Raw genomic sequence first — 44,823 nt, 5'->3', positions numbered from 1 at the left:
TACTCCTATCATGAAGAATACTTTTGCAGAAAATATTGTAGATTTTTTAAAACTATATGAGCCATTTAAAACAGTAGCTTATGGAGACTTATTAGATATTGCTTCGCAGAGTGAAATTATTTATTTAGAAAAATCGAAACGATTATTTAAAATTAATGACGAATTGCATCAGAATTTTTACATTGTACATTCTGGCAAAATTCATTTAACAAAAATAATTGATGCACAAGAAACTTTAATTTCTAAATGTTATGTAGGTTCTATTTTTGGTTTACGTCCGTTTTTTGCAAAAAATAATTATTCGTTAAATTCTATTGCAAATGAAGATGCTGTAGTTTATGCAATTCCTATTGTTTTATTTAAACCACTTTTAGCTAAATATGCTACTGTAATGGATTACTTTTTGGAGAGTTTCTCTGAACAGACAAAATCCAACGGTGAAAATTATCAAAATTTAAAAGCGATTTCTGAAGCCAGTTCTGAAACAGAATTAACAGACTTTTCGTATTTTCAGGAATTGGATTATGATAAAAATCCACTTGTAATTCCTACGCATACCAGTATTTCTTCTGTGGCGAAGAAAATGATGGATACAAACAAATCCTATGCAATTGTTACGAATAACGCCAGAATAAACGGCTTAATTACGGATGCCGATTTTAGAAAAAAAGTGGCTTTCGGTTCAATTAATTTTGATGCCGATTGCAGCTCAATTATGCAACAAAATGTAGCCATTGTAGAAGAAACCATTTCTGTAGCTGAAGCGCAATTATTGCTTCTAAAAAACGAAACCAGCTATTTATGTGTTACTGAAGATGGTACAGAAAACACGCGTATAAAAGGTATTATTTCGGAACGCGATATTATAAAATCGCAGTCAAATAATCCAGGGGTTTTGATTGATGAAATTAGAAATTCGAAAAATTTTGAGGAATTAAAATATGTACATTCTAAATATTTGTTTGTAATACAAAATTCATTCACAAAAAATATTCCAATATTTCATATTAACAATACTGTTGGTGGTGTTTTACACGCGATTATTCAGCAATGTATACAATTATCTATTGAGAAAATTGGCTCTCCTCCTGCTCGTTTTGTTTGGCTTTCTTTAGGAAGTCAGGCACGAAAAGAACAACTGGTATTAAGTGATCAAGACAATCTTATTGTATTTGAAAATGTGGCTGCTGATAAACACCGTGATGTTAAATTTTATTTCGTACAATTGGCTAAATTAGTCATATTAAATATGCAGAATTTAGGTTATAAACCTTGTCCAAATGAACACTTAGCCAGCAATATTAATTGGTGTAAATCGTTATCTGATTTTACGTCAATTTATACAAATTGCATTAAATCACCAGGTGAAAATATGTCGGATTTTAATGGTATTTTCTTTGATTTTGAATACATTTATGGTGAAACGAAAATTAAAGATTCATTAGAAATTGCCATACATCAGAGTTTAGCCAATAATACTATGTTTTTTGATTATATTGGTAATCAATTACTTAAACTTCCTCCTGCTTTGACTTTTTTCAAAAAATTTGCTGTTGAAGAAAATGGAAAACATAAAGAACTATTTAATTTAAAAGAAAAAGGGTTACAATTTTATATTGATGCAGCACGAATTTTTGCTTTAAGTAATAACTTAAAAGGAATTAACAATACCTATTTGCGATTTAAGCAAATGGCTATAATTGATACTAAAAATGCTGAAAAATACTTGGATTTTGCTGAGAACTACATAAAATTACAAGAATTAAGAGCCCAAGAAGGTATTATAAATGATAATGACGGCGCTTTTATCGACCCAAAAAAACTGTCTAAAATTGATAAAGAGGAAATGAAAAAAGCCTTATTAGAAATTGAAGATGTTACAGATTTAATTAAATCAAAATATAAATTAACCCAATTTTCATAAAATATATGTTATCAAAATTATTTCATAAAGATTATCCTGAATTTTGGAAAAAATATACTGAATCTTTTAAAAATCCAGCTACTAAATATGTTGTTATTAGTATGGAAACTTCGGGTTTAGATACAGAAAAAGATGTGATTATGTCTATCGCAGCCACATCTATAGTTGAAAATAGAATTATTTTGAAAGACTCATTTGAGATTTACATTAAGCACACTACTCCATTAGATATTAGTTTAGATAACGAATTTATTACGGTGAGTAAAGTAGAAAAAGTTTCTGAAGAAGTGGCGATTGAAACCTTAATTGAATATCTTGGAAATTCAATATTTATTGGACACCGAATAGATTTTGATATCGAAATGTTAAACCAAATGTTAAGTCGACTTAAATTAGGGAAACTTAAAAATGAGGCCTATGATATTGAAGCTATGTTTAATAAATTATCAGACACCAATGATAAAAAATATGCAATGGAAGAAATGAGTAAATTTTTAAATATTTCTATCAGTGAACGAAATTCTGTTGCAGATGATGCCTATTCAATAGCTATTTTATTTTTGAAATTGAAAAGTAAATTAGGGATTAAATAAAAATCTTTACCTATTTAAATACAAAAAGAGGCACTATGTTGTGCCTCTTTTTGTATTATGAAATTGAAATTATAACTTTTCGTTTTTAATTTCTTCAACAATTTCAGGGTTTAGTAAAGTTGAAATATCTCCGAAATTAGAGAAATCACCTTCAGCAATTTTTCTTAAAATACGTCTCATAATTTTTCCGGAACGTGTTTTTGGTAAACCAGACACAAATTGAATTTTATCTAATTTTGCAATCGGTCCCACTTGGTCTGAAATAAGCTGATTGATTTCTTTACGTAAATTATCTTGATTTCTTGTTTCTCCTGTTTCTTTCAAAATCACAAAACCATATAACGCATTTCCTTTAATATCGTGAGGAAAACCTACAATAGCACTTTCTGCCACTGCTGGATGCTCATTTATGGAATCTTCAATTGGAGCGGTTCCTAAATTATGTCCTGAAACAATAATAACATCATCTACTCTACCTGTAATTCGGTAATATCCAACTTCATCGCGTAAAGCACCGTCTCCAGTGAAATATTTACCTGGGAATGCTGTAAAATAGGTTTCTTTATAACGTTGATGATCACCCCAAATAGTTCTTGCCATTGACGGCCAAGGGAATTTTATACATAGACTACCAGTTACCTGGTTACCTTCAATTTCGTTTCTTAATTCATCCATTAAAACCGGTTGAATTCCTGGTAAAGGTAAAGATGCATACGTTGGTTTTGTAGGTGTTACGAAAGGGATTGGAGAAATCATAATTCCACCTGTTTCGGTTTGCCACCAAGTGTCTACTAATGGGCATCGCTTCCCTCCTACGTGGTCGTTATACCAATGCCAAGCCTCTTCGTTTATAGGTTCTCCAACAGATCCAATCACTTTTAAAGAACTTAATGGGAATTTTTGAACATAATCTAAATTTTCTTTGGCTAAAGCACGAATGGCAGTTGGGGCCGTGTAAAATTGATTGACTTGATGTTTTTCAATTACTTCCCAAAAACGACTAAAATCTGGATATGAAGGTACGCCTTCGAAAAGTACTGTAGTAGCTCCGTTTAATAACGGACCATATAAAATATAAGAGTGTCCTGTAATCCATCCAATATCAGCGGTACACCAGAACACATCATTTTCTTCGTAATTAAAAACGTTTTTAAAGGTGTATGCAGTATATACCATATAACCTGCTGTGGTATGCAACATTCCTTTTGGTTTTCCAGTAGAACCTGAAGTATATAAAATGAATAAAGGATCTTCAGCATCCATAATCTCAGCTACATTATTTCCCAAAGCAGCATCTAAAAGTGGTTGTAACCAAATGTCTCGACCATCTTTCATATTTACAGTCGTATTAGTTCGTTTAGCTACTAACACTTTTTCTACACAAGGACATTTTTCTAATGCTTCATCTACGATACCTTTTAAATCTACCGATTTATTTCCTCTAAATCCACCATCAGATGTAATTACCATTTTACATTCAGAATCGTTAATTCTTGCCGCTACAGCTGAAGCTGAAAAACCAGCAAATACTACCGAGTGAATGGCTCCAATTCGCGCGCACGCTAATACAGCAACAGCTAATTCTGGAATCATTGGTAAATAAATACAAACTCTATCGCCTTTTTTTATGCCTTGTTCACGTAATACATTAGCCATTTTAGAAACTCTTACATATAATTCGTTATATGTAATATGTAACGCTTCTTCTTTTGGATCGTTTGGTTCAAAAATAATGGCTGTTTTATCGCCTCGTTTGGCTAAATGTCTGTCAATACAGTTTTTAGTAATGTTTACTTTCGCATTTAAAAACCATTTGAAATTGGCTTCTTGCATGTCCACATCAAAGACTTTATCCCATTTTTGATACCAAGTAAAGTTTTCATCAGCAATACGATCCCAAAATTTTCTTGGTTCGCGTACTGATTTTTTGTACATTTTAAAATAATTTTCTAAATCAGTAATTTTATAATAACTCATTATTCGTTTGGTTTTTTGTTTCGTTATGTAAATATAATAAATCTATTCCTTCGTTAAAGAAATAATTTGCTAAATAAGTATAGGTTACTTTCGTTCAATAAACTTTTATCTAAATGAACCTATTTTTGCTTTTATAAATTCGGTTCTAACTTCGTCAATTATAGCTTCATCATCAATAGTAGATGGAATTTGAAAATTTTCACCATCGGCAATACTTCGTAAAAGCTTACGTAAAATTTTACCCGATCTGGTTTTTGGAAGACGAGGAACAATAACAACGTCTCGCAAAGAAGCCACTGCACCAATTTGCTCACGAACCAACTGAACTACTTCATGTTGTAATTGAAAATGTTCAATATTTTCACCAAGTTTGTTTACCACTAAAGCTAATGGAACTTGACCTTTTAATTCATCATTTATTCCTATGACTGCACATTCTGCTACGGAGTGATGCGAAGAAACAATTTCTTCCATTTCTGCTGTAGAAAGTCGATGACCAGCCACATTAATTACATCATCTACCCTACCTGTAATATAGATATAATCATCTTTATCTTTAAATCCGCCATCTCCAGAAAAATAATAACCTGGAAATTTTTCTAAATATCCTTCTTTGAATCGAGCGTTTTCATTCCATAAATCCATCATCGTTCCTGGAGGTAATGGCAATTTTATTACTACAAATCCTTCTTCGTTTGCAGCCAGTTCTTCCCCTTCTTCATTAAAAATTTGAATATTATATCCGGTAACTGCTTTTCCTGCTGAACCTGGCTTTATAGGTAAAAACTCTACTCCCATCATATTAGCAATCATTGGCCAACCTGATTCTGTTTGCCACCAATGGTCAATTGCCGGTACTGGAATATGCGCTTGATACCATTCTAAAGTAGCCACATCACAACGTTCACCTGCTAAAAACTGAGTTCGTAAAAACGATAAATCGTGTTTTTTAATGAAGTCTCCATTTGGGTCTTCTTTTTTAATGGCTCTAATAGCAGTTGGCGCTGTAAACATTACATTGACTTTATGCTCTTCAATTACACGCCAAAACGTACTTGCATCTGGGGTACGAATAGGTTTTCCTTCAAAAATAATTGTAGTATTTCTATTTATCAAAGGTCCGTAAACGATATAACTATGTCCTACCACCCAACCTACATCCGAAGCTGCCCAAAAAACTTCATCTGGTTTAGCACCATAAATATGTTCCATTGAATATTTAAGTGCAGTAGTATAACCTCCTGTATCTCTGACTATTCCTTTTGGTTTTCCTGTTGTTCCAGATGTATATAAAATATATAACGGATGTGTTGCTTCCACAGAAACACAAGGTGCTTCTTCTGAACCAAATACTAAGGCATCATAATCAACATCGTATTTTTTAAATGGTATTCTTGCTCCTAATTTTCTGTTTAAAATAATAACTTTTTTTGGCTTATGTGTTGCCAATTCAATAGCCTCATCTACTAAGGGTTTATATGCAATTAATCGATCTATTTCAATTCCAGATGAGGCTGTAATTACTATTTTTGGTTTGCAATCATCTATTCGTATTGCTAATTCGTGTGGCGCAAAACCACCAAAAACTACGGAATGAATAACTCCTATTCGTGCACAAGCTAACATTGCAAAGGCAGCCTGAGGTATCATTGGCATATAAATAACTGCCGTGTTACCCTTTTTCAAGCCTAAAGACAACATACCGCCTGCTAATTTGGCCACTTCTGTCTTTACTTCATTATATGTATACTTCTTAACAGTTTGGGTTACTGGCGAATCATAAATAATAGCTACATTATCTCCAAATCCATCTTCAATGTGTTTGTCTAATGCTAAATAACAAGCGTTTAATTCTCCATCTGCAAACCAAAGTGGATACTCATTTTGATCTTTAGATAAAATTGCAGTTGGTTTTTTAAACCATTTTATTGTATTTGCTTGGTCTGACCAAAATTTCTCAGGAGATTGAATACTATGGTTATATAATTCTTGATACGTCATTATTTCTGTTAATTTGTTCTGTTTTATCAAAGTAAAAATACTAAATTAAAATACACCAATTGAAATAATGTTGCTAAATAAGTATATATTTTATTGCAAAAAAAAAAGACAAAAACTGGTTTTGCCTTTTTATTTTATATGATTTTAATTAAGTAATTCAAGTACTTGTTCCACAACTTTTTTAATAGAAAAGGGCTTGGTTAAATACGCATCGGCACCTAAAGCCATACCTTTTTCAATATCACTTGCTTTGTTTTTAGCAGATAAAAAGATGACTTTTGTATGCGATAAATTGCTGTCTTTTCTAATATGTTCTAAAGTAGCATAACCATCAACAAGTGGCATCATAACATCTAAAATAATGACATCTGGAAAATTAGATTTTACAATTTCTAACGCTTCTATTCCATCACGTGCAATAAAAACTTCAAATTCATTTTTCTTAAATGTATACTCTAATGACATTACGATGTTGGGTTCGTCATCAACAATTAATATTTTTTTCATCTTAAATATTTTCTATAGTATTATTTTTTGGTAATGTAAATACAATGCTTGCACCCTTTTCGTTATGCTCTGCCCATATTTTACCTTTATGATATTCCATAATTTGTTTACAAATCGCTAATCCTAAACCACTCCCTACCGGTTTTTTTATATTTTGATTGGTGGACTGATAAAATTTATCAAAAATAGCATCAAAATCATTTGGATGTATTCCTTTTCCGTTGTCTTGCACGAAAGTATAAATAAAATTATTCTTTTCCTTAATTTGAATCGTAATTAAGCCATTTGTTTCTGGACAAAATTTAATGGCATTGGATACTAAATTGGTAATTACTTGCACAATTCTGTCTTCGTCATAGAAAGCAGTTACCACTTGTTTGCTCTCAATATGTATTGTAATGTGTTTATTTTTAATTAATTGCTGTAAAGATTCTATTGATTTTTCTATTGTTTGTACTAAATTATTTTGTGTAGGATGAATAATTTGTTTTCCAGTTTCAAATTTTTCTAAATCAAGAATTTTATCAATTAATCGGTTCAATCTATCGGATTCCGAAATAATATTTTGTAAAAATTGCTTTTTTAATTCATCTGGTATTTCGTCATCATCGTGTAAAATTTCGCTTGCGGCTCTAATAGCGGTAATTGGCGTTCTTAATTCATGTGTAACAGTATCCAAAAATTCATCTTTCTGTAAATCTTTACTAATTAATGAGGCATTGGCATCTTGAAGTTTAGCCGTAATAATTTTAAGTTCATTAGAGGTTTCAGTCAGTTTTTTGTTAACAATGATATTTTCTTTCGATTCTTCTAAAATTTTTAACACTTCTGGCAATGAAATTTTCTCTTCTTTTACTACACTAGAGATTAATATTCTAGCAGAAGCTGTTCCGATTTGTCCTGTAAGTAAATTTTCGGAAAACTTAATTAAACGAGCATCTGCCAATTCTACATCTTGGTCTACATTATACTTTACATTAAAAATATTCATAGCACGTTTGGTGCGTTCTTCACCTAAAAATCGAACCAAAACCTTTTCGATATCATTTCTATAAGCCGTTCCTTTCCAAATAAATGCATTTTCATGATTGGTTATATATTTATCAATATCTACAAACATTTCTGCATAATTACGTTCTCTGTAATTCCCTTTAAAACTTACTGAAACAGCAAAATAAGTAAACCAATTAAATAATAAACTCCAAAAAAACGCGTGCGGAATGGGATCTAAATAATTCAAACCAAATAATTGAAACGGTTTTAATAATTCAATATTTAAAAATCCATTTGAGATAAAAGTGCTATCTGCATTTGATGTACCTATAGTATAAGGGATTAATAGTGTAAAGACACAAACAACGAACCCGATTAATATGCCATAAATAGCACCTAACCGAGAACCCCTTCTCCAAAATAAAGCACCAAAAAAAGATGGAGATAATTGGGAAATTATAACAAATGCAATCATTCCAATAGATACTAAATTATAATTTAACCCAAAAAAACGATAAATAAAATAGGATAGAATTATTAGTAAAAAAATACTTATTCTCCTACTATTTAATATACTCTTAGTGCTTATGGTTTCAGCATTTTTCAACTTCCCAAGTAAACTATATGGAATTAATATGTTATTTGTTACCATAGTTGACAAACCAATAGATGAAACGACTATCATAGAAATTGCTGCTGAAAATCCGCCAAGAAAAACCAAAACCGTTAAAATTTTATTATCAAATAATTGCGGAATTAATAAGGAATAGACATCGGAATTCACTTCTTGCCCATCAAACAAAATATTACCACCCCAAGCTATTGGATAAACAAAAATATTAAACAGCAATAAATACAATGGAAACAACCAAACCGCAGTGTTTACATGTCGTTCGCGATTGTTTTCTACTACTGAAACATGAAACTGTCTCGGAAGTAAGAATATCGCAAACATAGAAACTAAGCAAAGTAAAAACCAATTAATAGCTTGTGGTAATCCTCCAATGGTATTCTTTACATGAAAATCTTTTAACAAACTGGCCTTTTGATAAATATCATCAAAACCATCAAAAACGAAAAAAGTAACGTAAACTCCAATTATCACAAAAAACACTAATTTCAGTATGCTTTCCATCGCAACAGCTGTTACAATTCCTTTTCTTTTTACTGAGGCATCTGCGTAACGCGTTCCATAATAGGAAGCAAATAAAGCCAATGCTACAGCTACATACGTTGTAATATCATCAAAAATAAATGAGTTTATCGGTGTGTTTGAAACTACATGAAAAGTTTCAGTAATGGCTTTTAGCTGTAAAGCTATATACGGAATAATTCCTGTTAAACAAATTACAGTTACAATAGCTCCTAAAAACCTACTGTTTCCATATCGTAACGAAATAAAATCGGCAATGCTAGAAATTTTATTAACACGCGAGATTCTGATAATTTTTTTAAGAATTAAAATCCAAGAGGGTGCAATGATTATGGGTCCTAAATAAATTGGTAAAAAACTTAAACCATTATCTGCTGCAACACCAATACTACCATAATATGTCCAAGCTGTACAATAGACTGCTAATGACAAAGAATAAACATACGGATTATTTGTCCATTTACTATTGTTGTTTTTCTCTGCCCAATGTGCTATATAGAATAAAATAGCCAAATAAATGGATAATATTATTAGGAGTACTATACTATTCATTATATCGAATCATTATTACTAAAGAGATTAATATAGAAAGCAACCAAGCAGAAAAAATAAAAATATAGCTACTTGGAAAACCAAATATACTTTTAGAAGAATCAAACAATAGAACAATAGGCATATTTAGACATACGAGTAATACCATCGATAAAATGACTAATTTCTGTTGGTGTCTTTTTTTCATGTATTTGATTTTAATTCAAGTTTTAAAAATACAGAATAAATTAAAAAGAGTCAAATATTTTAATAGAATATTCATAAAATAAAAAAACCATCCCTAAAAATAGAGATGGTTTTTAACATTTATTATTAAAATTAAGTAGATCCGATTAGTTATCGTATTCACCTGATAAGCAATATTTACCGAAAGTAAATAATCCATACGCAATAAGCGGACACAATACAAAAGTATATATAATAGCTGGAACTAATTTTTCTCCGCCTTCTTTCCACATACCTAACGCTTGATTGATGAATAAGTAATATACTGCAACAGCACCAATAGCTATCCATACAATCCCTAAAATTCTTTTTATTTTATTCATTTTGTTATGTTTTTAAAGTTATTAATCGTGTGCGTTTTTATCGTTTGATTTTAAATAAATCACTCCGATAATCAAACAAACACCTGCTACAATAATTGGATACCAAAGACCTTCTAAATACGGTTTGTCAAATGGTAATGCATCACCTGCTTCTTTAGCAATATCATTTGCTTTCTTCGCATTTAATGCTAAGAAAGTTGCAACTGCTGGTAACAATCCACCAAAGATACCATTTCCTACGTGGTAAGGTAAACTCATTGATGTATATCTAATTTTAGCTGGGAACATTTCTACTAAGAAAGCTGCAATAGGTCCGTATACCATGGTTACAAATAATACTTGAATGAAAACCATCAAAATTAAATGCCATTTGATATCATCAGTAATGTTTTTAGATACTTCCGTTCCATGTTTTAAACTTACACCAGCTGGATGACATTTAGCACCTGAACCTTCAGTAAACGATTTTAATTCTACAACTGCTAACGTATCTACTTTTGCAGGTTTTTCATCTGGTTTTAAACTGTTTTTAAGTTTAATAGTGTTCACAGTCACTACAGAATCTTTTGTAGTATTAAATTTAATCCAAACTTCGTTTTTAGCATTTGCTTTTGCATCAAATTCTATTGCTTTTGCAGCATAAACAGTATCAATTGTAGTATAATGGAATTTTGCCCCTGTATTATATAACGAATCTGATTTTGTAGCAATAAGAATTTTTGTATTCTTAACTGTTGGATCTTTTTTGTCTGGTGCGGTTTTAATTTCCGCTAAAGGTGCTCCAATAACTTTACAGCTATCGATAACTAATGTGTTACCATTCGCTTTCATTGATTTTTCACTTGCAGATTCATACATTGAAGTATAAATTGGACGGTAAGCAAAAATAGCAATTAACATACCTGCCATCATAATCCATTTTCTACTCATTTTATCAGATAACCATCCAAATAACACAAAGAAAGGTGTACCTAATGCCAAAGATACTAACATAATGTTATCAGCAATATCTTTATCAATGCTCATTGTTTTTTCGATGAAACTCATCGCGTAAAACTGACCTGTGTACCAAACCACACCTTGTCCCATTGTAGCTCCAAACAAAGCTAACAATACAAATTTGAAGTTTAATTTATTTCCAAAACTTTCTTTTAATGGATTTGCAGAAACCTTACCTTCTTCTTTTACTTTAGTAAATACTGGTGATTCGTGCATGTTTTTTCTAATCACGTAAGAGATAAGAATCATTAAGATAGAAACCCAAAACGGAATTCTCCAACCCCAATCAACGAAGTCTTCTTTAGATAAAGAGTGTCTTGTAATGTAAATTACAATTAAAGAAATAAATAATCCTAATGTAGCTGTAGTTTGAATCCAAGACGTAAAGAAACCTCTTCGGTCTGTTGGCGAATGTTCTGCCACATAAGTAGCTGCACCACCATATTCTCCACCTAAAGCCAAACCTTGTAACAATCTTAAAATAAGCACTAATAATGGTGCAAAAAATCCGATTGTTTCATAAGAAGGCACACAACCAATTAAGAAAGTAGCGCCACCCATTAATAAAAGTGTCACCATGAACGTATATTTACGTCCAATTAAATCACCTAATCTTCCAAAGAATAACGCTCCGAATGGACGTACCACAAATCCAGCAGCAAATGTTGCTAATGTAGATAAGAATGCTGCAGTTGGATTATCTGGTGGGAAAAATTTTGTTGAAAGTAATGTAGCTAAACTTCCAAAGATATAGAAATCATACCATTCAATCATTGTACCCATTGAGGAAGCGGAAATCACTTTCCAAATTCCAGTTGTCTTTTTATCGCTCATGTTTAATCAGTTTTAAATTTTATAAATATATTTGTAATTGTAATAAAAATTCTCCTTTATACGAATCAATATTGTCTTTAGTAATGTAAATAGGTCTGTTTGAATATTGAGCCGTTAATTTAGCATGATGACCATCTAAAAACAAGTTGGTTCCAAAATCAAATTGATTACTTGCTTTACCTAAAGCTTCAAAATTCTTGTACGTGTAAGCTGCAAATGGTTGAATTCTAACCTTTGGTTTGTCTGATTTATTAGGTAATAAAAAACCTGCTTGAGTATACCAAATATTTCCAGTTCCTACCATTGGTTGAAGATTTCCGGGACCAGCCAAACTTCTACTACCTGTAAAGCTTGCATCTGCAACTCCTTCATTCATAATTCCAATATTTCTTAAATAATTAGGACCAAAATTGTAATCATAATAAACACTATAAGCTGTTACAGCCATTTTTTTATCTTTCTGACCAACTGGTAAATCAACAAACACATCTCCTGCAAATAAATTTATTGCATGTCTATCTGTAATTCCATTTACTGAAGTTTTTGTACCACTAGGAGTAGTATAAAAACCTGCTCCAAAGTTTAACATTTTTTTAGTCCCAAGATACGATCCAACCTTGAAAGGAAGAAAATTCGACTCTTTATCAAATACCTGATATTCAACATATCCTGCTTTTGACCATTTTGCATTATTATTGTTATCTACAGCTATAGCATTTTCAGCTTGAGTAACATTAGTAGCCGTTTGGTTAGTTGCAAAAGGTTTGTTTAAACTAAATCTATATTCAAATTTATTATATTTACCTTTAGCAAAAACACCAATTTGTCTTGCAAATTGATCTGAATTTTCTATCAAAGGCCAATTGAATATAGGTGCATCAATAGTTAAATAATTTAAGGTTGATGACATTGTCATTCTAGATAAACCCATATAATAGTGTAATCCACCTCCTAATGATAAACTAAATGGTTTTCCTTCTTTAGGAAGTACGACAGCATATTCATTCCATGCATCATGAAAAAACAAGCCAGGTTTTTTACCAGCTCCATATCCACCTGTGCCAGTAGATCCTGAAGCACCACCATTAATAAATGTTTGGTTATTTATACCCACATGTGTTACAATCATATAACGAGGCGATATTTGGGTATAAGCAAGTATACGCAATCTTCGTAAACCTATATCTTCTTGAGAAGAGACTCCTTGATCCCCAATCATTGTTCCAGGATTCATTTGTGAAGCACGCATCCAGACTTGGTTCCAAGTAATAAATCGCATGTATTTTGTTCCTTCTGGATTAAGGTTAAACTTTATACCTCCACCATAATCGGTTGATCCCTGACCAAACGATAAAGCCGTGATAAGAAGCGCGGCTGTTAATAAAATTTTTTTCATAATTTAATATAGTTAGTATTTGATTAGTGGTGCCAAATTCTAAAAAATATCAAATTAAAAAAATTTCAATATATATATATGTAAAGTAGTATAGTTAATCTTTAAAACGCTCCCATTTTATGAGCATAAACTTATCACCAAGTTCGGTAATAATCATTCCTGCTCCAGATAATATTTCTTTGTTTTTAAGAAATTCAACCAATTCTAAATGATTAAAAATCTTATATGTTGGATGGTAATTGGAGTTTTCTGGTTTTTTAATTTTAAATTCTTTTACCCAATTACTAATTGAAACATGAGACACCCCGATAATGCGTTCAATTTCTCTAAAACTTAATCCTTCGAGATATAATTGTAAGGCTTTCGTAACGTAATAATCGTCAATTTTTTTACCTAATTTATTAACGCTAAAAAAATAATTACACGGTTTACACAAATAACGTTGTCTGTTTTTGACAATTCCACTCTTAACAATCTGATTATTTTGACATTTTGGACAGGCTAAAATCTCCATATATATAAATTTTGCATAAATATACTAAATTAGCAATATAATAAAATAGAATTCCTATTTTTTTTATATTTTTTTTTCATTACTCCTAAAAAATAATAGAAATAATTATATAAAGCACAAAAAAAGCGTAACATGTACGCTTTTATAAATTCAAATGTAGTATATTTTATTAAAAAGCTATCAATTCTTTTAAAGTTATTTCAAAACGTGCTTTTGGTAAATATTGATCTTCAATAGCTTTAACAAATGGAATTGGTGTTTCTAAACTTCCTACTCGTCTTACAGGAGCATCTAAATATTCAAAACAATTTTCCATAATTAAAGCCGAAATATCACTTGAAATTCCACCAAATAAGGTATCTTCTTGCAGTATAATACATTTTCCAGTTTTCTTAACTGAAGTATAAATGGTATCTAAATCTAAAGGTTGAAGCGTTCTTAAATCAATTACATCCGCAGCAACATCTGGGTTCTTAGCTAACGTTTCTAACGCCCAATGCACACCCGCACCAAAAGAAATTATAGTAATATCATTTCCTTCCTTAAGTAAAGCCGCCTTACCAAAAGGAATCGTAAAATAATCAGTTGGTACGTCTTGATGAATGCTTCTGTATAATTGTTTGTGTTCAAAAAACAAAACCGGATTCGGATCGTTAATTGCTGTATTTAACAAACCTTTTACATCGTATGGAAAAGCTGGATATACTACTTTTAAACCTGGTGTTTTGGTAAACCACGCTTCATTGGTTTGAGAATGAAAAGGACCTGCTTGTGTGCCTCCACCGCAAGGCATTCGTACCACTACATCCGCTTTTTCATTCCAACGGTAATGTTGTTTGGCTAATAAATTGACTATCGGATTAAATCCTGTTGAAACGAAATCTGCAAATTGCATTTCTACAATAGCTTTACATCCGTTAATAGACAAGCCCATTCCGGTTGAGACTACTGCGCTTTCGCAAATAGGTGTATTTCGCACACGTTCTTTACCAAATTCAGCGACAAAACCGTCTGTAATTTTAAACGCACCGCCATATTCTGCTACATCTTGACCCATAATAATCAAATCATCGTAGCGTTGCATGGATTGCCGTAACGATTGAGAAATGGCATCGATAAATCGAATATTTTCTGTTATTTCAGATGGATGTATTTCTTCATGAACATAAGGCGCATAGACATCATTTAACTCTTCTTCTAAATTAGCCACCACTTCTTCTGCAGCTTGAGTAATTGCCCAATGTTCATCTATTTCTGATTTAATAGCTTCACGAATTTGTAAATCTTCTGCTTCAGACAAAACTTCGGTTGCTAACAAATACTGTCTATAATTTTCAATTGGATCTTTTTCTGCCCATTCATCCATTAATTCTTGTGGTACATATTTGGTACCACTCGCCTCTTCGTGTCCTCGCATTCTAAAGGTTTTAAACTCTAACAAAACAGGACGAGGATTGGCAAGCATTGAAGCTTTTAATTCTGCAATTTTAGAATATACTTCTAAAATATTATTTCCATCAAGTACATGACTTTCCATTCCGTAACCAATACCTTTATCTGCTAGGTTTTCACAACGATACTGTTCGTTCGTTGGTGTAGAAAGTCCGTAACCGTTATTTTCAATCACAAACAATACTGGTAAATCCCATACCGCGGCAATATTTAACGCTTCATGAAAATCACCTTCAGAAGTAGCGCCTTCACCTGTAAAAACAGCGGTTACTTTACCATTCTGTCTTAATTTATTCGCCAAAGCTATCCCATCTGCCACACCCATTTGCGGTCCCAAATGGGAAATCATTCCAATAATTTTATATTCCTGAGTACCAAAATGAAAACTTCTATCTCTACCTTTTGTAAAACCCGTTTTCTTTCCCTGCCACTGCGAAAATAATCTGTGTAAAGGAATATCACGTGAAGTAAAAACTCCTAAGTTTCTATGCATTGGCAAAATATACTCATCTGAGTCTAAAGCACAAGTAATACCAACAGAAATAGCTTCTTGTCCAATGCCTGAAAACCATTTAGATACTTTTCCTTGTCGTAACAAAATGAGCATTTTTTCCTCAATTAGTCTGGGTTTAACTAATTTTCTATATAAAGTAAGTAACGTTTCGTTGGTAATATTTTGTCTATCAAAAATCATAATATATTTGGAATGTAATTTTCATCAAAAGTAATAAAAATAACATTTTAAAAGAATTATGTTAGAATATTATTTAAAGTGCATGTCATTAATTATAACAATCATTTATCAAAAGTGAAATAGAAAATTGTTATTTGACAATCCTATTTATAGTACTATCTTTGTAGTATTAAAATTAGTACATATGTCATTACGATACAGATTAGCTTTTTATATATTCGGTTTATTAATTGGGTTTTACTTTGTTGGAGAATTTTTATCTGCCAAAGCAACTTCTCGAGGTGTTACATTTTGTTATTTTCCAAATTGCAGAGTCATAAAAGATATTAGAAGCAAACCATTTAAAACTTCAGCAGCAGTGGATAGCATTTTTGCAAAAAAAATAACCACGATGAAAGCTATAGACATAGCAATTTCTAATGGGGATGTGGATTTTTCAAAAAGCAACATTCCCTATAAAAATGGAAAAAAATACATAATTGATTCTCAATTATCTGAAAATAAAAAAGTTACCTTAACGATAATAAATCAAACCGATAGAGTAATTTTAGAGGATATTAAATTTAATTAATTATTTTTTATTTTTACTTGTATATAAAAAATTAGAGTGTATATTTGCACTCGCATTACGGAAGTAGCGCATATTATTGGGGCGATTAGCTCAGCTGGTTCAGAGCACCTCGTTTACACCGAGGGGGTCGGGGGTTCGAACCCCTCATCGCCCACAAACATTAAACTCCATAAGAAATTAAGGAGTTTTTTTATGTCAAAAAATAAATATTAGACAATTTATAAAAACGTATAATTAGGAAATGTTTTTATAAAAAATTAACTAATAGCAATTTATATAAAAGAGATAGTGTATAGATACTCCGTAGTTAGTGTATAGATAGTGTATGGATAGTGTATGTAAAGTATATGAAGCGTGGCTGAAAACCAAAAAATCGGTATTTGTAGATAAAATGTAAGAAGATTGGTATAAAAATATAAAAAAGATACTGCTCTTTGAAGTGCACAAGCATTATGGCAACCTTAAAACTTGTTAGTCTTTAAGTTGCCTTGTTGCAAAGAAAGGATACTTTGCGTAGCGAAAATGGAAGAATGAAATAAAAATTATTTTTCTTCCTTTTTCTTCAAATCTTTTAGAGTGGGATAATTCTCTTCTCTTTGTTTTTTACCAGAATAAAAAATATTCCACATGGTAAAAAAAACATAAACTATAAAAATGATACCACCTGTTATAAAAAATCCTATACTCATGATGATCTTCTTTGTCGAATTACTAATGCAAATAATAATATAGTACCTGGCCAATGGGCAGAATATAGCGCTTCATCATGTCTACCTAACAAACCTAATGTAATTGAATATAACATACAAATAAATGCTAATATTACTGGATACCATTTTAGAACAAATTCCTTCATTTTTTTTTATTTAATTTATTTTTATAAATTTAATATTTTATTTTGATATTTATGTTAAAAAATTGTGATTCTTTAATAAAAAAACAAAATCAGTCCTTTTAAGTAAAATCTAAAATGATTTATTTAACAAAGTAAAATCAGCCAAAACCATAGCAGCTAATGCTTCTACAATAGGTACAGCTCTAGGTACCACACAAGCATCATGGCGTCCTTTGCCTTGTTGGTCTTTAAGTTGACCATCTTGAGTTAAAACTTCTTGTTGTTGTAAAAGTGTGGCAACAGGTTTAAAAGCTACACGAAAATAAATATCCATACCGTTACTTATTCCACCTTGTATACCACCAGATAAATTGGTTTTGGTACTGCCATCTTCGTTAAATAAATCGTTGTGGGCACTACCTTTCATTTCAGCAGCACAAAATCCTGCGCCATATTCAAATCCTTTTACAGCATTTATAGACAACATGGCTTTACCCAGTTGGGCTTGTAATTTATCAAAAACCGGTTCGCCCAAACCAATGGGTACATTTTGTATTACGCAAGTAATAGTACCACCAACGGTATCGCCTTGTTTTTTTATTTCGGTAATGTAGTCTTCCATTTTAGCAGCTGTGGCTTCATCTGGACAGCGAAGAGCATTGCTTTCAATTTTAGTGAAATCTAAATCTTGGTAAGGTTTGTCAATATAAATGGTTCCTACTGAAGAAACAAAAGCGTTAATTTTAATCTCAGGAATAATTTGTTTGGCAATAGCGCCAGCCACTACCCAATTCACCGTTTCTCTTGCTGAACTTCTTCCGCCACCTCTGTAATCTCTATTTCCGTATTTTTTATCGTAAGTAAAATCTGCGTGACTAGGACGAAATGTATCTTTTAACTGATCATAATCTTGGGACTTCTGATTTTCGTTTGCAATCAAGAATCCAATAGGTGTCCCTGTAGTCTTTCCTTCAAAAATACCTGACAAAAACTGAACCGTATCGCTTTCCTTTCTTTGAGAAACCAGTTTAGATTGCCCCGGTTTTCTTCGATCTAATTCTGATTGAACAAAATCCAAATCAATAGCAATATTAGACGGACAACCATCAATAATTCCTCCATAAGCTAAGCCATGCGACTCACCAAAGGTTGTTAATGTAAAACGTGTTCCTATCGAATTTGCCATCTCAAAATATTTTTAGCAATAATTAATTGATACAAAAATATCGAATGTTTTTTTTATATTAGCAAAAAATTTTCAAAATGAATAAAATACTAGTAATACTTTTTAGTTTGAGTTTGATTTCTTGTGCCGTAGAAGGTTTGGAAAGCACAATTGAAGACAATTCAAATAACCAAAACAACACAAACAACTCAACTACTTTTACAGATGCCTTACCAATGAATTCTGGGAACTATTGGACGTATGATGTAGTGGGATTAGCCAATACAAGAGATTCTTTATATATTTTTGGTGATGAAATAGTTGGAGCACACACCTATAAAAAATTTAAAAACCGAAACAATATCGCAACTGGCTTTTATTGCTCATCATTAAATAACAATAATGTAAGAAAAGAAGCTGGAAAATTACTTTTAACAGGAAATTTAAGTGTATTACAAGGTATAACACTCCCAACTGGAGTAGATTTTAGCGTAACTGATTTTATTATTTTTAAAGAAAATGCTACAAATGGCGAAATTTTATCTGAAAAAACAGGCACATTTCAACAAACTATTAGCAGTTTACCAATTACAATTGAATACCGATTGAGATCCATTGGTGGAGAAAGTTTTGCGTCTTACACTTCTCCAAATAATGATGTGTATCCGAATGTAAAATCTACTAAAATTGTAGTGAATTTAAAAATAACATCAACTCAAACTATTGCAGGATTTCCTATAACTGTAAACATTTTACCGCAGCAAGATGTCGTAGTTTCTACACAATACTTATCTAAAAACATTGGTATAGTATATACAAAAACAAATACCAATTTTAGCTTAAACGCTGCCATAGCAGCACAAATTGGATTTCCAGTGACTAATTCACAAGTACAAGAAGAATTTTTGGATACGTATAATGTTAATTAACTAAAATTGTTTTGTTTTTAGGCACCAACACAAAAAGATAAGGTGACGTAAATGCATCTGTTACGAGTTGATTTTTTTCAGGAGTAATTTCTTTTAAAATAATTTGTGCAGTTGTGTCTGTAAAAAGTACATCGTCTACTTCAATATCATAGCCTCCTGTGGTTTTTTCACCTAGAAAACAAGCTACTAAATCGTGTTTTTCTAAATCAATAGCTAGTAATTTACCGAAAGATTCTTCTTCAATATTTAAAGAAGTAATTAACGCATTAAATTCTTCATAGTTTTTAATTACTTGAGATGATTTTTCTTTTTTTCCACCTATTTGGCTTTTAAATACCACTTCGTACTTGTCTTTTTCTTTGACAATAACTTGCTGAGCTGGTTTACAAGACAAAAACAACAAAAAAACTCCAATAAGTGACACCCTATTTTTAAACATATTCATAATTAAGACTCTAAATTAATAGCTTTGTTATACAATTCTTCATACAAAGGAAGAATATTTTTAATATCAAATTTTTTGGCTACTTCAAAAGCTGATTTTTTAAACCGAAGTAACGTGTCTTCCGATTGTAAAATTGAAATGGCATTTTTACTCATACTTTCTACATCGCCAACAGGACTTAAATAACCCGAAACACCTTCCTCATTTACTTCTGGTATACCACCAGAATTACTTGATATTACGGGCACACTAAATGACATAGCTTCTAATGCTGCTAAACCAAAACTTTCTGTTTCTGAAGGTAATAAAAATAAGTCAGAATACTTTAAAATTTGGTTGATATCGTTACTATTTCCAAAGAAAATGACTTTATCTGAAATTCCTAAATCTTCACATAATTTTTCGGCAACAATCTTCTCTGGCCCTTCCCCTACCATCATTAATTTGGATGGAATTTCTTTCTGAATGTTATAAAAAACCTTTACAACATCAGGAATGTTTTTTACTTTTCTAAAGTTAGAAATATGGGTTATTATTTTTTCATTAGACGGCGCCAAAACAGAACGCTGACAAATAGATTTATTTTCTAAAAGGGTTTCTTCAATTTCAATAAAATTCGGTATCACATGAATTTCTTTATTGATATCAAACAAACGATACGTAGCCTCGCGCAAACTATTAGAAACACTAGTTACAAAGTCGGATTTATTAATACTAAATGTCACCGCACTTTTATAAAATGGATGATTTCCAACTAAAGTAATATCGGTTCCATGAAGTGTCGTAATCATCGGAAGTGAAATACCTTCTTCGACTAACATTTGTTTCGCCATATATCCCGCATAAGCATGAGGAATAGCATAATGTACGTGTAACACATCAATCTTATATAATTTTACCATATCTACTAATTTACTAGATAAGGCCAATTCATAAGGCTGATAGTGAAACAATGGATAGTTAGGAACATTTACTTCATGAAAATAAATATTCGGATTTAATAATGATAATCGCACAGGCTGCTTATAGGTAATGAAATGAATTTCATGTCCTTTTTTTGCTAGTTCTAAGCCTAACTCTGTAGCCACTACGCCACTCCCACCAAAGGTAGGATAACAAACCATTGCTATTTTCATTTATATATGTTGTTGAAATTTCAAATTCTTTTTTAAAGACGTTTGAAATTTATTTTGTTATTATTATTTCTTTACAAATGCCGCTTCATAAGTTTCAATCCAATCTGAAACTGATATTTTTGTAACCAATTCACCCAATAATTCAAAAGGAATTTCATCGAAGTTTTTAAATCTAATACAACTTTTACCCATGTCTAATTTGAGAGTGCTGTGTTTAGGATATTCCGCCACAAACCAATCGTAAAGTGCTTTATTGGCATAGATTCCCATGTGGTAGAAATTGATGGTGTTTTTTTGGGATGCAAATGTGATAAAAGGCAATGGATCAGTTGGTTTACAATGGTATCCTTTTGGATAAATTGTATGCGGTACATAATAGCCAATCATACCATAATTCATACCCTCTTCAAAACCATTTGGTGTGTTTTTAAGTAGGACATTTCGTAGCAATTCCATTGGTTTTTTTCTGTCTTCTGGAAGATTATTCATATATTCTTCCACAGTTTTTGCAGCTGAAGTCATAATTAATCCGTTATCGATTCGTAAATTACTTTTTGTATGTTTTCTCTAATATTTAATTTTGAAAGTTTATTAATATTTCCATCCGGATAACTCCTATTTGATAGAAAGATATAAATTAAGTCTTTTTCAGGATCTGCCCAAACCATAGTTCCAGTAAAACCCGTATGTCCAAAACTTGCTTTTGAAGTACATCCACAAGTAGGACCTTCGCCACTTATTTGAGGTTTGTCAAAACCAGCACCTCGCCTATTTCCAGTTGCACAAAAGTAACAGGTATTAAATGCTTCAAATGTATCCTTTGAAAAATAAGTATGGCCACCATAAGTCCCTTTTTGTAAATACATTTGCATAATTTTAGCAACATCTAACGAATTAGAAAACAAACCTGCATGTCCACCAACTCCGCCTTGCATAGCGGCAGCCATATCATGCACATAACCCTGAATGGTGTCGTATCGATAATAGGAATCAATTTCTGAAGGCATAATGGTTGCTAATTCAAATTTATCTAATGGATTGTATGAAGTATAATTTGCACCCAACATTTTATAAAAATTATCATCTGAAAGTTTATCCAAGCTTTTATGATGAAATTTCTCTAAATATTCTTTAAATAAAATAAAAGCATAATCACTGTATTTATATTGTTTTGAAGGCAATAACGGTGCTTCTTTTATGATATTTATAATCGTATCCGTATAATCTTTTCTTAAATATAAATTAGTTGAAACTTGTAATGGAAAGTTATCAGAAGGTGTAGTTTGATAATATTTTTGACTTGGTTTTTTTAATGAATCTAATGTTTTTATATAAAAAGGCGTCCAAGCTGGTAATTTAGCTTGATGCGTTAACATGTCTAAAACCGTAATATCTGCTTTGTTAGAATTCTTAAAATTTGGAAGTAATTGCGATAATGTACTGTTGAATGAAAGATTCCCTTTTTCGTAATCCTTCATTAAATTTGGAAGCGTACTTAATATTTTAGTAAGCGAAGCCAAATCATACAAATCGGTATTTTTTACTAGCTGAACAGTATCGTAAGTAGGCGATCCAAACGCTTTTCTGTACACCACTTTTCCTTTACGAGCCACCAATATTTGCATTCCTGGCGCTACTTTATTTTTAATAGCTGAAGTAGCAATTTCATCAATTTTAGCCAAAATCTCCGAATTCATATTCACTTGTTCTGGATAAGCAAAGCTTAAACGATTAAGATTTTTAGTTTTCAACCCATCCGATTCACAAAAGTTTTTCTTAATGGAAACAGGCAAAACACCTTTCGCTTCTTTGGCACCAAATAAAATTTCTGCAGCTACAAGTTGAGAAAATGAATTGTTTTGATACGCTTCAATTAATCCTTCTGTTTCATCAAAAGTAGGAATACGTAATAACGAATAGGGTTTTGTGAAAAAAGTAACAATGGTCTTGCTATGTTTTGAAATTTTATCAATCCAATTGATTTCGTTAAACGTCATTTCGTTTTTCTTCCAAATCCCTTCTGGTTTGTGATAGCCTACAATAACTTTAGAATACCCATCAATTTCCACTAAAAGTGAATCTAAATTTTTAGTCGTAATTACATCAATTTGGGCGTATTCTTTTAGTTTTTCTATATATGTTATGGCATCGCCGTCACCAATTTTCACATAAGCTATTTTCTCTTTATCAAGTCTTTTGATTGGAATAATATCGTCTTCATTTTTTAGAACAGTAACAGCACTTTCAAACATTTCTAAATTTAATGCTTTGTATTCTTTCTTATTTAAATCGGCATATAAATTTTGAAATTCTATGGGACAATAATTATTTAATCCAGCTTTGTATTTATACTTTAATATTTTCTTTACAGAATGTGCCAATCTTTCTTCTGTAAATAAACTATCTGCAAACGCTTGTTTGAATTTTTCAATCGCAACAGGAACATTTTCTGCAAATAACAATACATCATTACCCGCTAAAAAAGCAGCTACATCTATATCGCCAGGTTGTTTGAAATTACTGGCACCTTTCATATTTAAAGCATCTGTAAAAATTAATCCTTCAAATTTTAATTGGTTTTTTAAAATATCCGTCACCACTTTTTCAGATAACGAAGAAGGAAAATTTTCACGCGGTTCGATACTTGGCACGTTTAAATGCGCCACCATCACACTGGCTAATCCATTTTTAATTAGTTCTTTGTACGGATATAATTCTACCTCTTCTATTCTATCTCTTGAAAAATCTACGGTAGGTAAAGCATGATGAGAATCTGTAGAAGTATCGCCATGTCCTGGAAAATGTTTAGCTGTGGCAAAAACACCATAAGATTGCAACCCGCGCATGTAAGCCACTGCTTTTGCTGCCACATTTTCTTTGGTCTCACCAAAAGAACGATTTCCGATAATTGGATTTTTAGGATTGGTATTAATATCCACAACGGGACCAAAAGTAAAATGAATACCCAAGCGTTTCGATTGATCTGCCATTTGCATACCCATTCTTTCAAGTAACAAATTATCTTTAATCGCGCCCAAAGTCATGTTCCATGGATACGTGTGTGTAGAATCTATTCGCATACTCAAACCCCATTCTGCGTCAATACCAATAAGCATTGGGATTTTCGATTTTTCTTGAAAACGATTGGTTAATTTTGCTTGACGATTTGGACCTCCTTGAAAAAATATCAATCCACCCACTTTATATTTGGTAATCAATTTATCTAAATCTTGTGCGTGGGCTTCGTTTTTATTAGAGTAGGCTGCAATCATAAACAATTGCCCTACTTTTTCTTCAAAAGAAAGTGAATTATAAGTGCTATCCACCCAAACTTGTTGGGATTGCGTGTTCATTTTATTTTGCGCAAAACCTAAAGTGGTGAGAAATAAAGTGATGTATATATAGTACTTCATGAAATGTAAATAAATAAAAAAACCATCAAAATTTCAAATTTCTGATGATTTTCAAAGTTAGTTATTTTTTTTAGAAAAATCTACTATGCCAACTTTCTTCGGCAGGAACTTCCCAAAATTCTTCAAATTCACCTTTTGTATTTATTAAATTATTAAAAACAATAGTTTTTGAAGTAACGGCTTTTTCCTTTGCCATTTTTTTGAAATCGATAAGCGTTTTATGTGCAATGTGTTCTCCCATTTTGTAGGTAACATTCATTTTATCAAGCAATTCTATTTGAAATTCTTGTTCTAATTGTTGAATAAAATGCACAGAAGCATCTATAGAACAACCTGTGGCGTTTTGCACTTCTTGATTCACTGCAAAAATAATAAATCGGTTATATTTTAAAAGAAAGGAAGCTTCTAAACTTGTGCCGTGTGCTGCCCAGTTTTCAACAAATTCTTGACATTTAGAAGTTATAGCAGTTACTTCATCGTCAGCTAATTTTCTGTTCGATTGGTAAATCCAAATTTTAGAATCTTCTGGTAAATTTTCGAATGGTGTGTACATGGTTTTTATAAATCTTGCGCATTTGCAATTAATTCTGCAATATCCAATACCTGAACAGAGCCTTCTTTTTCTTTATTTTTGATACCATCCGTTAGCATGGTGTTACAAAATGGACAACCAGCAGCAATAATTTCAGGTTGCGTTTCTAAAGCATCTTCTGTTCTTTCGATGTTGATGTCTTTAATGCCTTTTTCTGGTTCTTTAAACATTTGAGCACCACCAGCACCACAACATAATCCGTTAGCGCGAGAACGTTTCATTTCAACTAGCTCCGCATCTAATTTAGTAATTAAATCTCTTGGGGCTTCGTAAAGATTATTAGCACGACCTAAATAACAAGGGTCGTGAAACGTAATGCGTTTTCCTTTAAATTGTCCGCCTTCAATAGTTAGTCGTCCTGAATCTAATAATGATTTTAAAAATTCTGTATGATGTACTACTTCGTATTTACCACCTAATTCTGGATACTCATTTTTAATGGTATTGAAACAATGTGGACATGCGGTAACTATTTTTTTTACTTCATAGGCATTCATGACTTCTATGTTCATCATGGCTTGCATTTGAAATAAAAATTCATTTCCAGCACGTTTTGCAGGATCGCCAGTACAACTTTCTTCTGTACCTAAAACCGCAAAAGGAACGTTGGCTTTGTTTAAAATCTTAACAAACGCTTTAGTTATTTTTTTGGCTCTATCATCAAAACTTCCCGAGCAGCCTACCCAAAATAAAACTTCAGGAGTTTGCCCTTGTGCCATCATCTCGGCCATTGTAGGAACAACTAAATTTTCAGACATACTATTTATGGTTTAAGGTATTTTCTATCAAAATTATTATTTTAAATAAATTAGTTACTCAATTCATCATCAAAAACTTGGATCGTTACATCTTTTTCAATTAAATCTGTAAACTTTCCATTGTATCGAGTTGCTTTTACTAAATGATTATCAATCCAGTGGTAATTTCCTCCACGAGGTTTTCCCATTACCATTCCGTGATATTTAAATCCATGTTGTTGTAACCAAGTTTCTGTAACGGCTCTATGCTCTTCGGTACGAGACGTGAAAAAGAAAATAACATGTCCTTCATCATACCATTTATTTAGTGTTTCTAAGGCATCTGGATAAACATTTGCTGTTGCCATTCTTTCTGGCTCTTCGTTAGGAATATCATCACAAACGGTTCCATCAATATCTATAAGATAATTTTTAATTCCTTCAGGTAAAACGGGACTTAAATGCTCACCATTTACTTTTAATTCTTGTAATTTCCCGTCAATTTCTTCTTTTTTCATGCTCATTTTGTAGTTGTCGTTGTTGTATTTTTTATTGATATTGTAATTGGTATTCACTACGCTTCGTTTCTCCAGTTTAGTCTATCTTGCTGGTTGTATTGCCATGGTGCACCGTTATTTTCAATGTTTGTCATTACGGCATTTAATTCCATTGGTGCGGCACTTTGTTCCATCACTAAATAACGTCTCATATCCATAATAATAGATAGTGGACTAATATTGATTGGACATTCTTCTACACAAGCGTTACAAGACGTACATGCCCAAAGTTCTTCTGGCGTAATGTAGTCATTTAACAACGATTTGTTATCTGGAACAAAAACACCATTATTAGCATCAATGTTTTTTCCAACTTCTTCTAATCTGTCACGCGTATCCATCATGATTTTACGTGGTGATAATTTTTTACCGGTAGTATTCGCAGGACATGAAGATGTACAACGCCCACATTCTGTACAAGTGTAAGCATTTAACAATTGCACCCAATTTAAATCTTGAACATCTGAAGCACCAAATTTTGCAGGAACTTCATCTGGATTAGCAGGAACAGCAAACGGATCGGCATTTGGATCCATCATTAATTTTACCTCATTTGTAACACTTTCTAAGTTATCAAATTTTCCTTTTGCATTTAAATCGGCAAAATAAGTATTAGGAAACGCTAATAAAATATGTAAATGTTTAGAAAAATATAAATAATTTAAGAAAGCTAGTACCATTAAAAAATGTCCCCACCATCCTACTCGCTCTAAAATATGTAAGGCACTTTCACTTATTCCGCCGAAAATAGCGGGTCCTAAATGTTGAGAAATGGCAAAATTAAAAGAACCTGTTCCTTCATAATGAGATTTTCCTAATGAATATAAAACTTCATCAGTTCCATTCATCGTAAAAATACAAGCTACTAAAACAATTTCCATTATTAGTATTAAGTTGGCGTCTTTAGTTGGCCAACCTAACATTTCGGCTTTATTGAAACGTGGTAATTTTAATAAATTTCTTCTAGATAAAAAGGCCAAAGTAGCCACTAAAGCTAATAAAGAAAGGATTTCTATGAAACTAATTAAAAACGTATAAAATCCACCTAAACCTGTTTTAAAAAAACGGTGTGTTCCGAATAGTCCGTCTACAATAATTTCTAATAACTCAATTTGAGTGATAATAAATGCAGCATATAAGGTAAAATGCAGTAAAGCAGGAATAGGTCTGGTAAACATTTTTTTTTGTCCCAACGCTATTAATGCCATATTTTTCCATCTTGATGAAGCATTATCAGTTCGGTTTACTTTCTGTCCTAATTTAATATTTCGTATTATTTTTTTTACATTTTTTGCAAAAAAGCCAACACCTATAAAAAGAGTAACTGCAAAAATAATATTTGATAAAAAACTCATAAATTTAGTTTTTAGGTTGTTCTATATTTTGTTCTGCCACAGGAGCTACATAGGGTTTGTTTTTCTTACCGAAAACACTCACATTTACATAACGAGTTGGATTTAAACGTAAATCTTGCAAAAGTAATTCCAGTTCTTTTGATGTTTTTGTTAGGTTGGTATACATCAAATCATCATTTAATAATTTGCCCATTGAACCTTTACCTTGTTCTAAATTAGCCATAATCCCATTAACATTGGTTAACGTAGCTTCTAGTTTTTTGACTGTTGCAGCTAGATTGGCCTTTTCTAAAGAAGTGGTCATAGAATTTAAATTACTAGATGATTTTTCAAAATTAGATAAAGTTGTATTTAGTTTTGATTTATTTTCTGATAAAATTTCATTTGCATTTTTAGAAATTTTGCTAAATTCTGACATTGTTAATTCTAAAGAAGCAATTGAAGCTTTTAATTTTTGTTGCGTTGAAGCATCTAAAGTAGCATTTAAATTTTCGATTAATTTATTTGCATTTTCTAATAAAACTTCTACTTTATCTTTTACAGGACCGATTTGATTGGCAAGTTCATCTGTTAAACCTAATTTATTAGATGTTTTAAGTTTATCACCAGATTGAACATAATTGGTATCTGAAAAGTTATTTATAATTGCGATTTCTCTTCCACCAATTAATCCAGAATCCATAATTTGAGCTATGCTAGATTTGGCAATATTAATTTGTTCGTTCGTAATTACTAACTCTACTTTCATTTTACCATCAGGCATCATTTCAATAGTATTTACTTTTCCTATATTTAATCCATTTATGGTCACAGGTGCTGCAACAACTAAACCCGCCACATTATCATAAACCGCATATAATTTAGTGCTCGAATCAAATAAATTTTTACCTTTTAGAAACGCAAAACCCCAGTAAAACAATACTATTGATAAAATAACTAAAACAGCAACTTTAATTTCTTTTGTGATTTTCATATGGGCTAAATATACTTTTACTTTAGATTTGGTGATTGCTTTTACACAAAACAACAATTAAAATTTGTTTTGCGTTATAAAGACACAAAAATAACATTATTTATTTGATTGCCTCGCTTAATTTAATTTTTTTACCATTTTTTATAGGCACAATAAATGAAGAAGTATACCCTTTTGCTTTCGCTTCTTCTAGCAATTGTTTTGCCTTTGAATACGATGTCGTATTTCCATAAAAATATTTATAAATAGTAGTTCCTTTTTCAACGGAAATGCTATTTAATCCTTTAAAGTTTTTTGGTAACGTTTCTAAATTTTTAGCACTTGCCGAAATTTGAATTTTGAAAGTAACACCATCTACAGCTGTTTTATTTTCTGAAGTTTGCTTCGAATCTACTTTCTTTGGATCTACCTTTTTTGGATCTTCTTTTTTAACTGTTGCCTTTTTGGATTCTTCTTTCTTAACTGTAGTACCCGTTTCGGTCTTAAAAAAATCATCTCGATATTCTAAAATAGCTTTAGAGATAGCTCCCGCTAATTTATTTTGTCCGTCTTCTGAATTTAAAAAAGCGCCCTCTGGTTTGTTGGATACAAATCCCATTTCAATAAGAATACGAGGCATAATTATTTTTCGTAAAACTAAAAATCCGGCTTGTTTTACTCCCCTATTTTTACTTGTCGTAAATTTTGTAAACGCTTGTTGCACTTTTCCAGCAATATCTATACTTTGCTGAATATTTTCTTCTTGCATGATTGAAATTCCCATTACGGATTCTGGAGATTTTGGATCAAAACCATCATATTTTATTTTATAATCGCTTTCTAAAGTAACAACGGCATTTTCTTTTTTGGCTACTTCCAAATTGGCTGCATTTCGGGTAACCCCCATAACATAGGTTTCATTTCCTGATGCTTCCTGATTGTCATTTGCATTGCAATGCATAGAAACAAATAAATGTCCTTTTGAACGATTAGCAATATTGGCTCGTTCGTTTAATTCAATGAAAACATCTGTTTTTCTGGTATAAATTACTTCTATATTTGATTCTTTAGATAAAATTTCTCCAACTTTAAGAACCGTATTAAGTGAAATCTTCTTTTCTATATTACCATGATAGGTAGCACCATAGTCTTTACCTCCATGTCCTGCATCTAAAACTACTTTGAATTTTTTAGTTTGCGCATGAAATGATACAGAAAACAAGCATAATAAAAGTACTATCGATTTTTTCATAAGTTTAATTTGGTGCAACAATAAAAGCAGATGCAAATCCTTTTTGTTTGGCTTCAGCTAGAAATTTTTTACAAGATTCTAAACTTCCTTGACCATAAAAATATTTGTATCCTCCATTAACTTCAATCATGGTTACATTTGCTAAACCATTAAAGTTTTCCGGCGTCAAATCAAGTTTCTTTGTACTATAACTAATTTGTACTTTATAGGCTAACTCAGCTGGTATAAATGGTTCTGGAGCTGCGTCAACTACTTTAGATGTAGCTACAACAGTTTCCACAATAGGGAATTCTTCAACAATTACTGGTTCTTTAATTTGTAATACATTTGTAGGTGTATTTGTGCCTCTTACATTATTTTTATATTCAATTATTGAGCGTGCAATAATTTGAGAGTAATTTGATTTACCTTCTTCCGATTTCATATATTTAGATTCTTCTAAATTACTTAAAAAACCTAATTCTATTAAAACACCTGGCATCACAGTAGCATCTAAAACCCAAAGCGGTTGTTGGTGCATACCTAAGTCTTTTCTTTGCAAAGAATTTTTAAAATAACTTTGTACCGTACTTGCAAAATTAATACTTTGCATCAACGTTTCTTCTTGCATAATACGAAGTCCTATTTGTGTATTCGGATTATTTGGATCAAAACCTTCATATTTTTCTTTGAAATTATCTTCCAAAGAAATTACCGCATTTTCCGCTTTTGCAATTTCAAAATTCATCCCTGCACGAGACAATCCCATAACCAAAGTCATTGCGCCATATGGTTTTGGAGATACTGAAGAATTACAATGTACGGAAACAAATAAATCGGCCTCAAAATCATTAGCAATTTTAGCTCTATCTCTTAAAGGAATAAAAACATCTGTAGATCGGGTATATTTTATATTAAAATCAGGATAAGCTTCTAAAATTTTACCAATTCTTAAAACTACATCTAAAGCAATTAATTTTTCAATACAACCGTTTTTTGCTGCACCGGGATCTTTACCACCATGTCCAGCATCTAAAACTACTTTAAATTTCTTCTCTTGCGCAATTGTAAAGACAGATAAACAAATAAATATAGCTACTAGTATTTTTTTCATATGTGATTAATTAATTTCAGTTGTTTCAAATACGTTATAATTTTATTAAATAATTAATTTTAACAAAAAATATACGTAAGTTTGACCCTTCAAAAACCGAACCATTTTTTACAAAAATAGTATTTATAGATTTGAGTACAAAGATTAATCATATCGTTTTTTTATTTTTTTTTCTAATTGTAAGCAATTTAGAAATTTACAGTCAAAACACCTCACCAAAAGACAGTGTGCAACTGAATGTAAATGAAATAGTTGCATCAAAAAAAACAGTTAAAAAAGATACCACAAAAAAACCATTATTAGAAGGCATAGTAAATCGTAAAGCAAAAGATTATGAACGACTAGATCAAAGAAAAAAAAGGTTAACATTGTATAACGAAGCAGAATTACATTATCAAGATTTTATTCTAAAATCAGGTATTATTGTTCTAGACTACGAAAAAAACGAAGTATATGCTGGTAGATTAAAAGATAGTGCTGGTGTGTATTCTCAATTTCCTTATTTTAAACAAGGTGAAAATATTATTGAACCCGATTCCATTCGATTTAATACAAAAACTGGAAAAGCACAAATTTGGAACACTCGAAGCAAACAAGGTGAAATGTTTCTAAGATCTGAAGTTTCAAAAAGAGAAAATGATTCGGTTATTTTTTTTAAAAATGCCCGTTTTACTACTTCTGAAAATAAAGATAATCCAGAGTACTATTTCTTAGCTTACAAAGCAAAATTAGTACCAAAAAAGAAATTTGTAACCGGTTTAACCCACATGTACATTGCAGATGTACCCACTCCTATTGGTGTTCCGTTTTCATTTTTTCCAATGACAAATAAAAACACTTCTGGAGTAATTATGCCAGCACCCGGACAAAATAATGATAGGGGTTATTTTTTACAAAATGGTGGATATTATTTTGCATTGAGTGATTATTATGACTTAGCACTTTTAGGAGATTATTACACCAATGGTAGTTATGCACTTCGTTCAGAAACATCCTATGCAAAAAAATACAAATTTAGCGGAAACTTTCAAGTTAGGTATGAGAATCAGGTTTTAGGAGAAAAAGGTTTCCCGGGATACGCCAGAACTAACCAATACAATATTCAGTGGTCGCACAGTCAAGATGCAAAAGCTTCAGCAAATTCTAGATTTTCGTCTTCAGTAAATTTTGGAAGTAGTAAATATTTTCGTCAATCTATAAATTTAGTAAATGTAGGTTCTAATTTAAATAACACATTGAGCTCTTCTATAAGTTATTCTAAAACGGTTCCAATTGTTCCATTGGTAAATTTTTCTGTAGCCGTAACGCACAATCAAAATACCAATACTGAAATTGTAAATTTAACGCTACCTTCTTTTAATGCGAGTGTAGACAGGATTTTTCCATTTGCAAAACAAGATGGAATAAAAAAAGGAATTTTTCAGAATATTAATTTTCAATATGGATTAAAAGGAGATAATAGAATTTCTACAAAAGAAGAATTTCTATTTAAATCTCAAATGTTTGATACAGCAATAGCAGGTTTAGGACATACCATTCCAATTTCTACAAATTTTAAAATTTTTAAACATTTTAGTGTAACAGCTGGAACAGCATTTGCAGAAAATTGGGTGTTTAATACTAATGAAAAAATATTTAATACCACCACTAATAAAGTTGAAACCGTTAGAAAAAACGGTTTTGATTCGTATCGAACTTATAATTTTTCTACAAGTATTGGAACCACTATTTATGGAACATATACGTTTAAAGAAACTAATAAAATTCAAGCGCTTAGACATTTAATTCGCCCCAGTATTTCATATGGTTATACTCCAAGTTTTGAACGATATTATGATTATTATACCGACAATCAAGGCAACTATATCAGTTATAGTAGATTTGAAAATACTTTATTTGGTGCTCCAGGTTTAGGGGTTTCAAATTCAATTGGTATTGGAATTTCCAATTCGTTAGAAGCAAAAGTACTAGATGCTGCAAGTAAAAAAGGAGCAACTAAGAAAGTGTCATTATTAAATCAATTTAATTTTTCTACAAGTTATAATTTGACTGCTGAAGAATTTAAATTAGAGCCCATTAATTTTATTGGAGGAACTACTTTATTTGATAATAAATTAGGTGTTAATTTTGGTGCCCGATTTGACCCATATGATTTAGATAGTAATAACCAAAGAATTAATGAATTTAGCATAAATAATGGTAATGGTTTAGCGAGAATGACGAGTTCTAATATTACTTTAAATTATTCTGTAAGCAGTAATGAGTTTGGTGGGAAAAAAGAATCAAAACAAACAGTTCAAAATGGAGGTCGTAAAGATGATTTGTTTGGTGCAGCAGTTGATTTAAGCAATCAAGATGAAAGTTTATTTAAAAAGGATGAAACAAAAAATCAGCAATCTGAACTGTATAATTACAAATTTCCTTGGGATTTACAAATAGCTTATTCTTTAACGTATAGCAATAATGTAAGTCAGAGGGAAATAACAACAAATTCCGTAATGGTATCTGGAAATATTGATATGGCAGTAAAATGGAAAATGGGATTTTCATCTGGATATGATTTTGCACAAAAAGGAATTTCATTTACGCAACTTAGATTTGAAAGAGATTTAGAAAGCTGGCGAATGAGTTTTAGCATTGTGCCTATTGGTGTCTATCAATCGTGGAATTTCTTTATCGGAATAAAATCTTCTATGTTAAGTGATATTAAATGGGATAAAAGAAATTTACCTGATCCAAGATTAAGATAAATGGATATAAGTATAAAGTATAAATAGAAAAAATGAAAAAAATAATATTTACAGAAAAAGCTCCTGCACCAATCGGACCCTATAATCAAGCGATTTTGGTTGGAAATATGCTATATACATCAGGTCAAATTGCAATTAATCCGTTAACTAATGAATTGGTTTTAGATAATATTGAAACTGAAACTAAACAAGTAATGGAAAACTTAAAAGCGGTTTTAGAAGCTACTGAAATGACTTTTGAAAACGTAATAAAAGTATCTATTTTTATTAGTGATATGAATAACTTTTCAAAAATAAATGCTATTTACGGAGCTTATTTCAATGAAGCAACCGCACCAGCAAGAGAAACCGTTCAGGTGGCAGGTTTACCAAAAAATGTGAATGTTGAAATTTCTGCAATTGCAGTTAGATAATAATTTACTTATTATATTAATCGTTCTATTGAAATGAAGTTATTAATATAAGAAGGCATTATTATTAATGTTACGCGGTACATTCTACTGTTGTCTGCATCTGTTAGATGGTAAACAATAGTATCTCCTGATGAAATAAACCCCCAACCGAATGGGGAGCCACTTGGAGTCGTTGTATAAGTTACAGGGGAATCTGTTCTACTTCCATAAATAACATTGTTACCATTATTGTATCTACCCTCAACATAAAGATTTACAGTTCCAGATACCGTTGCAATAGAAAGTCCTCTTTGGCCAGATGTTGTAACAGAAAATTTTAAATTATCAAACGTAAGAAATGTTCCTGCGGTTACTCTACCTGTAAGTTTGGTGGATACATTTCCACTAGGATCACCAATATTTAATTTTCCTGTAATATTTACGTTACCACTTGGATCAATTCTTAATCGCTCAGAACCACCAGTTCGCATCACTATATTATTGCTCATATCTGGAACTGTGGAGTAACCACTTATATCAATAGAACTTTGTGTTATTACATTTGTACCTCCTCCTGCTGATAACCTTAAAAACCCATCATCTTGTCCATCAATTTGAGAAGCTCCGCCTCCCACACCTCTAATCTCATAATTTCCAATCGAAGTAGTATTTAAAGCTGGTCTTGTTGAAGCGTTTCCTAAACCAGAGGCTAATTTCACCCCACCACCAGCAATATTTAATTTTGAAGTTGGAGAACTTGTTCCTATACCTACATTACCTAAAGTATTGTTTACATTATTTCCAGATATTACCCAAGGATTCACAATAGCTGACGAACCAATTTGCTGAATTGTTGCCCAAGTACTTGAATAACTACTGTTAGCATTAGGAGGATAAGCAGTAACACCGCCATTTACTGACAGAACTCTCAAATAAACTGTCGTATTAGTAGATGGAGTAAAATAAACAACAGCTTTATCTTGTGGGGCATCTGTATAGGACGTTCCTGCTTTCATAATCACACCTATACTACCTCCTGAAAGCAATGTATTGGTATTATCTACCCATCCATAGTAAGCATAACCTCCTGATGTACCTCCTAAAGCTGCCTCTAGTCTATAGGTTTTGTTTGCAATTAAATTAAATCCGCCACTATTTAAAACGATTCCCGCTCCAGATGATATATTAAAACTGATATTTCCAGCCGAAGATAAACTTTGATTAGCCGACAAAGATGCTTGGATATAATCAACAGATTGATCAGGTGATGCTACCGTTGCAATAGTAGACCAACTACTGCCATTCCAATAATAATAACCTGCTTGTAACCCAGCTGACCCCACATTATACACTAACAACCCAGTGGCAGGAGAAGGAATAGTTGCAGCATCTGTTACATTCGTTAAAGTTACACGTGGCGGTAAAAATCCCTTGTTTGTGGCATTAACTTCTAATTTTGCAGATGCATGTGGCGTCGTGGTACCAATACCTGTTTGAGCAAAGATACTTACAGAAAAAAATAAATATAATACTATGTTTAAAATATATTTCATTAAATGATTTTTTCAATTGAAATCATGTTGTTAATGTAACTAGAACCAACCATTAATGTAATTCGATAAAAACGAAAATTAGTGGTGTCACGTAAATAATAAACTGCAACGTCTCCATTTTGTGCAAAACTCCAAGTAGTTCCGATGTGCGCAAAATTAGATCCTACATTTTGGGTTATATCCGAAAAATAAGTGAAGGAGCCACTATATGTTGCATATGCTGAAACCATTGCAGTAAATCCAGCTCCTGTTGTTTTTATTTGTAAACTTCTTGATGAGCCATTTGGTGCCATTTGTACTTGAATATCTCCTAAAATAACAGGTACAGATTCGTTTACAAATTGGGCAATTTTATCTGATTGTATAGGTTGATTTCCTGAAATAACTTGAATATTGAACCAAGGATACGAACCTGTACTTAAAAAATCTAAGTTTCCACCTAATTGATTGGTATTAAAGGTTTGCATTATTCTATATGAAACCACTGTTTGTACAGAGGTTGTAATTACAGCATCACTTATACCACCCGTTGCCCCATATCCTGCTGTGCTTGCACCAGAATAAGAAGCCGAACTACTACCTATATAAGCACCGGTAGTTTCGTTATACCATCCAAATTGTGGGCGTGCATCGGAGGCTGAGGTTTGAAAAGTTGGAACTTGAGCTTGTAATCGATAAGTTCTACCAGCTGCTAATGTAATTTGGCCTGTGCTCGTATTTAATGAAATATCTTGTCCGGCACTTTGGTCTACTTGAGTAAAAGCTACAAGTCCATTTGTACTTAATCCTGTTGTTTGAGCTGTTGTTCGAGAACCTCTTACATACGATGAACTCACTCCTGATCCTGTTGCTGTGGCAATTGTAGCCCAACTAGAACCATTCCAATAATAATAACCAGCAACCAAATTTGGATTCGATCCTGTATTATATACTAATAAACCAGTTGCAGGAGAAGGTATAGTTGAATTGTCAGTTCTACTAGTTAATGTAATACGAGGGGGCAAAAGCCCTTTATTTGTGGAGCTAATATCTAGCTTTGCTGAAGCTTCGGGCGTAGTGGTGCCTATTCCGGTTTGAGCCTTGCCCACAATACCTATAAATAAAAGTACTATATACGCTTTTTTCATAATTATCTGATCCAAATTTGATGAAAAGTATTGTGTTGATAACCACTTCCTCCGTATGCTGGATAATCATCCATTTCCCAACGGTAATCTTGTCCTCTAATTCCCCAATGATACGTAGCGCCTAACCAAAAAGGAAAATTAGTCATCGCATAGTTGACTTGGTCACCAAAGAAACTAGCGGCACTATTTGGCAAATATGCAGTATGTCCTGCTAAAGCTGTAAAACTTCCATTAACACCTGTCATACTTCCATATCCTGTTTTAAAGTAAGAAATTGTATTAGCATGAGTTGTTTTGTAATGAATTATTCTTCCATGTCCTGAAGTTGCCCCATAAAATCGTAATTCGGTAAATGGAAATGCATTTAAAAATGACGGCGCCGTATGTCCCCATGTCGTAGCTGAACCTGATTCATCAGTTCCCAATACAGTTGAGCCTAATAACGGTAAACTATTTGTTTTTACCCAAAGCCCTGGATTAGTTCCTGATTTATGTAAATAATTTAAAACTAAAGTCCATCCACCACCATCAGTCGTCATATCACAATAGCAAGAGGTTGATGGTAAAGCACCCGCTCCATCGGGATCAATAGTATATTGTCCTGAAGGTGACATTGGATAATATGTTAAAATTTCTTTACAAGTTTTTAAACTCGTTATTGCAGGTCCTGGCATCCATTTTCCATTTCCAATTAATTGAAGTTTTCCTGTTCCAACAAAATCAATTTTACCACTATAGAAAATAGTTCCTGTAGGTACGTTTATTGTATGTCCGTTTTGTATAGTTACACCATTTGCAACTTGGGTTGGTGATGCCCATGCAGAAGTTAAATTGAAATTTGTAGGCGCAGCAGTTGTGGTAACCGTCTGAGAAAACAAAGAAGGTATTTTAAAAAATAGTATGCAAATACAAAATAGTATTTTATTTTTCATTTCCTTTTTTTTCAGTTAACGCTTTAACTTTTTGTTGTAATTGTTCAATTTGTTGTTGTTGTTCCTTAATCGCTTCAACTAACAAGGCAACCACTTTATCGTATTGAACCGATTTAAATCCTTCTGTGCTATTTTCAGTTTGCACCACCTCAGGAATAACTTTTTCGACTTCTTGTGCAATAAATCCTAATGAACGCTTTTCGCTAAAAGTTCGACTTGGAAATTCTTTAGTTTTCCAATCAAAAGTAACCCCACGTAATTGCATTACTTTTTGTAAGGGATTTTCAATAGGAATAATATTAGTTTTAAAACGTGCGTCGGAGGAACCCGCAATCGAATTGGCAATGATATCGCCTGCTACTTGCAATCGAACACTAGGTGCAATATTTCCAATTCCCATATTTCCATTTTCTAAAATTGCAATACCATTAGATTCACCTAACGAATTAAAAATACGAAATCTTGCATTGGTAGAATTTGTTCCATATTGATCGATCATCCAATCTGCGGTACTTCCATTAACTGATTTTCTTAGAGTTATTTGACCACCTTCATTTGCAATAGCGGCTGGGTTAATTGTTATTTCTCCATTTACTGAACCCGTAGCATTTCCTACAGTTAAGGTTGAAGATGGTGTTGAGGTCCCAATTCCTACTAATCCTGAAGAATTAATTCGAAATCGTTCTAAACTATTGGTGTTGATACTAAAAGCTCCTGTAGCACTCTGATTTGATATGGTTAAATCAACTGAATTTGCTGAAGGATATCCAAACCAACCAAAACGCGTTACTGTTCCTTGAGGGTACCATTCCATATAAGCATGATCAGAACCTTCTAATCTTAAAATAGAACCATTAGATTTTACATGCAATTTTGATGCTGGCGAAGTAGTACCAATACCTGTTTGGGCAGTAACTTTACCTCCCAAAAACACAAATATCAAACAAAAGTATAGAGAATTTCGCATGGCTATTTATTATTTATTAACTTTTTTATTAATTCCTCTAAATCAGTAACTCTCTTTTCAATAGAATCTTTTTCTTGTTTTAATTGTTGGATTTGTTGCATTTGGTTATTGATAATTTCGTCTTGTTCTTGTATGGCTTTAACCAAAATGGGTGTTATTCTTCCATAATCAACACCTTGGATTTTCATTTTGCCATTCTCATCTTCGGCATCTTTTGTTCCACTTACCGCGTAAGGTAAAATCTCTTGTAATTCATGTGCCATTACGCCATGCATTCGGGAACTGTTTGTTTTCCAGGCAAAGTCGTAGGTTTTAATTTTTTTCACAAGGTCAAGTCCACTATAATTTTTTAAATCTGTTTTTAAACGATAATCAGAACTCGTATTATAACTTATTCCTGTACCACTATTTGCAGCTCCTATCCAACCAAGTGCATTTCCTTGTTTTTGAAAATACACAAACTCATGCCAGTTAGCGCCCCAGTTTTGATCGGTATTGGCGTTTAAAATAAACATTCCATTGTTATCACTTGTTGTACTTTCTATATAAACAGAATTTTGATCTGCTGTTTGAACATGTAATTTTCTTGTGGGTGAAGCTGTTCCTATACCCACTCTACTATCATTATCAATGGTTAAAATGGGGTTATTCAAACTCGTAAAATTCCAATTGGGGATAATTTTAAATTTATCTCCATCGCTATTATCCATTCCCATAGAATATCCCCGAACTCCAAAAATATCGAATGATAAATAAGGACTTCCGCCGCCACTCCCAGTTGTACGAACTGATAGCATTGAGTTTGCTGAAGTAGATGCCGAGTTCGTGTTGTAAAGATAGATACTTGGTAATGTGTTAGAAGCAGGATCTGTTGCACCCGTAGTATTCCCGTTTTGAATATGAAACGTAGCAGATGGATTGGAAGTCCCTATACCTATTTTCCCATCGGCATTGATTCTAAAACGCTCCGTTCCAGCAGTTCTCATCACAATATTACTTCCCATATCAGCGACGTTAGAATATCCACTTAAATCAATTGACGCTTGGGTATTTGAATTGGTTCCACCACCTGCTGATAATCGTAAAAATCCATCATCAGCTCCATCTCCCTGTGTAGAACCACCACCTGCACCTACACCTCTAATTTCATAATTTCCTATCGTGCTCATATTCAAGCCAGGTCTTGACGTGCTATTGCCAAATCCTGAGAAAATTTTTATCCCTCCGCCATTTAAATTAAGTTTGGCAGTGGGAATGGCAGTTCCAAATCCTATATTTCCATTTTCTAAAATGGCGATTCCATTTGTTTCACTTGCCCCATTAAATATTCTAAAACGAGCATTTGAAGATGTTGTTCCATACTGATCAATTGTCCAATCTACTGTACTCCCTTCTAAGGATCTTTTAAATACAATTTGACCTCCTTCATATTGTGTGGTAGTGGGGTTTAAAAGTAATTCGCCACCTATTGTTCCTGCCGCATTCCCCACGGTTAAAGTTGTAGATGGTGAGGTGTTACCTATGCCTACTAAACCACCATTAGGATTTAAAACTAAATTAAAATTAGTTCCATAACCCAAACGAGAACGAGATTGCAACCAAGAATACGTGCTGGAATTACTCAATCCAAAATCCAAAACATGACTTCCTGTAGTACCACTTAATCTCAAATTTCCATTGGATGCAGTTCCTGAAGTAGCGGCATCTGCTGTTGTGGTTTCTACTTGTAATTTATTCACTGGCGTAGTAGTGCCAACACCTGTTTGCGCATTTAATTGAAAACAAAAAAATAATAGAAGTAAATATATTTTTCTCATATTAACGAATATAAATTTCAACTCGCGCCGAACGGTTAATACCTGTAACATTTTGACAACAGGAAATTTGATCTCCAGCAGAATAATTAATACCCGTGGTGAAAACCCCCGACATTCCTATTCCTCCAGAAACGTCATTTGAACCTTCTATTCCATTAGGATACAATCCTCCTCCATTTTCATTCCATCCAAAGCCCCAACGAACATTTGAACCATTGCCTCCTGTATAATTAAATCCATAAAAACGAACATCTACTTGGGAAGAGAAAGTCAATCCCTTTCCAGCAAAATTATTCGCATCTCCATAAAAGAATTTGGGAGCTGAATTAAAAAAATTAATTGTAGTACTACGAATGCCATTATTAAAGTTATTTTGCAACCAACACCAATTTCCATAACTTCCATTCGTATTCACACTTCCACCTGTTGTACTTCCTGCATAATTCCATGGAATATCAGGCCATAATGCCATAATGTCTTTAGCATAAAAATAATTCATTGTATCAAATTTAGCATCACCATTATTTCTGTTGGTTTGGGCAGTATTTAAAGTGGTTACAGTTGTCCAATGCGAACTAGAATAACTAAATGTAGTGCCTGTAGTAGCTTTCATTGCCATCATCCAACCGCCTCCATCAACTGCATTGCTCAACAAACAAAATACTTGAGTAGGCCCTACAGAAGGTAAATTAATCCAATACGTTCCATCAGTAAAATTATTAAAAGCCGTCTGAATATATTTTGCATTAGGTGCTGCCTTGGCTGCTGTACTTCCATCCATAAAGGGAACAGAAACCAATTCTTGCAAATTTTGGGTCCAAGATTGGAAATAGGTATTCGCAGGAAGTACACTTGAATAGGATGATGGAGCATTATTTTGTGATGGCGATTTCCAATACATTTTAAATCCAAAACCGCCACCTCCTTGTTGCAAACGGGTAATAAAGGAATAGCGTGCTCCGGCTGTCAAATATAAAGTACCTGTTCGTGTTCCTAAAGGTTGAAGAGCTTGTCCACTATAGGTTGAAATCACAGAGCTTCCTTCAAAATATAAATCACTAGCATCATCAGAGGATAATGTAAATGTATACCATCCTGTTTCTAATGGAATAAAAGTTCCTTGTATTCGGATTCCAAAGTACATACCTCCATTAGGTACGTTTATGCCAAGACTACTCAATTCAGAGGTGCTTTGCCAATCTAATAGCTTAGCCGAATTTGTAGTTCCTGTTTGTACTAAAGTCGTATTACTATTTGAACTGTTGAATATGGCATTCATTTCAGTAATATTAGTAGGTACTAAAGGGTATTGAGAGGTATTACCATTTCCAGAATGGGTGTTGTATACCCAATAATCCAATTGAACAGTAGGTTGCATGTGAACGGGTTGGTATGAAGCCATAATTTGCGCATGACTTCCCAAATTAATTATAGAAAAAATAAAAATAATTACTTTTTTCATATACTATCTAATTTGACATATCTCCCGAAGAAACAAATACTCCCGCTGCTACACTTACGAGACTCATAATTGCATGTTGTCCCGCTGTTTTATTAAAATTATATCGATTATTAATGGTAGAACCTGAGGCAGACAAGGTTATTTGACCCGTTCCTCTTTGTACAATCAAACAGTTAAACCCAGATGTTAATGCAGGTACGGTAATCGTAATCGCACTATTACTGGTACAACTTATAATTTTTCCATTATCCGTTGCTGTTAATGTGTATGTAGTTCCAGACTGCGTATTTACTTCTGCTCCAAAATTAGTTAATGTAGTAGTTGTTCCATTTCCAGAAATACTACTGGTAGTAATAGTACTCAAAACAGCCACCCAAGCCGATCCATTCCAATAATAATATCCTGGTGCCACATTATTAGGAGGGGTTCCTGTTGTAGCAGTATTGTAAACAAGAAGGCCTGTAGCAGGAGAAGTCACTGGACTTGCTGCATTTGTAGCCGTTAATGCTATTCTTGGAGGTAAAAAACCTTGATTAGAAGAAGCTACTTCCAACTTAGCCGAAGGGCTTGGCGTAGTAGTACCAATACCTGTTTGGGCATTTCCTGTAAAGAACGCCAAACCAAAAATCAATACTCCTATACCTTTTTTCATTTTATACTTTCTTAGAATAAGCCTCTTAAAATAATCCAATTAGTCCCTGTTGAAATGGCCTTAATCCAGTTATTAGATGGTTCAACACCAATAGATAATGATGTTGCTCCAGTGGTAGTACTATCTGAAATTAAATTTCCAGCTGTTGAGGCAACAGAAACCGAAACACTTGCAATGTTTTTGATAGTAATTTCTCTTCCAGCACCAACTGTTATAGCACTTGGTAATGTTATAGTTTGTCCAGCTGTTGAACCTGAGAATACTATCAAATTATAAGTATCCGATGCGGCCATAGTTGCCGTTGCAGAAATTAAAGATGCACCTCCATTACTGTTGGCAGACCAACTAGCTAAACCATTTGCATCTGAAACTAATACCTTTCCTGTACTTGGTGAGCCACCAGCTATTTTTAATGTTCCAGCAATCTCAGTATTTCCAGACGATGCTGTGATTTTAAATTTATCCGTATTTACAGCAACATCACCAGTTACACCTAAGTTACTTGTTAAAGTAGTAGCTCCTGTAACAGCCAATGTTCCTCCTAGAGTTGTAGCTCCTGATCCAACTGACAAAGTATTCGATCCACTTACGGCCGTGTTGCCATTTAATGTTGTTGTTCCTCCAATAGTAGTATTACCAGTTACACCCAAAGTACTAGACAAAGTTGTTGCTCCTGTAACTCCTAATGTGCCTCCAACGGAAGTATTTGCACTAAAAGTTTTGGCTCCCGCAACTGTTTGCGCTGTTGTTAAATCTACAAAGTTTTGAGTTGTTGATCCTGTTCCACCGTTTGCAATTGCTATTGTTGTCCCATTCCAGGTTCCTGTAGCTATAGTTCCTACACTTGTCAAACTTGAACTTACAACATTAGAAGCTAATGTGGTTCCTGTTAAAGTTCCAGCAGCCGCAGTAACTGTAATATCAGCAGTACCATCAAAATCAACAGTATTAATTTTTCTTGCTGTAGCTAATTTAGTAGCAGTTGCTGCATTCCCTCCAATGTTTAAATTAGCTACTGGTGTAGTAGAGGTCACTACTAAAGGTGCTGTTCCAGTGGCTACGTTTGAAGTTATTTGACTTGCTGTAACACTTCCTGAAGCAGTAATGTTACCTGTATTTGATAGAGTAATATTAGTAGTTGTACCTGCCGATTTATTACCATTATTGATTTTTACACCACCAGTAAATCGGAATGTTGCTGCTCCGTCATTATTGTCTACAATATCACCATCGTCAGATAAAATAATTCCCTGACCCGTTGTTCCTGCAGCATTTACTGTTAAATTTTGGTTCACTACAGTTGACGTTCCTGAAAAAGTTTTTACACCCGCAATGGTTTGATTAGTAGTTAAGTCCACAAAGTTTTTAGTAGCTGAACCTGTTCCTCCATTAGCCTCAGGTAGAATTCCGGTAACTCCAGTTGTTAATGGTAAGCCGGTTGCATTAGTTAAATCAATAGCCGAAGGTGTTCCTAAATTTGGAGTAACTAATGTTGGAGAAGTTGCTCTAACCACATTCCCAGTTCCTGTAGTTGCGATTTCTTCAATTACTCCCGCACCTGTACTCACGCGACCTAATACTTTATCAGTAGCACTGACATTTTGAATTTTTGCGTAGGTAACATTAGCATCGGCTATTTTTGCTGTAGTAACTGCAGCATTTTTTATTTTCGCTGTTTCTACGGCGTTATCAGCTAATTTAGCTGTGGTAACGTTTGCATCAGTAATTTTAGCGGTTGTTACTGCTGTATCAGCTAACATAGCAGTTACTACTTTACCAGTACCAATAGCGGTTACACCAGCATTTGTAATGGTTACATCTCCAGTAGGAGTTACTTGTGTAGCTTCATTTGATGCGTTACCCACATAAATTTTTCCATCGGTTAATGTTGTAATGCTTGATGTAGCTGTATCTACATAATTCTTAGTAGCTGCATCTTGTGCTGAAGCAGGATCTGTAACGTTTGTCAATTTATTTGAACCTAAATCAACATCGGCAGTTG

The 44,823-nt window shown here is 32.7% G+C and carries 37 protein-coding genes and 1 tRNA gene; 7 read left to right on the top strand and 31 right to left on the bottom strand.

The window, feature by feature from the left end; translation table 11 throughout:
- Together ACIQZ1_RS05075 and ACIQZ1_RS05070 are read left to right on the top strand one after the other, a co-directional pair.
- Nucleotides 1–1,924 (top strand): DUF294 nucleotidyltransferase-like domain-containing protein (locus tag ACIQZ1_RS05075; RefSeq protein WP_396159657.1); only part of this gene is annotated, 1,924 nt, incomplete at its 5' end.
- Between the two features lie 5 nt (nucleotides 1,925–1,929).
- Nucleotides 1,930–2,517: a PolC-type DNA polymerase III gene (locus tag ACIQZ1_RS05070; RefSeq protein ID WP_396159655.1), complete on the top strand. Its 588-nt coding sequence runs from the start codon at nucleotides 1,930–1,932 to the stop codon at nucleotides 2,515–2,517.
- Nucleotides 2,518–2,586: 69 nt separating this feature from the next.
- Here ACIQZ1_RS05070 and acs read toward each other — a convergent pair whose 3' ends face one another.
- The 9 genes from acs to ACIQZ1_RS05025 form a co-directional block, all read right to left on the bottom strand.
- Nucleotides 2,587–4,494, bottom strand: a complete 1,908-nt coding sequence (acs, locus tag ACIQZ1_RS05065; protein ID WP_396159653.1) for an acetate--CoA ligase — start codon at nucleotides 4,492–4,494, stop codon at nucleotides 2,587–2,589.
- A 105-nt stretch (nucleotides 4,495–4,599) separates the two neighbouring features.
- Nucleotides 4,600–6,522 (bottom strand): acetate--CoA ligase, encoded by a 1,923-nt coding sequence (locus ACIQZ1_RS05060; RefSeq protein WP_396159662.1) that lies wholly within the window; start codon nucleotides 6,520–6,522, stop codon nucleotides 4,600–4,602.
- A gap of 117 nt (nucleotides 6,523–6,639) precedes the next feature.
- A complete protein-coding gene (locus ACIQZ1_RS05055; protein WP_396159651.1) occupies nucleotides 6,640–7,002 on the bottom strand; it encodes a response regulator transcription factor in 363 nt (120 codons plus the stop codon).
- 1 nt (nucleotide 7,003) lies between these two features.
- On the bottom strand, nucleotides 7,004–9,700 hold the full coding sequence (locus tag ACIQZ1_RS05050) for an ATP-binding protein (RefSeq protein ID WP_396159650.1): 2,697 nt from the start codon (nucleotides 9,698–9,700) through the stop codon (nucleotides 7,004–7,006).
- A gap of 332 nt (nucleotides 9,701–10,032) precedes the next feature.
- Nucleotides 10,033–10,248: a DUF6814 family protein gene (locus tag ACIQZ1_RS05045; RefSeq protein ID WP_291242863.1), complete on the bottom strand. Its 216-nt coding sequence runs from the start codon at nucleotides 10,246–10,248 to the stop codon at nucleotides 10,033–10,035.
- 21 nt (nucleotides 10,249–10,269) lie between these two features.
- Nucleotides 10,270–12,081, bottom strand: coding sequence for an MFS transporter (locus tag ACIQZ1_RS05040; protein ID WP_396159648.1), 1,812 nt, complete (start codon nucleotides 12,079–12,081; stop codon nucleotides 10,270–10,272).
- Between the two features lie 19 nt (nucleotides 12,082–12,100).
- A complete protein-coding gene (locus tag ACIQZ1_RS05035; RefSeq protein WP_396159646.1) occupies nucleotides 12,101–13,477 on the bottom strand; it encodes a porin in 1,377 nt (458 codons plus the stop codon).
- Between the two features lie 94 nt (nucleotides 13,478–13,571).
- Entirely contained in the window at nucleotides 13,572–13,991 is a 420-nt protein-coding gene (locus ACIQZ1_RS05030) for a hypothetical protein (RefSeq protein WP_396150981.1), read from the bottom strand.
- 169 nt (nucleotides 13,992–14,160) lie between these two features.
- Nucleotides 14,161–16,137 carry a thiamine pyrophosphate-dependent enzyme gene (locus ACIQZ1_RS05025; RefSeq protein WP_396159644.1) on the bottom strand — a complete coding sequence of 659 codons (1,977 nt, stop codon included), beginning with the start codon at nucleotides 16,135–16,137 and terminating at the stop codon, nucleotides 14,161–14,163.
- A gap of 184 nt (nucleotides 16,138–16,321) precedes the next feature.
- Here ACIQZ1_RS05025 and ACIQZ1_RS05020 point away from each other — a divergent pair, with 184 nt between their 5' ends.
- Nucleotides 16,322–16,708, top strand: a complete 387-nt coding sequence (locus ACIQZ1_RS05020; protein ID WP_396159642.1) for a DUF4258 domain-containing protein — start codon at nucleotides 16,322–16,324, stop codon at nucleotides 16,706–16,708.
- Between the two features lie 79 nt (nucleotides 16,709–16,787).
- Nucleotides 16,788–16,862: transfer RNA gene (locus tag ACIQZ1_RS05015), tRNA-Val, on the top strand.
- A 388-nt stretch (nucleotides 16,863–17,250) separates the two neighbouring features.
- Here the strand turns inward: ACIQZ1_RS05015 and ACIQZ1_RS05010 are convergent.
- From ACIQZ1_RS05010 to aroC, 3 genes are all read right to left on the bottom strand, one after another.
- Entirely contained in the window at nucleotides 17,251–17,397 is a 147-nt protein-coding gene (locus ACIQZ1_RS05010; RefSeq protein ID WP_396159640.1) for a hypothetical protein, read from the bottom strand.
- A complete protein-coding gene (locus tag ACIQZ1_RS05005; protein ID WP_353151019.1) occupies nucleotides 17,394–17,564 on the bottom strand; it encodes a hypothetical protein in 171 nt (56 codons plus the stop codon). Before ACIQZ1_RS05005 ends, ACIQZ1_RS05010 begins: the two co-directional genes overlap by 4 nt.
- Before the next feature lie 109 nt (nucleotides 17,565–17,673).
- Nucleotides 17,674–18,729 (bottom strand): chorismate synthase, encoded by a 1,056-nt coding sequence (aroC, locus tag ACIQZ1_RS05000; protein WP_396159638.1) that lies wholly within the window; start codon nucleotides 18,727–18,729, stop codon nucleotides 17,674–17,676.
- A 77-nt stretch (nucleotides 18,730–18,806) separates the two neighbouring features.
- On the opposite strand from aroC, the gene ACIQZ1_RS04995 reads away from it, so the two are divergent.
- Nucleotides 18,807–19,637: a hypothetical protein gene (locus ACIQZ1_RS04995; protein ID WP_396159636.1), complete on the top strand. Its 831-nt coding sequence runs from the start codon at nucleotides 18,807–18,809 to the stop codon at nucleotides 19,635–19,637.
- Here ACIQZ1_RS04995 and ACIQZ1_RS04990 read toward each other — a convergent pair.
- The 11 genes from ACIQZ1_RS04990 to ACIQZ1_RS04940 all read right to left on the bottom strand — a co-directional run bounded on the left by ACIQZ1_RS04990 (nucleotide 19,630) and on the right by ACIQZ1_RS04940 (nucleotide 31,169).
- The gene (locus ACIQZ1_RS04990) at nucleotides 19,630–20,082 is read right to left on the bottom strand and encodes a protease complex subunit PrcB family protein (RefSeq protein WP_396159634.1); all 453 of its coding nucleotides are present in this window, start codon (nucleotides 20,080–20,082) and stop codon (nucleotides 19,630–19,632) included. The two genes, ACIQZ1_RS04995 and ACIQZ1_RS04990, sit on opposite strands and share 8 nt — an antisense overlap.
- Nucleotides 20,083–20,084: 2 nt before the next feature.
- A complete protein-coding gene (gene bshA, locus ACIQZ1_RS04985; RefSeq protein ID WP_396159633.1) occupies nucleotides 20,085–21,218 on the bottom strand; it encodes an N-acetyl-alpha-D-glucosaminyl L-malate synthase BshA in 1,134 nt (377 codons plus the stop codon).
- 63 nt (nucleotides 21,219–21,281) lie between these two features.
- Nucleotides 21,282–21,740: a DUF1801 domain-containing protein gene (locus ACIQZ1_RS04980; RefSeq protein ID WP_396159632.1), complete on the bottom strand. Its 459-nt coding sequence runs from the start codon at nucleotides 21,738–21,740 to the stop codon at nucleotides 21,282–21,284.
- A gap of 2 nt (nucleotides 21,741–21,742) precedes the next feature.
- Nucleotides 21,743–24,631 (bottom strand): glycoside hydrolase family 3 N-terminal domain-containing protein, encoded by a 2,889-nt coding sequence (locus ACIQZ1_RS04975; protein ID WP_396159630.1) that lies wholly within the window; start codon nucleotides 24,629–24,631, stop codon nucleotides 21,743–21,745.
- Between the two features lie 70 nt (nucleotides 24,632–24,701).
- On the bottom strand, nucleotides 24,702–25,184 hold the full coding sequence (locus ACIQZ1_RS04970; protein ID WP_396159628.1) for an ABC transporter ATPase: 483 nt from the start codon (nucleotides 25,182–25,184) through the stop codon (nucleotides 24,702–24,704).
- Between the two features lie 5 nt (nucleotides 25,185–25,189).
- Nucleotides 25,190–25,981, bottom strand: coding sequence for a (Fe-S)-binding protein (locus ACIQZ1_RS04965; protein ID WP_396159625.1), 792 nt, complete (start codon nucleotides 25,979–25,981; stop codon nucleotides 25,190–25,192).
- A 50-nt stretch (nucleotides 25,982–26,031) separates the two neighbouring features.
- Entirely contained in the window at nucleotides 26,032–26,478 is a 447-nt protein-coding gene (locus tag ACIQZ1_RS04960) for an HAD family acid phosphatase (RefSeq protein ID WP_396159660.1), read from the bottom strand.
- Between the two features lie 56 nt (nucleotides 26,479–26,534).
- A complete protein-coding gene (locus ACIQZ1_RS04955; protein WP_396159623.1) occupies nucleotides 26,535–27,872 on the bottom strand; it encodes a 4Fe-4S dicluster domain-containing protein in 1,338 nt (445 codons plus the stop codon).
- 4 nt (nucleotides 27,873–27,876) lie between these two features.
- The gene (locus ACIQZ1_RS04950; protein ID WP_396159620.1) at nucleotides 27,877–28,845 is read right to left on the bottom strand and encodes an MlaD family protein; all 969 of its coding nucleotides are present in this window, start codon (nucleotides 28,843–28,845) and stop codon (nucleotides 27,877–27,879) included.
- Between the two features lie 100 nt (nucleotides 28,846–28,945).
- Entirely contained in the window at nucleotides 28,946–30,076 is a 1,131-nt protein-coding gene (locus ACIQZ1_RS04945) for an N-acetylmuramoyl-L-alanine amidase (protein WP_396159618.1), read from the bottom strand.
- A gap of 4 nt (nucleotides 30,077–30,080) precedes the next feature.
- On the bottom strand, nucleotides 30,081–31,169 hold the full coding sequence (locus ACIQZ1_RS04940; RefSeq protein WP_396159616.1) for an N-acetylmuramoyl-L-alanine amidase: 1,089 nt from the start codon (nucleotides 31,167–31,169) through the stop codon (nucleotides 30,081–30,083).
- Between the two features lie 131 nt (nucleotides 31,170–31,300).
- Here ACIQZ1_RS04940 and ACIQZ1_RS04935 point away from each other — a divergent pair, with 131 nt between their 5' ends.
- Both ACIQZ1_RS04935 and ACIQZ1_RS04930 read left to right on the top strand, forming a co-directional pair.
- On the top strand, nucleotides 31,301–33,919 hold the full coding sequence (locus tag ACIQZ1_RS04935; protein WP_396159614.1) for a putative LPS assembly protein LptD: 2,619 nt from the start codon (nucleotides 31,301–31,303) through the stop codon (nucleotides 33,917–33,919).
- Between the two features lie 32 nt (nucleotides 33,920–33,951).
- Nucleotides 33,952–34,332, top strand: coding sequence for a RidA family protein (locus ACIQZ1_RS04930; RefSeq protein ID WP_396159612.1), 381 nt, complete (start codon nucleotides 33,952–33,954; stop codon nucleotides 34,330–34,332).
- An 11-nt stretch (nucleotides 34,333–34,343) separates the two neighbouring features.
- Here the strand turns inward: ACIQZ1_RS04930 and ACIQZ1_RS04925 are convergent, their stop codons facing one another.
- From ACIQZ1_RS04925 to ACIQZ1_RS04890, 8 genes are all read right to left on the bottom strand, one after another.
- Nucleotides 34,344–35,864, bottom strand: a complete 1,521-nt coding sequence (locus ACIQZ1_RS04925; protein WP_396159610.1) for a hypothetical protein — start codon at nucleotides 35,862–35,864, stop codon at nucleotides 34,344–34,346.
- Entirely contained in the window at nucleotides 35,864–36,991 is a 1,128-nt protein-coding gene (locus ACIQZ1_RS04920; RefSeq protein WP_396159608.1) for a hypothetical protein, read from the bottom strand. The genes ACIQZ1_RS04925 and ACIQZ1_RS04920 overlap by 1 nt, the downstream gene beginning before the upstream one ends.
- A gap of 2 nt (nucleotides 36,992–36,993) precedes the next feature.
- Nucleotides 36,994–37,923, bottom strand: a complete 930-nt coding sequence (locus ACIQZ1_RS04915) for a fibrinogen-like YCDxxxxGGGW domain-containing protein (RefSeq protein WP_396159606.1) — start codon at nucleotides 37,921–37,923, stop codon at nucleotides 36,994–36,996.
- Nucleotides 37,913–38,890, bottom strand: a complete 978-nt coding sequence (locus ACIQZ1_RS04910; RefSeq protein WP_396159604.1) for a tail fiber domain-containing protein — start codon at nucleotides 38,888–38,890, stop codon at nucleotides 37,913–37,915. Before ACIQZ1_RS04910 ends, ACIQZ1_RS04915 begins: the two co-directional genes overlap by 11 nt.
- 2 nt (nucleotides 38,891–38,892) lie before the next feature.
- Complete coding sequence (locus ACIQZ1_RS04905) at nucleotides 38,893–40,707, bottom strand: tail fiber domain-containing protein (RefSeq protein WP_396159602.1); 1,815 nt, start codon at nucleotides 40,705–40,707, stop codon at nucleotides 38,893–38,895.
- Nucleotide 40,708: 1 nt separating this feature from the next.
- On the bottom strand, nucleotides 40,709–42,169 hold the full coding sequence (locus ACIQZ1_RS04900) for a PA14 domain-containing protein (RefSeq protein ID WP_396159600.1): 1,461 nt from the start codon (nucleotides 42,167–42,169) through the stop codon (nucleotides 40,709–40,711).
- Nucleotides 42,170–42,176: 7 nt separating this feature from the next.
- The gene (locus tag ACIQZ1_RS04895) at nucleotides 42,177–42,821 is read right to left on the bottom strand and encodes a hypothetical protein (protein ID WP_396159597.1); all 645 of its coding nucleotides are present in this window, start codon (nucleotides 42,819–42,821) and stop codon (nucleotides 42,177–42,179) included.
- A gap of 11 nt (nucleotides 42,822–42,832) precedes the next feature.
- A partial coding sequence (locus ACIQZ1_RS04890; RefSeq protein WP_396159595.1) for a beta strand repeat-containing protein occupies nucleotides 42,833–44,823 on the bottom strand: 1,991 nt, incomplete at its 5' end.

The organism is Flavobacterium sp., assembly GCF_044341185.1.
Classification (GTDB): domain Bacteria; phylum Bacteroidota; class Bacteroidia; order Flavobacteriales; family Flavobacteriaceae; genus Flavobacterium.
Note: the sequence above shows the minus strand (reverse complement) of the source record. Positions and strands in the feature narration are given on the sequence as shown.

Excerpts from the sequence above, each read along its gene's own strand:
- ACIQZ1_RS05070 (WP_396159655.1), top strand. The coding sequence starts at position 1,930 with ATGTTATCAAAATTATTTCATAAAGATTATCCTGAATTTTGGAAAAAA.
- acs (WP_396159653.1), bottom strand. The coding sequence starts at position 4,494 with ATGAGTTATTATAAAATTACTGATTTAGAAAATTATTTTAAAATGTAC.
- ACIQZ1_RS05055 (WP_396159651.1), bottom strand. The coding sequence starts at position 7,002 with ATGAAAAAAATATTAATTGTTGATGACGAACCCAACATCGTAATGTCA.
- ACIQZ1_RS05050 (WP_396159650.1), bottom strand. The coding sequence starts at position 9,700 with ATGAATAGTATAGTACTCCTAATAATATTATCCATTTATTTGGCTATT.
- ACIQZ1_RS05045 (WP_291242863.1), bottom strand. The coding sequence starts at position 10,248 with ATGAATAAAATAAAAAGAATTTTAGGGATTGTATGGATAGCTATTGGT.
- ACIQZ1_RS05040 (WP_396159648.1), bottom strand. The coding sequence starts at position 12,081 with ATGAGCGATAAAAAGACAACTGGAATTTGGAAAGTGATTTCCGCTTCC.
- ACIQZ1_RS05035 (WP_396159646.1), bottom strand. The coding sequence starts at position 13,477 with ATGAAAAAAATTTTATTAACAGCCGCGCTTCTTATCACGGCTTTATCG.
- ACIQZ1_RS05030 (WP_396150981.1), bottom strand. The coding sequence starts at position 13,991 with ATGGAGATTTTAGCCTGTCCAAAATGTCAAAATAATCAGATTGTTAAG.
- ACIQZ1_RS05025 (WP_396159644.1), bottom strand. The coding sequence starts at position 16,137 with ATGATTTTTGATAGACAAAATATTACCAACGAAACGTTACTTACTTTA.
- ACIQZ1_RS05020 (WP_396159642.1), top strand. The coding sequence starts at position 16,322 with ATGTCATTACGATACAGATTAGCTTTTTATATATTCGGTTTATTAATT.
- ACIQZ1_RS05010 (WP_396159640.1), bottom strand. The coding sequence starts at position 17,397 with ATGAGTATAGGATTTTTTATAACAGGTGGTATCATTTTTATAGTTTAT.
- ACIQZ1_RS05005 (WP_353151019.1), bottom strand. The coding sequence starts at position 17,564 with ATGAAGGAATTTGTTCTAAAATGGTATCCAGTAATATTAGCATTTATT.
- aroC (WP_396159638.1), bottom strand. The coding sequence starts at position 18,729 with ATGGCAAATTCGATAGGAACACGTTTTACATTAACAACCTTTGGTGAG.
- ACIQZ1_RS04995 (WP_396159636.1), top strand. The coding sequence starts at position 18,807 with ATGAATAAAATACTAGTAATACTTTTTAGTTTGAGTTTGATTTCTTGT.
- ACIQZ1_RS04990 (WP_396159634.1), bottom strand. The coding sequence starts at position 20,082 with ATGAATATGTTTAAAAATAGGGTGTCACTTATTGGAGTTTTTTTGTTG.
- bshA (WP_396159633.1), bottom strand. The coding sequence starts at position 21,218 with ATGAAAATAGCAATGGTTTGTTATCCTACCTTTGGTGGGAGTGGCGTA.
- ACIQZ1_RS04980 (WP_396159632.1), bottom strand. The coding sequence starts at position 21,740 with ATGACTTCAGCTGCAAAAACTGTGGAAGAATATATGAATAATCTTCCA.
- ACIQZ1_RS04975 (WP_396159630.1), bottom strand. The coding sequence starts at position 24,631 with ATGAAGTACTATATATACATCACTTTATTTCTCACCACTTTAGGTTTT.
- ACIQZ1_RS04970 (WP_396159628.1), bottom strand. The coding sequence starts at position 25,184 with ATGTACACACCATTCGAAAATTTACCAGAAGATTCTAAAATTTGGATT.
- ACIQZ1_RS04965 (WP_396159625.1), bottom strand. The coding sequence starts at position 25,981 with ATGTCTGAAAATTTAGTTGTTCCTACAATGGCCGAGATGATGGCACAA.
- ACIQZ1_RS04960 (WP_396159660.1), bottom strand. The coding sequence starts at position 26,478 with ATGAAAAAAGAAGAAATTGACGGGAAATTACAAGAATTAAAAGTAAAT.
- ACIQZ1_RS04955 (WP_396159623.1), bottom strand. The coding sequence starts at position 27,872 with ATGAGTTTTTTATCAAATATTATTTTTGCAGTTACTCTTTTTATAGGT.
- ACIQZ1_RS04950 (WP_396159620.1), bottom strand. The coding sequence starts at position 28,845 with ATGAAAATCACAAAAGAAATTAAAGTTGCTGTTTTAGTTATTTTATCA.
- ACIQZ1_RS04945 (WP_396159618.1), bottom strand. The coding sequence starts at position 30,076 with ATGAAAAAATCGATAGTACTTTTATTATGCTTGTTTTCTGTATCATTT.
- ACIQZ1_RS04940 (WP_396159616.1), bottom strand. The coding sequence starts at position 31,169 with ATGAAAAAAATACTAGTAGCTATATTTATTTGTTTATCTGTCTTTACA.
- ACIQZ1_RS04930 (WP_396159612.1), top strand. The coding sequence starts at position 33,952 with ATGAAAAAAATAATATTTACAGAAAAAGCTCCTGCACCAATCGGACCC.
- ACIQZ1_RS04925 (WP_396159610.1), bottom strand. The coding sequence starts at position 35,864 with ATGAAATATATTTTAAACATAGTATTATATTTATTTTTTTCTGTAAGT.
- ACIQZ1_RS04920 (WP_396159608.1), bottom strand. The coding sequence starts at position 36,991 with ATGAAAAAAGCGTATATAGTACTTTTATTTATAGGTATTGTGGGCAAG.
- ACIQZ1_RS04915 (WP_396159606.1), bottom strand. The coding sequence starts at position 37,923 with ATGAAAAATAAAATACTATTTTGTATTTGCATACTATTTTTTAAAATA.
- ACIQZ1_RS04910 (WP_396159604.1), bottom strand. The coding sequence starts at position 38,890 with ATGCGAAATTCTCTATACTTTTGTTTGATATTTGTGTTTTTGGGAGGT.
- ACIQZ1_RS04905 (WP_396159602.1), bottom strand. The coding sequence starts at position 40,707 with ATGAGAAAAATATATTTACTTCTATTATTTTTTTGTTTTCAATTAAAT.
- ACIQZ1_RS04900 (WP_396159600.1), bottom strand. The coding sequence starts at position 42,169 with ATGAAAAAAGTAATTATTTTTATTTTTTCTATAATTAATTTGGGAAGT.
- ACIQZ1_RS04895 (WP_396159597.1), bottom strand. The coding sequence starts at position 42,821 with ATGAAAAAAGGTATAGGAGTATTGATTTTTGGTTTGGCGTTCTTTACA.